At 67.5% G+C, this 54,901-nt stretch carries 65 protein-coding genes and 1 pseudogene (1 of these 66 cut by a window edge); 28 read left to right on the forward strand and 38 right to left on the reverse strand.

Annotation, left to right across the window (positions count from 1 at the left end; translation table 11 throughout):
• Positions 1–212: 212 nt before the first annotated feature.
• Entirely contained in the window at positions 213–1,580 is a 1,368-nt protein-coding gene (locus EV646_RS30155; RefSeq protein ID WP_132154613.1) for a cation:dicarboxylate symporter family transporter, read from the reverse strand.
• A gap of 107 nt (positions 1,581–1,687) precedes the next feature.
• Here EV646_RS30155 and EV646_RS30160 point away from each other — a divergent pair, with 107 nt between their 5' ends.
• Together EV646_RS30160 and EV646_RS40730 are read left to right on the forward strand one after the other, a co-directional pair.
• Positions 1,688–2,944, forward strand: a complete 1,257-nt coding sequence (locus EV646_RS30160) for a sensor histidine kinase (protein ID WP_132154615.1) — start codon at positions 1,688–1,690, stop codon at positions 2,942–2,944.
• Positions 2,937–3,614 (forward strand): response regulator, encoded by a 678-nt coding sequence (locus EV646_RS40730; RefSeq protein ID WP_132154617.1) that lies wholly within the window; start codon positions 2,937–2,939, stop codon positions 3,612–3,614. The genes EV646_RS30160 and EV646_RS40730 overlap by 8 nt, the downstream gene beginning before the upstream one ends.
• Here the strand turns inward: EV646_RS40730 and EV646_RS30170 are convergent.
• Complete coding sequence (locus EV646_RS30170; protein ID WP_132154619.1) at positions 3,611–4,105, reverse strand: heme-binding beta-barrel domain-containing protein; 495 nt, start codon at positions 4,103–4,105, stop codon at positions 3,611–3,613. The two genes, EV646_RS40730 and EV646_RS30170, sit on opposite strands and share 4 nt — an antisense overlap.
• Before the next feature lie 167 nt (positions 4,106–4,272).
• On the opposite strand from EV646_RS30170, the gene EV646_RS30175 reads away from it, so the two are divergent.
• On the forward strand, positions 4,273–4,635 hold the full coding sequence (locus EV646_RS30175; RefSeq protein ID WP_132154621.1) for a DsrE family protein: 363 nt from the start codon (positions 4,273–4,275) through the stop codon (positions 4,633–4,635).
• A 7-nt stretch (positions 4,636–4,642) separates the two neighbouring features.
• Here the strand turns inward: EV646_RS30175 and EV646_RS30180 are convergent, their stop codons facing one another.
• From EV646_RS30180 to EV646_RS30190, 3 genes are all read right to left on the reverse strand, one after another.
• The gene (locus EV646_RS30180) at positions 4,643–6,016 is read right to left on the reverse strand and encodes a hypothetical protein (RefSeq protein ID WP_132154623.1); all 1,374 of its coding nucleotides are present in this window, start codon (positions 6,014–6,016) and stop codon (positions 4,643–4,645) included.
• The gene (locus EV646_RS30185; RefSeq protein WP_241996418.1) at positions 6,016–6,573 is read right to left on the reverse strand and encodes a hypothetical protein; all 558 of its coding nucleotides are present in this window, start codon (positions 6,571–6,573) and stop codon (positions 6,016–6,018) included. Before EV646_RS30185 ends, EV646_RS30180 begins: the two co-directional genes overlap by 1 nt.
• Before the next feature lie 134 nt (positions 6,574–6,707).
• On the reverse strand, positions 6,708–7,532 hold the full coding sequence (locus tag EV646_RS30190; RefSeq protein WP_132154625.1) for a beta-keto acid cleavage family enzyme: 825 nt from the start codon (positions 7,530–7,532) through the stop codon (positions 6,708–6,710).
• 127 nt (positions 7,533–7,659) lie between these two features.
• Between EV646_RS30190 and dtd the strand changes: the two genes are divergently transcribed.
• The gene (gene dtd / locus EV646_RS30195; RefSeq protein ID WP_132154627.1) at positions 7,660–8,085 is read left to right on the forward strand and encodes a D-aminoacyl-tRNA deacylase; all 426 of its coding nucleotides are present in this window, start codon (positions 7,660–7,662) and stop codon (positions 8,083–8,085) included.
• A gap of 116 nt (positions 8,086–8,201) precedes the next feature.
• On the opposite strand, the gene EV646_RS30200 is transcribed toward dtd, so the two are convergent.
• The 9 genes and pseudogenes from EV646_RS30200 to EV646_RS30235 all read right to left on the reverse strand — a co-directional run bounded on the left by EV646_RS30200 (position 8,202) and on the right by EV646_RS30235 (position 14,388).
• Positions 8,202–9,425: a choice-of-anchor P family protein gene (locus EV646_RS30200; RefSeq protein ID WP_132154629.1), complete on the reverse strand. Its 1,224-nt coding sequence runs from the start codon at positions 9,423–9,425 to the stop codon at positions 8,202–8,204.
• 311 nt (positions 9,426–9,736) lie between these two features.
• Positions 9,737–10,033, reverse strand: a complete 297-nt coding sequence (locus EV646_RS30205; protein ID WP_132154631.1) for a DUF1416 domain-containing protein — start codon at positions 10,031–10,033, stop codon at positions 9,737–9,739.
• A gap of 3 nt (positions 10,034–10,036) precedes the next feature.
• Positions 10,037–10,885, reverse strand: coding sequence for a sulfurtransferase (locus tag EV646_RS30210; RefSeq protein ID WP_132154633.1), 849 nt, complete (start codon positions 10,883–10,885; stop codon positions 10,037–10,039).
• Between the two features lie 13 nt (positions 10,886–10,898).
• On the reverse strand, positions 10,899–11,342 hold the full coding sequence (locus EV646_RS30215; RefSeq protein ID WP_132154635.1) for a DUF4395 domain-containing protein: 444 nt from the start codon (positions 11,340–11,342) through the stop codon (positions 10,899–10,901).
• 274 nt (positions 11,343–11,616) lie between these two features.
• Positions 11,617–12,192, reverse strand: a complete 576-nt coding sequence (locus tag EV646_RS40340; RefSeq protein ID WP_241996419.1) for an RDD family protein — start codon at positions 12,190–12,192, stop codon at positions 11,617–11,619.
• Positions 12,193–12,486: 294 nt separating this feature from the next.
• Positions 12,487–12,582 (reverse strand): annotated as a pseudogene (locus tag EV646_RS41055) (DUF2510 domain-containing protein); the annotation flags it as partial.
• Positions 12,583–12,606: 24 nt separating this feature from the next.
• Positions 12,607–13,068 (reverse strand): TlpA family protein disulfide reductase, encoded by a 462-nt coding sequence (locus EV646_RS30225; RefSeq protein WP_132154639.1) that lies wholly within the window; start codon positions 13,066–13,068, stop codon positions 12,607–12,609.
• Between the two features lie 71 nt (positions 13,069–13,139).
• Positions 13,140–13,592 carry an alternative ribosome rescue aminoacyl-tRNA hydrolase ArfB gene (gene arfB, locus EV646_RS30230; RefSeq protein WP_199237281.1) on the reverse strand — a complete coding sequence of 151 codons (453 nt, stop codon included), beginning with the start codon at positions 13,590–13,592 and terminating at the stop codon, positions 13,140–13,142.
• 85 nt (positions 13,593–13,677) lie between these two features.
• Entirely contained in the window at positions 13,678–14,388 is a 711-nt protein-coding gene (locus tag EV646_RS30235) for a response regulator transcription factor (RefSeq protein WP_132154641.1), read from the reverse strand.
• A gap of 164 nt (positions 14,389–14,552) precedes the next feature.
• Here EV646_RS30235 and EV646_RS30240 point away from each other — a divergent pair, with 164 nt between their 5' ends.
• Positions 14,553–14,792, forward strand: coding sequence for a MoaD/ThiS family protein (locus EV646_RS30240; RefSeq protein WP_132154643.1), 240 nt, complete (start codon positions 14,553–14,555; stop codon positions 14,790–14,792).
• Between the two features lie 61 nt (positions 14,793–14,853).
• On the opposite strand, the gene EV646_RS30245 is transcribed toward EV646_RS30240, so the two are convergent.
• Both EV646_RS30245 and EV646_RS30250 read right to left on the reverse strand, forming a co-directional pair.
• Positions 14,854–15,162, reverse strand: coding sequence for a hypothetical protein (locus EV646_RS30245; protein ID WP_132154645.1), 309 nt, complete (start codon positions 15,160–15,162; stop codon positions 14,854–14,856).
• A 244-nt stretch (positions 15,163–15,406) separates the two neighbouring features.
• Complete coding sequence (locus EV646_RS30250) at positions 15,407–17,191, reverse strand: bifunctional metallophosphatase/5'-nucleotidase (RefSeq protein WP_132154647.1); 1,785 nt, start codon at positions 17,189–17,191, stop codon at positions 15,407–15,409.
• A 116-nt stretch (positions 17,192–17,307) separates the two neighbouring features.
• Here EV646_RS30250 and mshD point away from each other — a divergent pair, with 116 nt between their 5' ends.
• The 5 genes from mshD to EV646_RS30275 all read left to right on the forward strand — a co-directional run bounded on the left by mshD (position 17,308) and on the right by EV646_RS30275 (position 21,197).
• Positions 17,308–18,222 (forward strand): mycothiol synthase, encoded by a 915-nt coding sequence (gene mshD / locus EV646_RS30255; RefSeq protein ID WP_132154649.1) that lies wholly within the window; start codon positions 17,308–17,310, stop codon positions 18,220–18,222.
• A gap of 207 nt (positions 18,223–18,429) precedes the next feature.
• Entirely contained in the window at positions 18,430–19,032 is a 603-nt protein-coding gene (locus tag EV646_RS30260; protein ID WP_132154651.1) for a DUF6318 family protein, read from the forward strand.
• Positions 19,029–19,937, forward strand: a complete 909-nt coding sequence (locus EV646_RS30265; RefSeq protein ID WP_132154653.1) for a PKD domain-containing protein — start codon at positions 19,029–19,031, stop codon at positions 19,935–19,937. The genes EV646_RS30260 and EV646_RS30265 overlap by 4 nt, the downstream gene beginning before the upstream one ends.
• Positions 19,934–20,587, forward strand: coding sequence for a hypothetical protein (locus EV646_RS30270; protein ID WP_132154655.1), 654 nt, complete (start codon positions 19,934–19,936; stop codon positions 20,585–20,587). Before EV646_RS30265 ends, EV646_RS30270 begins: the two co-directional genes overlap by 4 nt.
• Complete coding sequence (locus tag EV646_RS30275) at positions 20,580–21,197, forward strand: hypothetical protein (RefSeq protein ID WP_132154657.1); 618 nt, start codon at positions 20,580–20,582, stop codon at positions 21,195–21,197. The genes EV646_RS30270 and EV646_RS30275 overlap by 8 nt, the downstream gene beginning before the upstream one ends.
• Here the strand turns inward: EV646_RS30275 and EV646_RS30280 are convergent.
• The gene (locus EV646_RS30280; protein WP_241996421.1) at positions 21,181–22,245 is read right to left on the reverse strand and encodes an alpha/beta hydrolase; all 1,065 of its coding nucleotides are present in this window, start codon (positions 22,243–22,245) and stop codon (positions 21,181–21,183) included. The genes EV646_RS30275 and EV646_RS30280 overlap by 17 nt on opposite strands.
• Before the next feature lie 94 nt (positions 22,246–22,339).
• Between EV646_RS30280 and EV646_RS30285 the strand changes: the two genes are divergently transcribed.
• Positions 22,340–24,499: an RNA degradosome polyphosphate kinase gene (locus tag EV646_RS30285; RefSeq protein ID WP_132155167.1), complete on the forward strand. Its 2,160-nt coding sequence runs from the start codon at positions 22,340–22,342 to the stop codon at positions 24,497–24,499.
• A 9-nt stretch (positions 24,500–24,508) separates the two neighbouring features.
• Positions 24,509–25,387: an NUDIX hydrolase gene (locus EV646_RS30290; RefSeq protein WP_132154659.1), complete on the forward strand. Its 879-nt coding sequence runs from the start codon at positions 24,509–24,511 to the stop codon at positions 25,385–25,387.
• Here EV646_RS30290 and EV646_RS30295 read toward each other — a convergent pair.
• A complete protein-coding gene (locus EV646_RS30295; RefSeq protein ID WP_132154661.1) occupies positions 25,374–25,676 on the reverse strand; it encodes a hypothetical protein in 303 nt (100 codons plus the stop codon). The two genes, EV646_RS30290 and EV646_RS30295, sit on opposite strands and share 14 nt — an antisense overlap.
• 86 nt (positions 25,677–25,762) lie before the next feature.
• On the opposite strand from EV646_RS30295, the gene EV646_RS30300 reads away from it, so the two are divergent.
• Positions 25,763–26,125 carry a hypothetical protein gene (locus EV646_RS30300; protein WP_132154663.1) on the forward strand — a complete coding sequence of 121 codons (363 nt, stop codon included), beginning with the start codon at positions 25,763–25,765 and terminating at the stop codon, positions 26,123–26,125.
• A 243-nt stretch (positions 26,126–26,368) separates the two neighbouring features.
• On the opposite strand, the gene EV646_RS30305 is transcribed toward EV646_RS30300, so the two are convergent.
• Entirely contained in the window at positions 26,369–26,767 is a 399-nt protein-coding gene (locus tag EV646_RS30305) for a hypothetical protein (protein ID WP_132154665.1), read from the reverse strand.
• 56 nt (positions 26,768–26,823) lie between these two features.
• The gene (locus EV646_RS30310; RefSeq protein ID WP_132154667.1) at positions 26,824–27,531 is read right to left on the reverse strand and encodes a response regulator transcription factor; all 708 of its coding nucleotides are present in this window, start codon (positions 27,529–27,531) and stop codon (positions 26,824–26,826) included.
• Positions 27,532–27,813: 282 nt separating this feature from the next.
• Between EV646_RS30310 and EV646_RS30315 the strand changes: the two genes are divergently transcribed.
• The 5 genes from EV646_RS30315 (at position 27,814) to pstB (ending at position 32,680) form a co-directional block, all read left to right on the forward strand.
• Positions 27,814–28,287 carry a bifunctional nuclease family protein gene (locus EV646_RS30315; RefSeq protein WP_132154669.1) on the forward strand — a complete coding sequence of 158 codons (474 nt, stop codon included), beginning with the start codon at positions 27,814–27,816 and terminating at the stop codon, positions 28,285–28,287.
• Positions 28,288–28,542: 255 nt separating this feature from the next.
• Positions 28,543–29,676 (forward strand): phosphate ABC transporter substrate-binding protein PstS, encoded by a 1,134-nt coding sequence (pstS, locus tag EV646_RS30320; RefSeq protein WP_132154671.1) that lies wholly within the window; start codon positions 28,543–28,545, stop codon positions 29,674–29,676.
• Between the two features lie 123 nt (positions 29,677–29,799).
• Entirely contained in the window at positions 29,800–30,966 is a 1,167-nt protein-coding gene (pstC, locus tag EV646_RS30325; protein ID WP_241996422.1) for a phosphate ABC transporter permease subunit PstC, read from the forward strand.
• The gene (gene pstA / locus EV646_RS30330; protein ID WP_132154673.1) at positions 30,963–31,883 is read left to right on the forward strand and encodes a phosphate ABC transporter permease PstA; all 921 of its coding nucleotides are present in this window, start codon (positions 30,963–30,965) and stop codon (positions 31,881–31,883) included. The genes pstC and pstA overlap by 4 nt, the downstream gene beginning before the upstream one ends.
• 20 nt (positions 31,884–31,903) lie before the next feature.
• Positions 31,904–32,680, forward strand: coding sequence for a phosphate ABC transporter ATP-binding protein PstB (gene pstB, locus EV646_RS30335; RefSeq protein ID WP_132154675.1), 777 nt, complete (start codon positions 31,904–31,906; stop codon positions 32,678–32,680).
• Between the two features lie 60 nt (positions 32,681–32,740).
• On the opposite strand, the gene EV646_RS30340 is transcribed toward pstB, so the two are convergent.
• Positions 32,741–33,268, reverse strand: coding sequence for a hypothetical protein (locus EV646_RS30340; RefSeq protein ID WP_132154677.1), 528 nt, complete (start codon positions 33,266–33,268; stop codon positions 32,741–32,743).
• 103 nt (positions 33,269–33,371) lie between these two features.
• On the opposite strand from EV646_RS30340, the gene EV646_RS39560 reads away from it, so the two are divergent.
• Positions 33,372–34,097 carry a DUF4190 domain-containing protein gene (locus tag EV646_RS39560; RefSeq protein ID WP_199237282.1) on the forward strand — a complete coding sequence of 242 codons (726 nt, stop codon included), beginning with the start codon at positions 33,372–33,374 and terminating at the stop codon, positions 34,095–34,097.
• A gap of 20 nt (positions 34,098–34,117) precedes the next feature.
• On the opposite strand, the gene EV646_RS30350 is transcribed toward EV646_RS39560, so the two are convergent.
• Entirely contained in the window at positions 34,118–34,558 is a 441-nt protein-coding gene (locus EV646_RS30350) for a DUF2752 domain-containing protein (protein WP_241996423.1), read from the reverse strand.
• A gap of 104 nt (positions 34,559–34,662) precedes the next feature.
• On the opposite strand from EV646_RS30350, the gene EV646_RS30355 reads away from it, so the two are divergent.
• The 3 genes from EV646_RS30355 (at position 34,663) to EV646_RS30365 (ending at position 36,753) form a co-directional block, all read left to right on the forward strand.
• Complete coding sequence (locus EV646_RS30355; RefSeq protein ID WP_132154681.1) at positions 34,663–35,379, forward strand: RDD family protein; 717 nt, start codon at positions 34,663–34,665, stop codon at positions 35,377–35,379.
• Between the two features lie 82 nt (positions 35,380–35,461).
• Positions 35,462–36,049 (forward strand): RDD family protein, encoded by a 588-nt coding sequence (locus EV646_RS30360; protein ID WP_132154683.1) that lies wholly within the window; start codon positions 35,462–35,464, stop codon positions 36,047–36,049.
• A gap of 41 nt (positions 36,050–36,090) precedes the next feature.
• Positions 36,091–36,753, forward strand: a complete 663-nt coding sequence (locus EV646_RS30365; RefSeq protein ID WP_132154684.1) for an RDD family protein — start codon at positions 36,091–36,093, stop codon at positions 36,751–36,753.
• Here the strand turns inward: EV646_RS30365 and EV646_RS30370 are convergent.
• From EV646_RS30370 to thiC, 3 genes are all read right to left on the reverse strand, one after another.
• Positions 36,750–37,304 carry a hypothetical protein gene (locus EV646_RS30370; protein ID WP_132154686.1) on the reverse strand — a complete coding sequence of 185 codons (555 nt, stop codon included), beginning with the start codon at positions 37,302–37,304 and terminating at the stop codon, positions 36,750–36,752. The two genes, EV646_RS30365 and EV646_RS30370, sit on opposite strands and share 4 nt — an antisense overlap.
• Entirely contained in the window at positions 37,301–37,900 is a 600-nt protein-coding gene (locus EV646_RS30375; RefSeq protein ID WP_132154688.1) for a helix-turn-helix domain-containing protein, read from the reverse strand. The genes EV646_RS30370 and EV646_RS30375 overlap by 4 nt, the downstream gene beginning before the upstream one ends.
• Positions 37,901–38,188: 288 nt before the next feature.
• Complete coding sequence (gene thiC, locus EV646_RS30380; protein ID WP_132154690.1) at positions 38,189–39,814, reverse strand: phosphomethylpyrimidine synthase ThiC; 1,626 nt, start codon at positions 39,812–39,814, stop codon at positions 38,189–38,191.
• Positions 39,815–40,044: 230 nt separating this feature from the next.
• Between thiC and EV646_RS30385 the strand changes: the two genes are divergently transcribed.
• Both EV646_RS30385 and EV646_RS30390 read left to right on the forward strand, forming a co-directional pair.
• Entirely contained in the window at positions 40,045–40,791 is a 747-nt protein-coding gene (locus EV646_RS30385; RefSeq protein ID WP_132154692.1) for a lysophospholipid acyltransferase family protein, read from the forward strand.
• A 164-nt stretch (positions 40,792–40,955) separates the two neighbouring features.
• Positions 40,956–41,480 (forward strand): hypothetical protein, encoded by a 525-nt coding sequence (locus tag EV646_RS30390; protein WP_132154694.1) that lies wholly within the window; start codon positions 40,956–40,958, stop codon positions 41,478–41,480.
• On the opposite strand, the gene EV646_RS30395 is transcribed toward EV646_RS30390, so the two are convergent.
• The 9 genes from EV646_RS30395 to EV646_RS30440 all read right to left on the reverse strand — a co-directional run bounded on the left by EV646_RS30395 (position 41,477) and on the right by EV646_RS30440 (position 48,169).
• On the reverse strand, positions 41,477–41,710 hold the full coding sequence (locus EV646_RS30395) for a hypothetical protein (RefSeq protein ID WP_132154696.1): 234 nt from the start codon (positions 41,708–41,710) through the stop codon (positions 41,477–41,479). The two genes, EV646_RS30390 and EV646_RS30395, sit on opposite strands and share 4 nt — an antisense overlap.
• Before the next feature lie 13 nt (positions 41,711–41,723).
• Entirely contained in the window at positions 41,724–42,854 is a 1,131-nt protein-coding gene (locus tag EV646_RS30400) for an inorganic phosphate transporter (RefSeq protein ID WP_422386733.1), read from the reverse strand.
• Positions 42,855–42,940: 86 nt separating this feature from the next.
• Positions 42,941–43,939: an inorganic phosphate transporter gene (locus tag EV646_RS30405; RefSeq protein ID WP_132154698.1), complete on the reverse strand. Its 999-nt coding sequence runs from the start codon at positions 43,937–43,939 to the stop codon at positions 42,941–42,943.
• A gap of 2 nt (positions 43,940–43,941) precedes the next feature.
• Complete coding sequence (locus tag EV646_RS30410) at positions 43,942–44,574, reverse strand: DUF47 domain-containing protein (RefSeq protein ID WP_132154700.1); 633 nt, start codon at positions 44,572–44,574, stop codon at positions 43,942–43,944.
• 305 nt (positions 44,575–44,879) lie between these two features.
• Positions 44,880–45,185 carry a DUF202 domain-containing protein gene (locus tag EV646_RS30420; protein WP_132154702.1) on the reverse strand — a complete coding sequence of 102 codons (306 nt, stop codon included), beginning with the start codon at positions 45,183–45,185 and terminating at the stop codon, positions 44,880–44,882.
• Entirely contained in the window at positions 45,182–45,517 is a 336-nt protein-coding gene (locus EV646_RS30425) for a YidH family protein (RefSeq protein ID WP_132154704.1), read from the reverse strand. The genes EV646_RS30420 and EV646_RS30425 overlap by 4 nt, the downstream gene beginning before the upstream one ends.
• On the reverse strand, positions 45,514–46,755 hold the full coding sequence (locus EV646_RS30430; protein WP_241996424.1) for a glycoside hydrolase family 3 N-terminal domain-containing protein: 1,242 nt from the start codon (positions 46,753–46,755) through the stop codon (positions 45,514–45,516). Before EV646_RS30430 ends, EV646_RS30425 begins: the two co-directional genes overlap by 4 nt.
• Positions 46,752–47,243: a MarR family winged helix-turn-helix transcriptional regulator gene (locus EV646_RS30435; RefSeq protein ID WP_132154706.1), complete on the reverse strand. Its 492-nt coding sequence runs from the start codon at positions 47,241–47,243 to the stop codon at positions 46,752–46,754. The genes EV646_RS30430 and EV646_RS30435 overlap by 4 nt, the downstream gene beginning before the upstream one ends.
• On the reverse strand, positions 47,222–48,169 hold the full coding sequence (locus tag EV646_RS30440) for a DMT family transporter (protein ID WP_132154708.1): 948 nt from the start codon (positions 48,167–48,169) through the stop codon (positions 47,222–47,224). Before EV646_RS30440 ends, EV646_RS30435 begins: the two co-directional genes overlap by 22 nt.
• A gap of 39 nt (positions 48,170–48,208) precedes the next feature.
• On the opposite strand from EV646_RS30440, the gene EV646_RS30445 reads away from it, so the two are divergent.
• A complete protein-coding gene (locus EV646_RS30445) occupies positions 48,209–48,829 on the forward strand; it encodes a TetR/AcrR family transcriptional regulator (protein ID WP_132154710.1) in 621 nt (206 codons plus the stop codon).
• Here EV646_RS30445 and EV646_RS30450 read toward each other — a convergent pair.
• Positions 48,826–49,488 (reverse strand): potassium channel family protein, encoded by a 663-nt coding sequence (locus EV646_RS30450; protein WP_132154712.1) that lies wholly within the window; start codon positions 49,486–49,488, stop codon positions 48,826–48,828. The two genes, EV646_RS30445 and EV646_RS30450, sit on opposite strands and share 4 nt — an antisense overlap.
• Positions 49,488–50,042, reverse strand: a complete 555-nt coding sequence (locus tag EV646_RS30455; protein WP_132154714.1) for an acyl-CoA thioesterase — start codon at positions 50,040–50,042, stop codon at positions 49,488–49,490. Before EV646_RS30455 ends, EV646_RS30450 begins: the two co-directional genes overlap by 1 nt.
• A 125-nt stretch (positions 50,043–50,167) precedes the next feature.
• Between EV646_RS30455 and EV646_RS30460 the strand changes: the two genes are divergently transcribed.
• Positions 50,168–51,127, forward strand: coding sequence for a hypothetical protein (locus tag EV646_RS30460; RefSeq protein WP_132154716.1), 960 nt, complete (start codon positions 50,168–50,170; stop codon positions 51,125–51,127).
• A 149-nt stretch (positions 51,128–51,276) separates the two neighbouring features.
• Here the strand turns inward: EV646_RS30460 and EV646_RS30465 are convergent, their stop codons facing one another.
• Positions 51,277–51,900 (reverse strand): flavin reductase family protein, encoded by a 624-nt coding sequence (locus tag EV646_RS30465; protein WP_132154718.1) that lies wholly within the window; start codon positions 51,898–51,900, stop codon positions 51,277–51,279.
• 59 nt (positions 51,901–51,959) lie between these two features.
• On the opposite strand from EV646_RS30465, the gene EV646_RS30470 reads away from it, so the two are divergent.
• Positions 51,960–52,844, forward strand: a complete 885-nt coding sequence (locus tag EV646_RS30470; RefSeq protein ID WP_132154720.1) for a phosphotransferase family protein — start codon at positions 51,960–51,962, stop codon at positions 52,842–52,844.
• 124 nt (positions 52,845–52,968) lie between these two features.
• On the forward strand, positions 52,969–54,003 hold the full coding sequence (mgrA, locus tag EV646_RS30475) for an L-glyceraldehyde 3-phosphate reductase (RefSeq protein ID WP_132154722.1): 1,035 nt from the start codon (positions 52,969–52,971) through the stop codon (positions 54,001–54,003).
• Here the strand turns inward: mgrA and EV646_RS30480 are convergent.
• A protein-coding gene (locus tag EV646_RS30480) for an autotransporter (protein WP_132154724.1) crosses the window boundary here: on the reverse strand, positions 53,972–54,901 show its 3' portion. Its footprint extends 1,131 nt past the window's final position; 930 of the gene's 2,061 nt are visible here — the last part of the coding sequence; its start codon lies off the right edge, out of view; the stop codon is at positions 53,972–53,974. The genes mgrA and EV646_RS30480 overlap by 32 nt on opposite strands.

Consider the following 54,901-nt stretch of genomic DNA (forward strand, 5'->3'; position numbering starts at 1 on the left):
CTCCAACTCCACCGGCAACCGAGGACGACCACCACGAGCACCCATCACAACACCCCTTCAACCGAAAGGTGTTGCAATCACTCCTTGAGCCCGCCTGGGTTCCCCGCCCGTATACAGCGGGTGGACCCACAACTTGGTGGGGTAACCCATCAAAGCGCTGCCCGCCGGTCTGTGGGCCGGCGGGCAGCGCTTGGAGGGGTGGGACAGATTGCTCAGTGGTCGGCCGGGCGCCCTTCGACCGCGGCGGGGACGTCGCCTGCGTGGGTGTCGCCGGCGGCGAAGGCTGCCTCGTCGAACGGATCCGCACCGGAGAAGACCTGCTGGGCTTGCTCCTTGTCGAACTCGCCCACCCAGTGGCCGACCAGGACGGTCGCGACCGCGTTGCCGGCGAAGTTCGTCAGCGCGCGGGCCTCGGACATGAACCGGTCGATGCCGACGATCAGACCGACGCCGTCGACCAGGTCCGGGCGGTGCGACTGCAGGCCGCCGGCCAGCGTCGCCAGACCAGCACCGGTGACCCCGGCGGCGCCCTTCGAGGCGATGATCATGAACAGCAGCAGGGAGATCTGCTGTCCGATCGAGAACGGCTGGTCCATGGCTTCGGCGATGAACAGCGACGCCATGGTCAGGTAGATCGCCGTACCGTCCAGGTTGAAGGAGTAACCGGTCGGGACGGTGATGCCGACGACCGATTTGTCCACGCCGAGGTGTTCCATCTTGCCGATCAGCCGGGGCAGGGCGGTCTCCGACGACGAACTGGACACGATCAGCAGGAACTCACGACCCAGGTAGCGCAGCAGCTGGAAGATCGAGATCCCGGTCACCGCCCGCAGCAGCGTGCCGAGGACGACCAGCACGAAGAGCAGACAGGTGATGTAGAAGGCCAGCATGATCTTGCCCAGGCTGACCAGCGCGTCCCAGCCGGTGGCGCCGACGACGGCCGCGATCGCACCGAACGCACCGACCGGCGCGACCCACATGACCATCGACAGCACCTTGAACACCAGCCGCTGGATGTGACCGATTCCGTCCAGGATCGGCTGGCCCTTGGCGCCCATCGCCTGCAGCGCGAAACCGATCAGCAGCGCGACCAGCACGGTCTGCAGCACCTGGCCCTCGGTCAGCGAGGAGACCAGCGTCTTCGGGATGATCCCGAGCAGGAAGTCCGACGTACTCGCGTGCGCGCCGGCCGCCTGCTTCTGGCCGGACTCGCGCAGCTTGTCGGTCAGGTTCAGCCCGGAGCCCGGGTGGATCAGGTTGCCGACCAGCAGGCCGATGGCGAGGGCGACCGTCGACATCACCAGGAAGTAGACGAGCGCGAGACCGCCGACCTTGCCGACACTGGCGGCCTTGCGGACCGAACCGATGCCGAGCACCAGCGTGCAGAAGATGATCGGGCTGATCAGCATCTTGATCAGGTTGACGAACCCGGTACCGATCGGTTTCAGCTCGACGGCGAAGTCCGGGAACAGGAAACCGACACCGATGCCGAGCAGTACGGCGACGATGACGGCAAGGTAGAGGAAGTGCGTCCGGTCGTTACGAACCGGCGTCGGGCGGGGATCGGTCGGGCTCGACATGGTGGGGACTCCTGTCTCGGCCAGGCGGGCAGTCTTGAGTAACTGTGGCGTGACACACACCTGAACTGCGCATTTCGTTCATATCGTTCGCAGTGCAGACTGTCGCCATGAATCACCGGCCGTGGGAGTTGCGCCGCCAAGTCTTGTGGCTGCAGACCGTCACGGTCGCCGTGCTGATCGTTATGGTCTGGATCACTTTGATCGCCCGAGCACGGGCCCAGGCTGACCGGGACGCTGCCGCCGCCGGCATCGCGCCACCCGGCTGGTGGGAGCTGGTCCGGCTCGACCTCCGCTCGATGCTGGGCATCGCCAGCCTGATGCTCGGGGTCGCGATCGCGGGCAACGCGCTCGTCTCCTGGCGAGTACGGCGTGCCACCCGCGGGGTCGGGACCCAGGCACTGACCCGGATGCTCGACTTCTACGAGGGTGTGTTGCATGCCGCCCGGGAGGGCCTGATCCTGCTCGACGCGGGCGGCCGGGTCCAGCTCGTCAACGACGAAGCCCTCCGCCTGCTCGGTGTCCGCACGATCGCCCCCGGCACCCCGATCGAGGATCTGCGCCTGGGCGCCACCCTCTCGGAGCTGCTGACCACCGGACGGACGTCGTACGACGAACTGCACCTCGGCGCAGAAGGTGTGGTCGTGGTGAACCAGCAGCCGGCCCGCTCAGGGCGAATCGTCACCCTGCGGGACCACACGCAGCTGCAGCGGCTGTTGGGTGAGCTGGACGCGATCCGCAGCCTGGCCGAATCACTGCAGGCGCAGAACCACGAGGCGTCGAACCGGCTGCATACGGTCGTGAGCCTGATCGAGATCGGCAAGCCGGAACGCGCCCGGGAGTTCGCGGTGTCGGAGCTGCAGTTCGCGCAGGCGATGACCGATCGAGTGGTCGGAACGGTCGGCGATCCCGTGCTGTCATCGTTGCTGCTGGCGAAGCTGGCGCAGGCTCAGGAGCGAGGCGTCGTACTGACGCTGGAGCTCGGTCATGAGCCTTTGAACACAAGGCTCCCCGCGCAGGACGTCGTCACGGTCGTCGGCAACCTGCTCGACAATGCGATCGAGGCCGCCCGTGGTGGACCCGCTCCACGCCGGGTCGAGTTCCGCGCCGGTACGACGCCGGACGCGATCGACCTGATCGTGACGAACACCGGCTCCGAGCTCGGTTCGGTGGAGCTGGCGCACATGTTCGACCGCGGCTGGACGACGAAGGCCGAGCCGGGTCATGGCCTCGGTCTCGTGCTGGTCCGCAGTACGGTCGAGCGCTGGCAGGGGACGTTGATGGTCGACCCGGACTCCGAGCTGGACGACGTACCGGCGCTGACCGTCCGGGTCCGGCTGCCGCGGGCGGTGAGCGCCAGTGCCTGACCTGCGCGTTCTCGTCGTGGAGGACGACCCGGTCGCCGCCGAAGCACATCGCACGTACGTCGATCGGCTGCCCGGCTTCGCGTGTGTCGGTGTCGCGGGTTCCGCCGCTCGTGCGCTGTCGGTGCTGACCCGGGGCAGCGTGGATCTGGTGCTGCTGGACATGAACCTGCCCGACGGTCACGGCCTGGACGTCGTACGGCGGATGCGGGCCCAGGGCAACCAAACTGACGTGGTCGCGGTGACGGCGGCCCGGGAGGTCGCGGCGGTGCAGGCGGCGGCGCGGATCGGGGTGGTGCAGTACGTGCTGAAACCCTTTGCCTACGAGACTTTGCGGGACCGCTTGACGGCGTACGCACGGCAGCGTCGAGCGGCGGAGGCGGGACAGGTCGTCGCCGACCAGGACGAGGTGGACCGGTTGTTGCACCCGGCAACCGTCTCGTCGGTGCCGAAAGGGCTGGCCGGATCGGTGCTCGACCGAGTCGTCCAGTTGCTCGGGAATCGGGAAGGCTGGACGGCCGAGGAGGTGGCGTCGTCGCTCGGCACGTCACGGATCACAGCACGGCGGTACCTCGAGCACCTCGCCGACCAGGGACAAGCACTACGCACGCAGCGGTATGACGGCCGGAGTGGTCGACCGAAGGTCGAGTACTCCTGGGTGGCTGAGAGTTAGGCCCGGACGAGGGTCGCCCACAGGTGGGGCTGGAGCGGCTGGCCTTCGGCGGCCATGTCGTAGGCCCACATCAGCTCGCCCTTGACCAGGCCATAAAGCCGGTGGCCGGCGCTGACTTCCTTGGCCGTTGCGGTGCGGGCGACGACGTCGGTGCGCAACTCGATCTTGGCGCCTTCGATCTCGCCGTACCAGATCTCGGCGAAGCCGGTCGGGTGCGCGAGAACCACCTCGAGCTTGTTGTCCGGCTTGGGCCGCCAGAAGCCGGTCTCGACGGCGAGCGGGCGTTCCTTCGTGCCGTCCTCGTTCACGACGTACGTCTGGCTGACGTAGTGCAGGTACGGCTTGCCGTTGTGGCTGAAATCGATCTGCTGCCCGAACTCGAACTTCTCGATCGTCGGGTAGTCACCGTGCCCGCGGCCCTCCCAGCGACCGAGCAGCCAGGCCAGCGGCATCAGGTCGGGGTGCAGATCCTGCGGGATCTCGAACGCCATGGAGTCGCTCAGTTCGCGCTGCGGCCGCGGTACAGCCGGTAGACGACGAACGCCGAGAACCAGCCCATGAAGACACAGACCAGGACCAGCAGCGTGGTGAAGATGACGTGCAGCACGATCGACAGTCTAGGGGATCGTTCGGCAAGCCCTTCGGTTACCGTGGCGTGATGTCCCGCACGCTGGTGATCAAACTGACCGCAGGCGCCGAAGAACCCGAACGCGCGAACCAGGCCTTCACCGTCGCCGCCACCGCGGTCGCGGCCGGGGCGACGGTGTCGCTGTGGCTGACCGGAGAGGCCGTCTGGTTCGCCGTACCGGGCCGGGCCGAGGCCTTCGAGCTACCGCACGCGGCACCGCTCGCCGACCTGGTCGCGGCGGTGCTGGAGGGCGGTCAGCTGACCGTCTGCACCCAATGCGCCAAACGCCGCGACCTGGAGGAGGCCGATCTCCTCCCCGGCACCCGCATCGCCGGCGCCCCCGCCTTCACCGAAGAAATCCTCACCGAAAATACCCAGGCGATCGTCTACTGACCGCCGGCTAGCCCCTGCCGCCGAGCTCGGGGCCGCTGTCTTCCTGGCTCCGACCGCCGCGGTTGCCGCGATCCCGAGCGGCCGCCGCACCGGGGTTAACGCCACCGCGACGAGATTCCGGAGTCTCGACTGGAGCCACCGCCCTGGGCACTGGCGATGGGGTGCTGCCGGCCCGGACGTGCGCCCGATCAAAGTCGCTCTGCTCAGCCTCCGGTCGCTGCTGGCCCTGGTCCTGGTCCGTCTTCCGGTGCTCGTCAAGGATGCTGTCCTCGACCTCCCGCTGCGGAGGCTGAGCCGGCTGGCCGTTCTGCCCGGCCCCCGGGCCGTCCTGAGCGTTCTCCTCGGCGGCCTGGCCGTCCTGACCGTTCTGCTGAGCGGCCTGGGCGGCGTCGTGTTCGTCCTGCCCGGTAGGCAGAAACTCCCCCGACCCTTCGTTCCCCCGCTCGTCCAGCCCTTCCTCCGGCCCACGCTCAGGCGCACCACGCCCATCCAGCCCTGGTTCATTCTGATCCAAGGTCTGAGCGGGCTCATCACGCTCGTCGTCCAGGTCCTGCCCCGACTGGTTCAGGTCGTTGGCCTCGAATGTCTGGGCTTCTGTCTCTGTCTCTGCCGACCTCGTGACCGAATCCCAGTCCGGCTCGCGCTCCGCTTCCTGCTGCTGCCCGGCTTCCTCCTGCTGCTCGGCTTCCTGCTGCTGCTCGGCTTCCTGCTGCTGCTCGGCTTCGCGCTGCTGCTCCGCCCGCTCGTCCAACTGCTGGTCGACCTCGTCGGCGGCCGCGAGCGTACCTTCGGCGACTACCGCCGTACCGAGCGCCGGATCGTCTCCACGCGCCTCTTGCTCACGCCGACGTTGCTCTGCCTCGCGCTGGCGGTCTGCTTCCTCGCGCCGGCGCTGGGCCTCGTCCTGGTCCTGCGCGGTCTGCTGGTTCTGCTGGTCGTCCAGCCTTTGTTGCTCCTGTGCCTGCTGCCCTTCGTCCGCCGCCAGCTCTTGGTCCGCCCGGTCGTGGTCCAGGTGGTCGTCGCGGCCATTCTCGTTGAAGTCGGTCCTTTTGACCCACTCCCGCATATCCGCTTCGTACTTCTGCAGCAGTTCCTGGGTCAGCTGCTGCTCCTGTTGCAGCTGCTCGATTCGATTGGTCAGCTCGGTGAACGTCCGGTCGGTGATCTGTTGCCGTGCCGGCGGCTCCACCTGCCGCCAAGCCCTCTCGGTCCCGGGGTCGTCCCGCCGGGCGTCACGCAGCTTGGTGTACAGCATGCGCCGCTGTTGTTCCTTCGTCAGGCGCTGCGCAGTCCTCGCGGCTCGATTCCGCTGGAAGGTGCCCCAGAGCGGCCTGACCACCTGATGCAGGAGGACCTGGAGCAGTTCTTCTTCGACAGCCATCAGGCCACCTCGCTCGCGTAGACGGAGTACCCGAAGCCGGCGTAGTTCTCGTCCGGCCCGGGTCGGGTCGCATACAGGTGAAACTCGGCGCCGGGCCGCAGCCAGACCGCCAGGTGGCGACGACGCCCGCGCCACTCCGGGGGAATCCGTGGATCCTCACCCGGTCCGACGAAGACCGGATCACCCCAGTGCCGCCGGCCCAGCAACAGCTGCCCGGGCCAATACGTGTCCAGGCCTTCCTCAGCGGCGGGCAACTCCGCAGGCGCGATCTCGGACGCCGACCAGTGGCTGCGCGGACTCTCCGGCAGTACGGCGTCCGGCAGCACCAGCATCACGGTCTCGCGTGGGGTGACGAGGCCCCAGGTGTAGCGGTCGGGGTCGATGTTGCCGGGTGCCCAGGGCCGCCAGCCGGTGGCGGCGGTGACGCGTGTGACCAGTGCCCGCATCGCGTCCGGACCGGTCGCCGGTGGTCCCCAGACGCGTTTCCAGTCGGAGACCTCGGACAGATCCGCCATGGCGCGCTCGTCGTCGTCCGACGACAGCTGCACGGTCTTCACCCGGCAAACTCCTCTCCTCAGCCCGCCCCTCCCCGTCGTCGGCTCGCCAAGCCAAAGCCCCCACTGGTATCACCACCCCTCTCCAGACGCACGGGCCTACCGGGGTGGTTCCGAAGGAGTTGCCGGGAGCAACCTCAGCGTTTGACGTTGAGGAGTTCGCGCGCCTCGTCGGGCGACATCGGCGGGCGCTGGGCCAGCGTCGCGAGGGACGCGGCGCGCTCGACCAGCTCGGCGTTGTGGGTGACCGGCTGCCCCTTCGCCAGCGTGAGCGTGTCCTCCATGCCGACTCGGAGATGGCCGCCCTTCGACAATGCCGCCAGCGCGACGGTGAGCGTCGTACGCCCGACTCCGGTCGCTGACCAGGACGTCACCGCATCCGGTAGGGCGTTGACGGCGGCGACCAGCGCGTCCGTCGTACCGGGCATTCCGCCGGGAACCCCCATCACCAGGTCGCAGTGGACGCGTCCGCCGTACGGAAGACCGAACTTGTCGAGCAATCGGTGCAGTGCGGCCACGTGGCCGAGGTCGAACAGCTCGAACTCCGGCACGATCTCGCGCTCCTGCGTGAGCCGGTAGAGCTCGGTCACGAACGGCCAGGGGTTCATGAACACGTCGTCGCCGAAGTTGACCGTGCCCATCGTCAGCGAGCACGAGTCCGGCGCAGCGTCGAGCACCCGGAGCCGTTGGTCGTACGGGTCCGTCACCGCGCCGCCGGTCGACAGCTGCACGATCAACGCGGTGTTCTCCCGGATCGCGGCGACCGTGTCGGTCAGCCGGCTCAGATCCAGCGTGGGCTTGTGCTCGCCGTCGCGGATGTGGATGTGGATCATCCCGGCACCCGCGGCCTCACACCGCTTCGCCGTCTCGACCAGCTCCTCGAGCGTGGTCGGCAACGCCGGGCAGTCCGCCTTCGCGGTCTCGGCACCGGTCGGGGCAACAGTGATCAGAGTCGACGCCATGGACAAATCCTGCCAGAAGGCGTGTTGAACGAGATATCCGCCTGCGGTTCGCGCCGAAAACCGGATGATCTCCGGCGCTGCCCTCGACCCGTCAGACTGGCGGCCGTCGACCCGTCAGACTGGGCGCATGAGAGCAGTCGTACAACGTGTGTCCCAGGCGTCGGTGACGGTCGACGGCGAGGTGGTCGGCGCGATCGACGAGCCGGGACTGGTGGTCCTCCTGGGCGTCACCCACGACGACACAGAGGAGAAGGCGAAGACCCTGGCCGCCAAGATCTGGACCCTCCGGATCCTGCACGACGAGCGCTCCTGCTCCGACGAACAGGCCCCCATCCTCGCCATCAGCCAATTCACCCTGTACGCCGACACCCGCAAGGGCCGCCGCCCCTCCTGGAACGCCGCCGCCCCCGGCCCGGTCTCCGAGCCCCTCTACAACACCTTCTGCGCAGCCCTCGAGGCATTGGGGGCCAAGGTGGAACGCGGCCGCTTCGGCGCCCACATGGACGTTGCCCTGGTCAACGACGGCCCCGTCACCCTCATCCTCGACGCTTAGAACAACTGCCTGGAACAACAGAACGGCCCCGGCCGGATCCTGGGGGATCTGGCCGGGGCCGGTGTGTTGTGTTCTGAATCGGTGAGGTTCGACTCAGAAAGGTGCGCGCGGCTGGATCAGCCGACGACGCCGGCGGCCGAGTGGCCGACGATGACCTTGGTGTTCAGGCTGTAGACGTCGATCACCAGGGCGTTGACCGAGATGTACCGGCCCTGCTTCTTGACCTGGTTGAAGGTCAGCTTGGCGATGCCCGGGATGTCCAGCGTGCTGTTCGGCGCGGTCGACACGGGGTAGACCTTGTTGCCGACCCGGATCGAGGCGATGCTCGAGGACGACTTCGTGCCGTACTTGCCGTCCTTGGTCTTCCACGCCAGCGCGGAGGACTCGATGGCACCGATGCGCAGGTTCCCGACGTTCACGCCCGCGACGTGCGAGGTGAAGTTCACCACGGCCTTGTCCATGTTCGCGTAGCCGTTCTTCGTGGTGTAGACCGCACCCACGTAGGCGACCTTCGGGATGTTCAGCTCGCCGATCGCGTTGCGGATCGTCTTGCCCCCAGTGCCCTGGCAGGTGGCCTGGTACGACGTCGGACCCGAAACGAGCAGCTTGTCGACATTGGCCTTGGTGCCGTAGGCGTCACCGAAGACGACCGCGGTGGCCGGCTTGGTGATCTCCGCGCGGGTCTTCAGCACCGCGACGTCGACACCCTGCGGGATGTACTTGTTCTTCACCGTGGCGTGCAGCACGACGGCCTGCGAGTACGAGTAGATGCCGCTGTCCGTCTTCACGCCACCGACGCGGTTCAGCACGATGTAGCCGAGGCCCGGTACGGCGACCTTGGTGTTCGGCGACGGGTTGAGCAGCGACGGAACCGAGACGGCCCCGATCTTCACGGACGCGAACGTGGTGCCGCCGGTGTAGGACAGCTTGCCGTTCTTGTACACCGACGTGGTGGTGGTCTTCACACCGGTCAGGTGCAGCAGGTTGCCGAGCTTGATGTCGACAGCCTTCGCGTTGCTGGTGACGCCGTTGCCGTACTTGTTGTTGAACGAGTGCGTGTCGGTGGTCACGCTCTGCGCGATGGCGTGATTGTTCACGTTCGCCGTCGCGAGGTCATTGCGGTCGGACTTGATGTCCGTGGTGCAGCTGATCTGGCTGACTACCTGCGGGCCGCTGTTCGCCAGCCCCGACTGCACGTCGGTTCCGAACGCGTAGCCGCTGTAACCGAAAACCGGCGCGGCGGACGCCGAACCCGAGGTCAGCGCAATCGTAGAAGCCACGCCGACTACCGCCGCAACTCCGACGGCGGCGAGCTTCTTGTATCCGATGCGGGGTCTCATGACCCCTCCTCCCTGAGTAATGACGTGACCCGTTGGGCGGGCCAGGACACAGACACAACTCAGCCGATTGCGGTAGGTAACGAGCCGAACCCGCTCCGAGATGAAACCGTTATATTCGAGCGTCGTTCGTGATGTCCGGAGTACGCCGCTCCGGTCCGCGCCGGAACGCCGGATGTCGCGAAACCCCTTGTGAACAAGGCAGATCCGGGCATGCCAAGGGGCCCGAGCGCGCAAGGCCCGGGCCCCTCGGGGTCTACTTCAGGGTGGGTCACCCTCGGGTGGGGGTGACACACGATGTAACGACCGAGTGGTCAGACGGTAACGGCCACCTCGGCGACCTCGCCGTACTGAGCCACTACCTGACGGTCGACCGGGTCCGCCTTCGGAGCCAGCGTCCGCAGCGTCCAGTTGCCCGGCGCCGCGAAGAACCGGAAGTGGCCGGTCGCCGATGTCGGCACCTCGGCGGTGAACTCACCAGTGGAGTCCAGCAGCCGCACGTAGGCGCCGCCGACCGGCTCCTCGCCGCGCAGTACCTGGCCCTGGATCACCGCTTCCTTGTCGACATCGACGCCCTTGAGGTCGAGGCCGCCCTTCTTCGCTCCGCACATGTGTCAGGCCTTTCCGGGCTCGTCGCCGAGGGCAACGGGTACGCCGACGAGCGAACCCCACTCGGTCCAGGAACCGTCGTAGTTCTTCACGTTCGCCTGTCCGAGGATCTCGTGCAGCACGAACCAGGTGTGTGCCGACCGCTCGCCGATGCGGCAGTAGGCGATGGTGTCCTTGCCGAAGTCGACGCCCGCGTCGGCGTACAGCTCCTTCAGCTCGTCGTCGGAGCGGAAGGTGCCGTCGTCGTTGGCGGCCTTGCTCCAGGGGATGTTCGCGGCGGTCGGGATGTGACCCGCGCGCTGCGCCTGCTCCTGCGGCAGGTGCGCCGGGGCCAGCAGCCGGCCAGCGTACTCGTCAGGGCTGCGCACGTCGACCAGGTTCTTCACGCCGATGGCCTCGCCGACCTCGTCGCGGAAGGCGCGGACGTTCAGGTCCGGGTCCTGGGCGGTGTACTCGGTGGCCTCGCGCTTCTCGACCTCGTCGGTCAGCTCGCGGCTGTCCAGCTCCCAGCGCTTGCGGCCGCCGTCGAGCAGCCGGACGTCACTGTGACCGTAGAGCTTGAAGTACCAGTACGCGTAGGCCGCGAACCAGTTGTTGTTGCCGCCGTACAGCACGACCGTGTCGTCGTTCTTCACGCCGCGGTCGGACAGCAGCGCCTGGAACTGCTCCTTGTTGACGAAGTCCCGGCGGACCGGGTCCTGCAGGTCCTGCTTCCAGTCCAGCTTGATCGCGCCGGCGATGTGGCCGGCGTCGTACGCCGAGACGTCTTCGTCGACCTCGATCAGGACGACATCGGCGTCGTTCTTGTGCTCCTCGACCCAGTCGGCCGAGACGAGCGCGGACTCCCTGCTCATGGTGTGCTGCCTCTCAGTTGTTGGTAGCGGTGGATGGCGTACGAATGCGGTGGATCAGCAGATAGGCCTCGCAGCCGAGGCAGAGCCCCACCGCCGCGTTCACGAACGCGGCGACCAGGGCGAATCCGCTGGCGACCACGCCGAGCACGGTGACGCCGGTCAGGTACCCGATCAGACCGGCGACCGCGAAGACGAGGCCGACCAGCTGGGCGAACCGCGGCGGCGCCGCGTCCTCCAGCTCCTTCGGCGGACCCAGCCGGGGGCGGACCAGCCGCTTGAAGAGTTGCCCGTACGGCGATGCCTGCACGCCGAACGCGACGGAGATCGCGAACACCACGGCCTGGATCGCGAGCGGCCAGGCACTGTTCAGGATCAGCGTCAACGCGAGCAGCACGGTGGTGACACCCGCTGCGAACCGGAGCCCGCGCGGGTCGACCTTGACTGTCTTTTCGGACATGACAACCCCCGGAGGAGGAGGTGGATCGAGCTCGGCCCCGCCCGGGTCTGCGGGAGGCGACGTACTCGGAACCGTGCTCAGCGACCGGTTCCGCAGCGCTCGGGACGCCGCCTGGTCAGCGGCGACGACACAGCGACGAGCGCACGCGGCAGTTGTCCACCGCCCGGCGCTTGGTCAGCCATGTCGTATAAGCCACGGATCGAGAGTACGGAAAGCGGGCGCGGCTACCAGCCGTAGTCCCATGCACTGAGACAACTGATCAGAGTTTGGACACTCAGGTGCGCACCACGTTGGTTGCGGCCACCTTGTCGTGCAGCGCCTGCTTCTTGTCGTCCCAGAGCGGCCACAGGTCGTTGATCAGCGCGACGAAGCTGAACACGCTGCCGACCAGCGGGATCGCGCCCAGCAGGCTGAGCCCGGTGTAGAAGCCGTACCGCTTCAGTACGGCGGAACCCGGCGGCGGTCCGGGCACGTCCCGCAGCCGGACCGCGATACCGACCGCCTTCTTACCGGGCGTCGCGCCGGAGCGGGTGAGGAAGAAGTACTCGTAGGCGAAGGCAACGACCAGGCCGATCAGGATGGCCGGGATCATCCACTTGTAGGCCTCGGTGGGCAGAGTGGTCGTGGTCGTCGTACGACCGGCTGCGGCGTCGTCGAAGATCTTTTCCATGTAATCGAGCAGCACCTGCACGTATTGCCAGTAGAAGTACCCGGTCAGCGGCAGGCCGGCGATTCCGACGATGAGGCCGTCGATGATTCGGGCGAAGACGCGGCGCCACCAGCCGGAGAGCGCCTGGCCGTCGGGGGTCGTGTGCACACGCTGGCCGGGGTAGCCGTAGCCCTGCTGCATCTGGCCCTGCTGCGGTTGGCCGTATTGCGGCTGACCGTACTGGGCTTGGCCGTACTGCGGCTGCCCGTACTGGGCTTGGCCGTACTGCGGCTGCCCGTACTGCGGTTGCCCGTACTGGGCTTGGCCGTGCTGCTGTGGTTGGCCGGCGTACTGCTGCTGGCCGGTCTGCTGGCCGCCGCCGGCGGGGCCGGGTTGGGCGCCGCCGTACACCTGGCCGTGCTGGGCGGGCTGACCGAACTGACCCTGGTACGGCGCTGGGCCCTGCTGCGGGCGGCGCTGATCCGTCCACGTGCTCCCGTCCCAGTAGCGCTGCTGAGACGGCTCCTGTGGGTCGTCGTACCAACCGGCTGGAAAGCTCACCGCCAAAGCATCACCTAAGTGCCGGTCCATCCGCCATTCGATGGCACGTAACGGTCAGTGTGGCTGGTGGTCGATCGCGGTCGCGACAGCCGCGATCACGTCGGGTTTGCGCGGTGCGCCGCTGGCGCGCTTGACGATCGCGCCGGTGCTGTCGAGGACGAGTGTCGTCGGGGTCCGCAGGATGTCCAGCCGCCGGACGAGCTCGAGATGGGACTCCGCGTCGAGCTCGACATGCCGGACGCCGTCGACCATGCCCTCGACCTCGGCGAGAGTACGCCGGGTCGCGCGGCACGGCGCGCAGAAGGCGGACGAGAACTGCAGCAAGGTCGCCCGCTCGCCGAGTTCACCACCGACGTCAGCCGCGGAGATCCGCTCGACCGTGTCATCCACCTCGTGTGCCTCGACCTTTCGCACCGCCCGGGTCCCCCGGAATCGCCCGTCGAACTGGGATTTGAGCAGGCTCAGCACGATGCCGGCGGCGACCGCACTGACGAGCACCCACATCCCCAGGCTCATGACAAACCAGAGTACGTCGCTGGTCTTACCACTCAAGCCGGGTGTTCAGCCCTCGGACTCGGCCGCCTGGCTCAGTCCTCGGGACGGCCGCGGAGGCGCTTGGTCTCGCCGCGGCGTTTCTTGTCGTCGAGCCGCCGCCGGACCGAGTTCTTGCTGGGCTTGGTCGGCCGCCGCTGCCGGGGCGGGGCCGCGATCGCATCCCGCAGCAGCGCCGCCAGCCGCGTCCGCGCCGCCTCCCGGTTGCGCCACTGCGACTTGTGCTCCGACGCCGCCACCGTGAGTACGCCGTCCACCAGCCGGTGACTGAGCCGCTCGAGCGCCCGGGATTTGAGTACGTCGCTCAGCGCCGTCGTACCGGCAACGTCGAACGTCAGCTCCACCCGGCTGTCCGTCGTATTGACCGACTGACCGCCCGGACCGCTCGACCGCGAGAACCGCCAGCCGAGCTCCGTCTCGGGGATCGTCACCCCTTTGCGCACCTCCACGTCCCCATTCTCGGTGACCTCGGAGTCGTTGCGCTTCACCTAGGTACGGCGAGGACGTCGCGTACGTCGAGAAAGTTGCCCAAGGCCACCGAGTTGCCGGGCGCGGCGGGTGTCAGCCAGTGGTTCAGGCGCTGACTTCGGCGGTTTCGCGGGAGGTGGTGGGTGGGATGACGAAGCGGTAGCCGACGTTGCGGACTGTGCCGATCAGCGCCTCGTGCTCCGGGCCGAGTTTTGCGCGCAACCGTCGTACGTGCACATCGACCGTACGGGTGCCGCCGAAGTAGTCGTAGCCCCAGACCTCCTGCAGCAGCTGCTCCCGGGTGAACACCCGCCCGGGATGCTGCGCGAGGAACTTGAACAGCTCGAACTCCTTGTAGGTGAGGTCGAGCGCCCGCCCGTTCAGCTTCGCCGTGTACGACGCCTCGTCGATCACGACGTCGCCGCTGCGGATCAGGGTGGTGTCGGGGTCCTCGTTCCGCGCGGCGGCGAGCCGGCCGATCACCAGCCGCAGCCGGGCCTCGATCTCGGCCGGGCCGGCCGTGTCGAGCAGGACGTCGTCGGCGCCCCAGTCGGCGTTCACCGCGGTCAGGCCGCCCTCGGTCACGACCAGGATCAGCGGTACGTCGATCCCGGTGGTCCGGATCAGGCGGGACACGCCACGCACCGAGACCAGGTCACGGCGGGCGTCGAGCAGGACCGCATCCGCGTCCGGGGCGTCGACCAGTGCGGCGACCTCGGCGGGCAGGATCCGGATCTGGTGGGGCAGCAGGGCGAGCGAGGGCAGGACCTCGGTGGAGGCCTGCAGCGCGTTCGTCAGCAGAAGCAACGTGCTCACGCTGTCTCCTTGTGCTGGTCGTCGGATCCCCGCGGATGAGCGATCCGGTCCTTGTGCACGTCAGGCCCCTGCGGCGTCATTGCCGGGGGCCTGAGACACACTGGATGCAACAGCAAGCTGACATAATAGCCGAAGACTTAACCGATTAGTGAGGTCTCTCCCAGATGCCGGAAGTCACCATCAGGTACTTCGCGGCCGCCCGCGCCGCGGCCGGCCGGTCCACCGCGACCGCCGAGGCCACCTCGATCCGCGACCTGGTCAGCACCGTCTCCACCGACAGTCCTGAACTCGCCCGCGTCCTCGGCATCTGCACCTTCCTTCTCGACGGCCAGCGCGCCGACCCCACCACCCCGCTCCACGCCGGCGCCCAGGTAGACGCCCTCCCACCCTTCGCCGGCGGCTGACCCACCCGGGGCTGTCGGCCTCACACCCGGCGCTGTTGGGCTCACACCGGTGCTGTTGGGCTCAGAGGAAGAACTTGAGGAGTACGACGGCGAGGGCCGCGGCGGTGCACAGGGCCGCCTTGCCCGAGCCGATCCCACGACGTACGGCGGCACCGAACACCGCCACAGTCAGCGGAACCAGCATCACCAGCAGCGTGATCCCCGCCGCCCGCACCCCCACATGCGAACGCCCGGTCAGAACCAGCCCAAGGATCATGGCGAACGTCAGCCCGATCCACGTCGTGAGCTGGATCGGCCCGTCGGCACTGCGATGCCCGCGATGCGACGCCCGGGCCGCACGGCGATGCGAAGTCGGAGCAACGTGCACCATTGCTAACCCTCCGAAAAGATCCGAACACGCAAGGTAGCAGCAACCCCAAAATTCGTAAAAGCCACCCGGTCCCACCAAACCCACCCCCGCGAGCCAGTCGCAGATACAAGTCATCCCACCGCACCTGCCCGCTACCACCACGCCGGACTGCAGAGCTCAGGCTTGGTCGGCGTTGGCTTGGTACGCCGCGCGCCCGGCTGCTGGTGTTGCGGCCGGGCGCGCGGGTCGTCGTACGTCGTGCGGGTCAGGAACCGGTGGAGATTCGGTCCGTGGGAGCTGGGGTGTAGGGGTCGTGGGCGGTCAGGTAGTTGGCGAAGGCGTCGATGTCGAGGCCGCCGAAGAACTTGTTCGTCGCCGTGGTGAACGCGGGGAACCCGTCGCCGCCGTCGGAGAGGAAGTTGTTCGTGACGATCCGGTACGTCGTACCGTCGACCAAAGGCTGGCCGGCGATCTTGATCGACCCGGGGACGACCTTCGAACCAGCCGCGGCGGCCGGGTTCCAGGTGTAGGTGATGCCCGCGACCTGAAGCACCTTGAACTTCGGCGCCTCCGGACCGTTCACCCCGGAGAACTGCTGCTCGAGCAACGCCTTGATCTGCGTGCCGGTCATGTCCATCGAGACCAGGAAGTTGTTGAACGGCTGCACGGTGAACGCCTGCCCGAAGGTGACCTCACCAGCGTTCGACTCCAGATCGGCACGGATGCCACCTGGGTTCATGAACGCCACCACCGGCGTCTTCCCGCCAGTCACGACAGATGGGTCGGCCAACTGGGCGTCGGCGATCAAGTTGCCCAGTGGCGATTCCAGCGACTCGTCCGTGGTCCGCGACACCGAGGTCGTGGTCAGGTGCCCGATCACCTTGTTCGCGATCGGCGCGACCAGCGTCTGGTACTTGCTGATCAACGCGCTCGTCTTGCCGTCCTTCGGCACGTCCTGGGTGACGATGAGGTTGTTCGCCAGGGTGTTCACCCGGTCGACGTCACCGGTGGCGTTGTCGATGCTCAGCCGTACGTCGGTGACCAGCTTGCCGAACGAGGACGCGCTGGTGACGAGCCGTGGAACACCGTTGCTGTCCTTCAGGGAGCAGTTGTAGCCCTGGTGGGTGTGACCGGAGATGATCGCGTCGATCTCCGGGTCGAGTCCCGCGTTGATGTCGACGACCGGACCGGAGATCCCCGGGCAACTGTTGTACGCCTTCGGGTCGGCCGGGAAGCCGCCCTCGTGCAGCAGCACGACGATCGACTCGACGCCCTTCTTCTTCAGGATCGGCACCAGCTTGTTCGCTGTCTCGACCTCGTCGGTGAAGGTCAGCCCCTCGACACCGGACTTGGTGACGATGTTCGGCGTGTTCTCCAGCGTCATGCCGATGAACCCGACCTTGCGGCCGTCCTTGAACGTCTTGATCTTGTACGGCGCGAACAGCGTCTCCTGGGTGTTTTCGAAGTACACGTTCGCGGACAGGTACTTGAACTTCGCGCCGGTGAACGGCGTCGCCGGATCCGGGCAGGAGTTCTGGTTGTTCTGCCCGTCGCCGTCGGGCAGGCAGCCGCCGGTCTGCATCCGGAGCAGCTCGTGCCAGCCCTCGTCGAACTCGTGGTTGCCGACCGAGGCGACCTCGAGCCCCATCCCGTTCAGCGCCTCGATCGTCGGCTCGTCGTGGAACGCCGCGGACAACAGCGGCGAGGCTCCGATCAGGTCGCCCGCGGCGACCGTGACGGTCTCCTCGCCCTTCGCGGCGGCGGCTGCGCGCAGCTGCTTCAGGTGGGTCGCCAGGTACTCGGCGCCACCGGCCGGCACGCCGTTCACGTTTCCGCTCGAACTGGTCGGGCTGTTCGGCGCCAGGTTGCCGTGGAAGTCGTTGATGGCGAGCAGCTCGATCTGGGTGTGCGTCGGCTTGGGTTTCGCCTCCGCTGCCTGGGTCACGGTTCCCCCCGTGGCCAAGCCGAGTACCGCGGCTGTCCCCGCGGCGAGCAGGCCAACAGCCCGCCGCCCCCGCAGCCACGTCTTGTCTCGTCCTGTCAAGGCCATGTCTACTCCGTCGTAGTCGGTCCGCTTTTGTCTGCGGTGCCGCGAAATTACCCGACTCGACGCGCCCCCTCCAAGGACCTGCACATGAACTGACCCGGACCTTTTACGGTATTCAGGTGACTCTCGAAGCAGTGCCTTCCCCGTTGCCATCGGCTACCGCTGACGCTGTTGCTGAACTCGCTCGCTCCGCAGCACAGAACGACGGCGTCAACCCGTTGTCGGAGCGCACGCTGCTCCACCTCGACGGCGAACATCCGGGCGACGTCCACCTGCTCGCGTACGAAGGTGATCCGGGCACCCTCGAGGTCTCAGGCCTCCAGAGCGCGCGGAACCTGATCGGGTACGGTGCCCTCGCACCCGACGGCTCAGCTGAACTCGTCGTCTCTCCAGCCTCCAGACGGCAGGGCGTCGGTACGGCGTTACTACGCATGCTGCTGGACCACGGCGGCTCACAGCTGCGGGTCTGGGCACACGGTCGCCTGCCGGGGTCCGACGCGCTTGCTGATCGGTTGGGTCTGCAGGTCGCGCGGGAGCTGTACTTCCTTCGCCGTAGCAGAGCAGCGCTCCCCGAACCCGTCTGGCCGGAGGGGATCGCCGTACGGGCGTTTGTCGTGGGGCAGGACGAGGAAGCGTGGCTCGAGGTGAACAGCCAGGCCTTCGCGGACCACCCGGAACAGGGCAGCTGGACCGCTGCTGACCTGGGCGAACGCTTGCAGCAGCCGTGGTTCGACCCCGCTGGGTTCTTCCTCGCCGTGGATTCCGCGAGCGGCGCGTTGGCCGGCTTCCACTGGACGAAGGTCGAGGAGGGCGAGGGCGAGGTGTACGTCGTCGGGGTGTCTCCCGCCTACCAGGGCTCCGGCCTCGGCAAGGCACTCACCCTCCAGGGCCTCCACCACCTCCAGGAGAACCGCGGCCTCGACTCCGTCGTCCTGTACGTCGACGGCACCAACACAGCCGCCCGCGCCCTCTACAACTCCCTCGGCTTCACCACCGCCGCCCTCCACGTCCAATACGCCCCCACCGCCCTGTGAACGACATCACACCGAATCCACCCGATCACATGGCGTCATAAACCCGCCCCTTACGCGTCCCTTCATCAGCCAGGAGCCGTCCGAGCCTCTAACCCCCCAGCCGGGCGGCTCCTGGCCCCACCACTTATCCACAGCTGCACCTTTTGACACCACCATCGCTCCCCCTCCCCCACTACGATTCGTGGTGACTACGGAGAGGTGACACACGTGACTAACCGCAACAGGCCGACATCCACTCTTTTGGCCTGCCTGGCCGCCACCTCACTCCTCACCGCCTGCACCAACAGCCCCGAAGCCGGCCGCCCCAACGGCACGCCGACTACATCGACGACGGCATCGGCCTCGTCCACCGGCGCCCCGACGCCTACAGCCACACCGTCTGCTCCGCCGGCCCGCCCGCCTGCAGCCCAGGGCTTGACTCTCGCCGCTGCCGAACAGTTCGTCCACTACTACAGCGACTTGATGAACTACGCCTCCGACACCGGAGACACGGCCCCACTGATGAGCGCCAGCGACGCGGGCTGCGAGAACTGCAAGGCCTACGCAGACTTCGTGAAGAAGTCCAATGCCGCCAACGGTCTTCTCACCGGCGACTACCACGAAGACCTGACCGAAGTCTCTGAGCTGGTTCGTGGTCAGGCCGGACGTCTCGGCGGTTCCGCAAACGTGAGCATTGGCGCTTATGTCAGCCGGGAGACGGCGAGTGCTGCACCGGTCAGCAGCAAAGCCACGAAATATACCCGGGAATTCGCATTGTCACAGCAGGGCGGAGACTGGGTCATGTACGAGATGAAACTCGTCAAGCAATGAAACGATCGATACTGACCGTTGGGATTCTCGCCGCCCTGTCGCTCACGGCGAGCATTACTCCTGCCAGCGGACTGACGTCGACTGACGTCGTATCGCCGCAAAGTGCCGCCACGCCGAAGCCCAAATCGACGCCGCGACCGACCGTCGACGGAAAGCGGACCAAGGATGGGGTCACGCTGGACGGGAAGGCCAAGGTTGACGATCGTTTGAGCGAGGGCTGGCCGCCGAAGAAGTCCAAACCAACCGTCCCCGCCTCCGCCGACGCGGGTGGCCCAACAAAAGACACCGCAACTCCTCCTGCCCCTCCGGAACGCATTGATGCGAAGCTCAATCTCGGAATCTGTGGGCGGCCGGGAGCCGATGGAACCATTCCTGGGCCTACTCGGTGTCAGCCGGTTGGGCCGGAGGAGCCGGTGGTGCCTACGCCTGGGGTGCCGGTGAATTTGCCGCAACCGGAGGATGTGAGCTGGGAGCAGGTTTTGGCTGAGGCCAGGAATGTGGCTTTTCCTGGGTTGGGGGTGAAGGTGCAGCCGGTGGGGCGGACGTTGGTTAATTTGGAGACTATTGTTTATACGGATCAGAGTCGGGTGACTACGGCGCAGGTGACGTTGCTGGGGTTTCCGGTTGAGGTGGAAGCTACGCCGATGAGTTATCTGTGGCGGTTTGGGGACGGGGCGTCGTTGAGCACGACGACGCCGGGGAAGCCGTATCCGGCCAAGGAGATCACTCACAAGTACCTGAAGAAGGGCAGCGTCGGCCTGACGCTGACGACGAACTATGCGGCGCGTTTCCGAGTCGCCGGCGGTGCCTGGCAGTACGTGGAGGGAACTGTGCCTATCACCGGTCCGGCGACGCCTCTCCAGGTTCGGGAGGCGGTTCCTGTGTTGGTGGATCCGGAGCGTTGAGGGTGGAGGAGGGGTGGGAGGGCTACGGTTTTGGGGTGGATATTGATGAGGCGGGCGCTTACCCGGTTGAGGGGTTCGATGCGCTCGAGGCGGCGGTGGAGGAGTTTCGGGGTGGGGATGGGGGGCCGTTCGCCTTTGGGGATGAGGGTGAGGCGCGGGCTTGGTTGATTCGTGGGGGGTTCTTCGAGGAACTGGCGCGGGCTCGGGACTGGGGCGCGGCTGATGAGGCGCTTGCGGAGTCGCCGGATGATCCGGTGGCCAGGCGGCGGTACGACGAGGCGGCCGAACTGGCTGCGGACGTTGACGTTCCAGGTCCGCTCCATGCGCCGTTGGTGACAGTTGAGCAGTTTGTGGCTGACTTGCCTGGCTATGTCGAAAGTGCGCGTTCGGGGGTGTTGCGGCCGGTTGGGGTCGGGCGCGGAGACGTGGCCGAGGCTGTGTTGATCGGGCATGAGGAATACCGGGAGTTGATTCAGGCGCAGCTTCGGTGGCGGCAGTCGCCGCCCTTCCTGGCGAAGCTCGACCCGGCTGTCCACAAGCCGATGGACAAGTCGAGGCCTTTCAACCTCGAAGAACACATGTCCCAGAACCCGGTGACGAGGGAGATCTGGGAACGGATTCAGGAGCGCAAGAGGTCTGGCGGTGGCTGACGAGCCACGCCATGAGCTGTACCTGACGCCGGAGTTCGCCGCACGATTCAACGCGATCGAGCAGGCAGCCCTGAACGGCGACGAAACGGCGATCCGGGTCTACGAGCACCTGGTGGAGTTGATCGACAATCTGGAAGACGGGACGGAGAACGGGCATCACCCGTTGACGGACAAGTCTTGGCGGGCTGAGGGAGATTTGCGGGACGGTACGGCGAGTGAGTTCGCGACCGACCCCACGTTGAAGCGTGGTGACTACCGGATCGTGTGGCGCCAGTTGCCTCCGCAACGCGAGGGCGGCCTCCCGGTGCGAGAGTTGGTCCATGTCGGCCATCGCCGTGAGACGCCTGACTTCTACCTGCAGACGCTCAGCGCCCTGGAGCGCGACCCCATCGTGCCGTTGGAGGAGAACGAGGTCTTCGGTTCCCCGTCGTACGTCGCCCAGAAAGGGCTGCCGAGTCGCAGTGCCGCCCTGCAGACGCAGCTATCAGTAGCGCTGGCCCGCGCCGGCATGACGCCGCTCACCAGGTCACGCCCGCTGGCCGAGCATCAGTTCGGGGCTCGCGAGTCTGACGCGCCTGAGAGTGGTCGCCCCCTCACGCGGGACCTGTGAGCGTCTGGCGGAGGCGGTTTGCGAGGGCGGTGTGGGCGTCTTGGGTGGCCCCGGGCAGTGGGCGGAGGTTCACGTGACCGTGGGTCAGGGAGGTGTGGCAGACATGGGTTACGTCGACTCCGGCGGCTTTCAGCGCGGCGGCGTACTCGTTGCCTTCGTCGCGGAGGGGGTCGAAGCCGGCGGTGGTGATGTAGGCGGGTGGTAGGCCGGTGAGGTCATCGGCCAGCAGTGGAGACACCAGGGGGTCGGAGCGTACAGCCGGGTCAGGAGTGTAGTGGTCGCGGTACCAGAGGATGTCCGCCTCGGTGAGGATGAACCCCTCGGCGAACAGGTCCCGGCTTGGGCGGCGGCCGACGAGGTCGAGGGCCGGGTAGAGAAGGACCTGCAGGGCGGGCAGCGGGAGGTCGCGGCGGACGCACTGCTGAGCGACGACCGCGGCCAGGTTACCCCCGGCGCTGTCGCCGCCGACAGCCACCAGACCGGGCTCGGCGCCGAAGTCGACAGCGTGGTCGACCGCCCAGGTGAAGGCCGCGATCGCGTCCTCGGCGGCGGTGGGGGCCGGAGCCTCCGGGGCGAGCCGGTAGTCGACGGAGAGGACCCGGATGCCGGCGTCGTCGGCCAACGCACGGCAGAAGCTGTCATGAGTGTCCAGGTCACCGACGACCCACCCGCCGCCGTGGAAGAAGACGAGCAGCCCGCCAGAAGCCGTGCGAGGAACATAGAGTCGCGCGCCCAGCTGACCATCGGCTCCACGGACCGTGAGTTCGGTCACTCGCTGCAGCTCGCGCGGCTGCCCGGACACCAGCTTGCACAGGGTCCGCAGATGAGCCCGCGCCTTGGCCACATCGGACTTGGGTGCGTTCGGCAACAATCCCTCCACCCGCAGGAGCAGCTGCAGGTCGGGGTCGAGGGTGTTCCCGTCGATTTGGATCGGCGCACCGGCCAGCCGGCGCCGTACGGCCACCGGCAGCGCGTACAGCGGCGTCAGGGCATTCGTCTGTACGGCGGCCAGCGCGCCACGCAGCAGCGAGTCCAGTCGAGGGTTCACAAGGAGTGACGCTAGCAACAACTGGCGGCCAGAGGTGACGTCGGCAACAGAAACCGACATGGACCCAGCCACCTGCCGTTCACGAAAAGATGCGATCCTGGTCAGCGTGGCTGGAGACTTGCTGGCATCACACAACCGGGAGTACGACGTTGAGCCGCCGTACGACATCACGGCGGCCGGCGACCTGCCCTCGGATCGGTTCTCGGACCGCGAGCTGAGCTGGCTCGCGTTCAATCAGCGTGTCCTCGAGTTGGCCGAGAACGACAAGGTCCCGCTGCTCGAGCGGGCTAAGTTCCTGGCCATCTTCGCCAGCAACCTGGACGAGTTCTACATGGTCCGGATCGCCGGTCTGAAGCGCCGGATCGCGGCCGGGGTCGCGGTCAAGGCAGCCAGTGGGCTGATGCCGCGCGAGGTGCTCGACCGCAGCCTGAATCGCAGCCGCGAGCTGATGGACCGGCAGGCCGAGACCTGGCGCAAGGCGGTCCAGCCGGCCCTCACCGAGCAGGGCATCGACATCCTCCGCTGGGACGAGCTCGAGCACACCGAGCGGGAGGAGATGACCAAGTTCTTCCGCGACCGGGTGTTCCCCGTGCTGACGCCGCTGGCGGTCGACCCGTCGCACCCGTTCCCGTACATCTCCGGTCTATCCCTGAACCTCGCGGTGGTGGTCCGCAACCCCGACACCGGCGGCGAGCACTTCGCCCGGGTCAAGGTGCCGCCGCTGTTGCCGCGCTTCGTGAAGGTCGCCGAGGGCCGGTTCGTACCGCTGGAGGACGTCATCGCCACGCACCTGGGGCAGCTGTTCCCAGGCATGGAGGTCACCCAGCACCACACCTTCCGGGTCACCCGCAACGAGGACCTGGAGGTCGAGGAGGACGACGCCGAGAACCTGCTGGCCGCGCTCGAGAAGGAGCTGCTGCGCCGCCGGTTCGGCCCACCGGTTCGCCTCGAGGTGGAGGAATCGATCGATCCGCAGGTGAAACAGCTGCTGCTGTCCGAGCTGGGTGTCACCGAGGCGGAAGTGTTCGAGCTGCCCGGCCCGCTGGACCTGCGCGGCCTCTTCGCCATCGCGAGTCTGGACCGGGCCGAGCTGAAGTACCCGGCGTTCGTACCGTCGACGCACCCGCATCTGGCCGAGGTGGAGACCTCGAACCCGGCGGACATGTTCTACGCGCTGAAGCAGCGCGACGTACTGGTGCATCACCCGTACGACTCCTTCTCCACCTCCGTGCAGCGGTTCATCGAGCAGGCGGCGGCCGACCCGCACGTGCTGGCGATCAAGCAGACCCTCTACCGGACGTCCGGTGACTCGCCGATCGTGGACGCCCTGATCGACGCCGCCGAGGCCGGCAAGCAGGTGCTGGTGCTGGTGGAGATCCAGGCGCGATTCGACGAGCAGGCCAACATCAAGTGGGCCCGTCAGTTGGAGCATGCCGGCTGCCATGTCGTGTACGGCGTCATCGGCCTCAAGACGCACTGCAAGCTGTCCATGGTCGTCCGGGACGAGCCGGACGGGCTGCGGCGCTATGTCCACATCGGCACCGGCAACTACCACCCCAAGACCGCCCGGCTGTACGAGGACCTGGGGCTGCTGACCAGCGACAAGGTGGTCACCGAGGACATCGCCCACCTGTTCAACCACCTGTCCGGCTTCTCGCTCAGCAGCGGGTACCGGCGGCTCCTGGTCGCACCACAGTCAGTACGGCGTGGACTGGTCGAGCGCATCGACCGGGAGGTCCAGCACCACCTGGCCGGGCGTCCGGCGCGCGTACGGATCAAGGTGAACAGCCTGGTCGACGAGGCCCTGTGTGACGCGCTCTACCGGGCGTCACAGGCCGGCGTACCGGTGGAGCTGTTCATTCGCGGTATCTGCACGCTGCGACCCGGTATCCCCGGCCTGTCCGAGAACATCCGGGTCCGCAGTGTTCTGGGCCGGTTCCTCGAGCACAGCAGGGTGTTCTGGTTCGAGAACGGCGGTGAGCCCGAGGTGTGGATCGGCTCGGCCGACCTGATGCACCGCAACCTGGACCGCCGCGTCGAGGTGCTGGTGCAGCTGAAGGAGGCCGACCACATCACCGAGCTGGGTGACCTCTTCGACCTCGGCTTCGACGAGGGCACCGGGTCCTGGTGGCTGCAGCCTGACGACACCTGGCAGGCCAAGCTCACGCGTCCGGACGGCGAACCACTGCGCGATATGCAGGAAAGACTCATCGCCACGCGTGGCCGCCGCAGAACTGCTGATCCGATTACCTAGGGTGAGTCTATGAACAACCCGGCGACCGTCATCGCCGCGGGTGGTGTCGTCTGGCGTGAGCGCCGCGGCGCCCGGCAGGTGCTGCTGGTGCACCGGCCCCGGTACGACGACTGGTCCCTCCCGAAGGGCAAGCTGAATCCGCACGAGCATGTGCTGGTCGGTGCACGCCGGGAGATCGAGGAGGAGACCGGACACCAGGTCGTGCTCGGTCCCCCGCTCGGCGTGCAGCGGTACTCGGTCCGCAAGAACGGTGGGACCGCGCAGAAGCTCGTGCACTACTGGTCCGCCACTTCGGTCGACGGCAGCGACTTCCAGCCGAACGACGAGGTGGACGAGATCGCCTGGCTTCCGCTGGAGAAGGCCCGGACCAAGCTGAGCTACCCCCGGGACGTCGACATCCTGGACCAACTGGATCGTGTCCTACCAGTCGCCTCCACGCTGGTCCTGCTGCGTCACGCGGAGGCGGTGAAGCGGAAGGACTGGGACGGCAAGGACACCGCTCGTCCGCTCAGCACCACCGGTACGGCGGTTGCCGAACGACTGACGGGCGTATTCGCGGCTCTCGGCGCCAACAGGTTGATCAGTAGCGACGCAGAGCGCTGCGCGTCGACGATCACGCCGTACGCCGCTGCCATTGATCGGCGCGTCCACCTGTGGCCGCAGATCTCGGAGCGGGGCTATAACGCGGATCCCGAAGCTCTGGCCGGGCTGGGCGAGCGGGCGTGGCGGAAGGACAGGGTGACGGTAGTCTGCTCGCACCGGCCAGTGATGCCGGCCCTGTCCCGGGAACTCGGGCTGAAAGTCGGCAAGTTCTCCCCAGGCGCCTTCCTGGTCGCACATCGGCTGGGCAACGGCCGCCTGATCTTCGAGCGCTTCAGCGCTCCTTAAGGACCTCAGCTGCTTTCGCGGCCAGTGCCTCGATCTGCGGATTGAGACCGCTGAACTCCGCCACATGACGCTCGGCGATCTCCTTCTGCATGGCCGGTTCGGCCTTGTCGAGCGCAGCGAACAGCCCTGTCGTCCGCCCACACCGGACGAAGGCGACAGCGAAGGCCGCCTCGGCCTTGCTCGGCAGGTACGCACGAGCCGGTACGGCGGGTTGCACCTCGACCTCGGCGGGGAGGCCCTCAGGGCGCCGTACCTGAGCGGGCCGAGCAGCGACATGTGAGCCGGGCACGATCCCGAACTGGGAGAGATCGCCCGGGTGCTGAACTCCTCGCCATCGCGAAGCCGATATCCGTGCCCAGCCAGACACTCCGTCAAGTGCTTGCTGAAGGCAACCATGGCCATCTGGGTCTTCTTGGTGCGGTCCTGGACCAGCGCGTTGCCGAGGGCGGCGTACCGGTCCCGGAGCGAGCCGACATCACGCGGCGATCCGAGCGCCTCCCGGGCGGACTTCTCGCACTTCGCCGCCACCTCGAAGAAGGCCGGGTCCTTGCGGACGATCGCGGCCGGCTGGGACGGCAACGGCGTACCGAATCCGTGCCGGCGGGCTTCGGCCTCGGTGCGCGGGTTGATCGCCGGCTGCAGCAGCCCGGGCAGGACCGGGCCGGGATCGTTGCTGATGGCCCGTTCTTGCGGATAGCCGCCGTCGGCATCTCCGGCCCAGACGACGATCCCGTTTAACAGGCAGTCGTTGAACAGCTTCAGGTCGGCCTTCTCGATCACCGCGAGATCGGCGCGGCGGAACAGGTCGAACGGCTGCGCACCCGGCGGCAAAGCAGGCAGTTCGGCGGCCCGCGGCGCCGGCTGGGACGCACAGCCGGCCACCAGGACCACGCCGGCAAGAGCCATGGCTAAACGCATCTCTCCCCCTTTCAAGCAAGGGCGGGGACGGGCCGCCAGACCCGTCCCCGCTCAGGCAAAACGTCAGCAGCTACGCCGGGCGTGGCTGGCGTTCTCGTCGTTCAGGTCGTACGCGAAGTCCGACCACGTGGTCGACCGCGCCGGGAACTGCCAGCTGTCGTTCACCCAGTCGCCGGACTCGGTCACGCACACCGCGCTCACGGTGTCGCGGTTCTTGATCGAGCTGGCGTTGTGGTAGAACGGCGTACCGCTGGAGAAGTTGCCTTCGTTCGCGTGGTTCCCCGACCCGTAGTAGAAGTGCCGCTGACCGCCGCCGCCACCCGAGTGCTCGGCGAAGCAGATCTCTCCCGAGTTGCAGGACAGCAGACCGTCGCCGTTGTCGGCGCTGGCCATCGTGGCACCCGCGAACGCCCACGCGGCCGTCGCGGCCAGACCCCCGGCGATCTTCGTGATTGCGCGCATGATTTCCCACTCCCTGGTTTTCGGTTCACGGACCGCCTTCGCGACCTCAGAAAGAGTCAATCGCTTGTGTCACAAGGGATCCCGTGTCGTTCCGACAACCCGTACCTGTCCATCCGGACAGGGATCGACAGCAAACCTGACCGAATGGCCAGCTTGACGACATGCGCCCGGTTCCGCGCCTGCAGCTTCGACAGCAGGTTGGACACGTGGTACTTCACCACCCGTTCACTGCGCTGCAGCCGGGAGGCGATCTCCCGATCGGTGTGGCCGTCGGCAACGAGTTTCAGTACGGCGTGCTCGCTCGGCGTCACGCTCTCACCCCGCACCTCCCGCGGCGGCTCATAGACCGTCACAACCCGCAGGATGCTTGCGCCCAGCGTCGGACTGATCCAGCCGCCAGGCGCCCGGCCGGCAGCGATCGCCACCAGCGCGGCACCAAGGTCCTCCGCGGTCGACACGATCCCGTCGCCTCCGATCGTCACGTACTCGCGCAGCTGCGCCACAGGCGGCACCTCACCTGTGACAACCGCCACTACCCGGACATCCGGCCCCCTCCTGGCCCGGAGCACGTTGGCGATCCCACCTGCGATCCCCGTGTCCACCAGTACGACGTCCAGCGGATCACGCCGGATCGCCAGCGCCGCCTCGGCGACGGTGCCCACCGTGCCGGCGACTTCGACCTGCTCCTCCAGCAGCGTCCGGACCCCCGCCCGGACCACCTGGTTCGGTGCCACGATCAGCACCTTCACCGTTTCCGTCCCCACCACCACGGTCCCCGACCTATCGGCATTACGGGCCCCCAGGCTCTCGCCGTTTCACCCGGCGACCTGTCACCGCCGGAACCTGATCGATGACACAACGTCACCAACCACAACAGCTTGCGACGACGCCCGGCCGGGCGCAAACCTTTCGACCCTGCCCGACGCTCGGGTCGATGACGATCCAGGCACAGCCGCCGGGGCGTCCGGGTGAGCCTGGCCGGGCCGGGTATGTTCCTACCGAGGAACCTGGCGCCCTACCGGGTGCCGGCCAGCAGGAGGCGCACCATGACGATGATGCGAGAACTGACCCTGATCGGGATCCGGATGGAATCGCCCAACCGGGCCCCGGTGATGATGCTGCGCGAGACCGAGGGCTACCGCTATCTACCGATCTCGATCGGCTCGGTCGAGGCGACCGCGATCGCGTACGAGGAGCAGGGGCTACGGCCGTCGCGGCCGCTCACCCACGATCTGATGCGCGACCTGATCCAGGCGTTCGGCGTACAGATAGAAGCAGTGGAGATCGTCGAGCTGCGTGACGCCGTGTTCTACGCCGAGCTCGTGCTGGCCAACGGTGCCCGCGTCTCCGCCCGGCCGAGCGACTCGGTCGCGCTGGCGGTCAGACTCGGTACGCCGATCCGCTGCACCGAACAGGTTCTGCGCGAAGCCGGCGTGGCGACGCCGGAGGAAGAACAGGCCGAGCTGGAGCGCTTCCGCCGGTTTCTCGACGGCGTGGCGCCGGAGGATTTCTCCAGCTGACCCCGCGAGGCGGCAAGCTGACTGTTCGGTGAACGAGTTCGATATCGGACCGTGACCCAGCAGCCGTTTGGGTCGACGCAGAGTCACGGCTCCTAACTCAGTTCACCTAATGGCCGCCTGTCGGCACGCCAAGCGTCGTCCAGGCTATCGAAATCGTTCACCGCTCGTTCACCGGCGACGGACCGGTCGGTCACCTGCTCTCCCTACCGTCTGTGGAAGTTCAGAAGTCTGATTCCCGCAGAAGGGCAACACCTCGTGTCCGTCAATCGCCTGCTCCGCGTCGGCACCGTCGCCGTGGCATCCCTCGGCGTCCTCGCTCTGAGCGCCTGTGGCAGTGACCCGGAGCCGTCCGGTTCCTCGAGCGCCTCCAGCTCGTCCTCCGAAGGCAGCACCGACTGCCCCCAGGGCACCCTGAACGCCGAAGGCTCCACGGCGCAGAAGAACGCCATCGAGGAAGTCATCAGCAAGTACAACGAGAAGTGCGCCGACGTCACGGTGAACTACAACCCGACCGGTTCCGGTGCGGGTATCAAGCAGTTCATCGCGAGCCAGGTCGACTTCGCCGGTTCGGACTCCGCCCTGAAGTCCGTGGGGAAGGACGGCGGCGAGCCCGAGACCGTGCAGGCGCAGAAGCGCTGTGCCGGCAACGCGGCGCTGAACCTGCCGATGGTGATCGGCCCGATCACCATCGCCTACAACGTCGACGGCCTGGACAAGCTGGTCCTCGACGGCCCGACCGCCGCCAAGATCTTCCAGGGCACCATCAAGACCTGGAACGACCCGGCGATCGCCAAGCTGAACTCGGGCGCCAAGCTCCCGTCGGCCCCGATCTCGGTGTTCTTCCGGTCCGACGAGTCCGGCACCACCGAGAACTTCACCAAGTACCTGGCCGCCGCCGGCGGCGGCGCCTGGACCGGTGAGCCGGCCAAGAAGTGGACCGGCACCGGCGCCGGCAAGGAGAAGTCCGCGGGTGTCGCCGAGGGCGTCAAGAGCACCAAGAACTCGATCACCTACGTCGAGTGGTCGTACGCCGTCGACAACAAGCTGGGCATCGCGCAGATCGACAACGGCTCGGGCACCCCGGTCGAGCTGTCCGCCGAGTCCGCCGGTAAGGCGCTGGCCGCGGCGAAGCCGGCCGGCACCGGTAGCGACCTGGCGCTGAAGCTGGACTACGCGACCAATGATGCGGGCGCGTACCCGATCATCCTGGTCACCTACGAGGTCGTCTGCAGCAAGGGCCTGGCGGCCGAGAAGACCGCGCTGGTGAAAAGCTTCCTGAGCTACTTCGCCAGCAAGGACGGCCAGTCCGTGCTGACCGACCTGAACTACGCGCCGCTGCCGGAGGACACCCGGACCAAGGTCGACGCGGCGATCCAGTCGATCAGCTGATCGACGAGAAACAGCAGTGATGAGCGAGCCCCGGCCGGTCCGAGTCATCGGACGGCCGGGGCTCGGCCTCGTCAGACCTGAAGCAGATCGAAGCCCACCACTGAGGCGCTTGGAGCACCATCGATGAGTAGTCCAGACGGCACGGCACCGCCCGACCGGCCGGCCGGCGAAGAGAACGCCGCCGAGGAACTGGTGGTCGGCGAACCGGCCGGGCCCACCCCGCACTTCGAGGGGCTGGCCGAGAAGCACGCGGAGACGACCGCCCACCCGGCGGCGAAGGAGACCGGACCGAAGCTCGAGCTCGGCCCGGTCGGTCACCTCGGCGACCGGTTGTTCGCCGGTCTGGCCCGCGGCTCCGGCGGCCTGGTGGTCGCGATCGTCGCGTTCGTCGGCATCTTCCTGCTGGCGCTGGCGATTCCGGCGCTGGCCAAGGACGAGAGCAGCTTCCTGTTCTCCCGGATCTGGGAGCCCGGCGGCGACACGCCCAGGTTCGGTATCGCCGCGCTCTTCTACACCACCGTGATCAGCTCGATCATCGCGATGCTGATCGCGGTCCCGATCGCCGTCGGCGTAGCCCTGTTCATCACGTACTACGCCCCCAAGCGGCTGGCCGCGCCGGTCGCGCACGCGGTCGACCTGCTCGCCGCGGTGCCGTCGATCATCTACGGCCTGTGGGGCATCCTCTTCTTCGCGCCGATCCTGCGCCCGGTGATCGACGGGATCGCCGCCGCGCTCGGCTGGATCCCGGTGTTCGAGAAGCCGGCCGGGGCCGACGTCGGCGTGGTCTTCACCGCGTCCGTCGTACTGGCGATCATGATCCTGCCGGTGGTCACCGCGATCAGCCGGGAGATCTTCCAGCAGACCCCGATCACCCACCGCGAAGGCGCTCTCGCCCTCGGCGCTACGCGCTGGGAGATGATCCGGATGGCCGTGCTGCCGTACGGGCGGTCCGGTGTGGTGAGCGCCTCGATGCTCGGCCTGGGCCGTGCGCTCGGCGAGACCGTCGCGGTGCTGATCATCCTGTCCGTGCCGAACGGCAACGACCCGTGGAACCCGTCGATCTTCGCCGGTGGTGAGACGTTCGCGTCGAAGATCGCCAACAACGCCGCCGAGTTCGACTCACCGGAGAAGACCGGCGCCTACATTGCCGCGGGCCTGGTGCTGTTCGTCGTGACCTTCCTGGTCAACTCCGCGGCCCGGATCATCGTCGCCCGCAGCGCACCGGGTGCGAAGCGGCCGCGCCGCAACCGCCGCGCCGGCGCAACTCAGACCGAAGGAGCCAGCGCATGAGCACGCTTGCTGCTAACAAGCCGGCGTACGACGGGCAGACGCTGGACCTGACGGGGAAGTCGGGGCTGCGTGCCTTCAAGGACACCCTGGCCACTGTGCTGATCGTGCTGGCCTTCGTGGTCGCGCTGATCCCGCTGCTGTGGATCCTGTGGACCGTCGTCAGCAAGGGCTACCACCTGCTGCTGAGCGCTGACTGGTGGAACCAGTCGCAGCGCGGCGTCACCGTACGGCGCGAGGGCGGCGGCGCGTACCACGCGATCATGGGCACCCTGATCATGTCGCTGATCACGGCCGTCATCGCGGTCCCGATCGCCGTACTGGGCGCGGTCTACCTGGTCGAGTACGGCAAGGGCACCAAGGCCGCCCGGGTGGTCAGTTTCATGATCGACATCCTCACCGGTGTGCCGTCGATCGTCGCCGCACTGTTCATCTACGCGGTCTGGATCACGATGTTCGGCTTCAACCGGGTCGGGTTCGCCGTCTCCCTGTCGCTGGTGCTGCTGATGCTGCCCGTCGTACTGCGATCGACCGAAGAGATGCTGAAGCTGGTGCCGGACGAGTTGCGGGAGGCGTCGTACGCGCTCGGGGTGCCGAAGTGGAAGACGATCCTGAAGGTGGTCGTGCCGACCGCGTTCGGCGGAATCATCACCGGAGTGATGCTCGGCCTGGCGCGGGTGATGGGCGAGACCGCGCCGCTGCTGATCCTGGTCGGCTACTCCAAGAACATCAACCTGAACCCGTTCGACGGGTTCATGGGCGCGCTGCCGACGATGATCAACCAGGACCGGACCGAGCTGGCGCTGCAGCCGGCCGCGGACCGGGTCTGGGCGGCCGCGCTGACGCTGATCCTGCTTGTCCTGTCACTCAACCTGCTGGCCCGGCTGATCGCCCGGTTCAGCACCATCAAGTCGAAATAGTCGAGAGGTACTGAACCGATATGGCGAAGCGCATCGAGGTCAGCGGCCTCAACGTCTACTACGGCGACTTCAAGGCCGTCGAGGACGTGTCGATGACGATCGAGCCCCGCTCGGTCACCGCGTTCATCGGCCCGTCCGGCTGCGGCAAGTCCACCTACCTGCGGACCCTGAACCGGATGCACGAGGTGATCCCCGGCGCCCGGGTCGAGGGCAAGGTCGTGCTCGACGACCAGGACCTGTACGCGCCGGGCATCGACCCGGTGGCGGTCCGCCGGGTGGTCGGCATGGTGTTCCAGCGGCCGAACCCGTTCCCGACCATGTCGATCTTCGACAACGTCGCGTCCGGGCTGAAGCTGAACGGCGTCAAGGACAAGAAGAAGCTCACCGAGGTGGTCGAGCAGTCGCTCAAGGGCGCGAACCTGTGGAACGAGGTCAAGGACCGGCTGGACAAGCCGGGCGCGGGCCTGTCCGGCGGTCAGCAGCAGCGGCTGTGCATCGCGCGGGCGATCGCGGTCGAGCCCGAGGTGATCCTGATGGACGAACCCTGCTCGGCGCTGGACCCGATCTCCACGCTGGCGATCGAGGACCTGATCGAGAAGCTGAAGGACAAGTTCACCGTCGTCATCGTGACGCACAACATGCAGCAGGCGGCGCGCGTCTCGGACCAGACCGCGTTCTTCAACCTGGCCGCGACCGGCAAGCCGGGCCGGCTGATCGAGATGGGCCCGACCAAGCAGATCTTCTCCAACCCGGGCGAGAAGGCGACCGAGGACTACATCACCGGCCGCTTCGGCTGATCCGCTGTTCTCAACAAGCCGGCCGCCGCTAGCTCATGCTTGCGGCGGCCGGTTTGCTGTTCATACGCAGAGAGTACGGGCGAAGTTGACCCGGGCCAGCGTGTCGGCGACGTCGCGGGGCGAGGTCACCCCGACGTGGGTGTTGTGGGTGCGGTTGCCGTTCTGCACCGTGACCTGAACGAAGCCGGTCGTCTTGCGCTCCTTGCAGAGCAGGAACAGCAGGCCGAGCAGGCAGGCCAGAGCGAAGATGATGGCCATCACGATCGCCCAGCCAGGGATCTTCTCCTCGGTCCGGGACATGTCCATCGCGGACCAGTTCGTGCCCTGGGTCGGCATCACGCCGGCCGGCGTGACGATCCGGTGCTGCTCGACGGAGATGTCGCCGACGGTCACCAGCACAGGCCCAGCCGGCAACGCCTGCAGAGGTAGCGATTGCGGCGGCTGGTGCGGCCCGCCGACCGGCGGCTGGTACGGGCCGGGCGGTGGCGAGTACTGCGGCTGCGGCTGCGGCTGCTCGTAGTGAGCGGGGAGGTTCGGGGTCTGCTCCGGCAGGCCATCCGGCTGCGGGGTCACGGGCGGTTGAGTCACGGGCCCAACCATAAGTGGTCCAGGGATCCGGCGCGGACGCGTGACCAGTACCTGTGGAAAAGATAGCCTGCGAGGATCCTCGATGTGCTCAGAAGGGACTGCGGTGAGTACTCCGACGCCCCCAGGCGACGACCAGAACGACCAGGACCGGCCGCAGGACACCCCTCGCGACGAGGAGCCGACCCGCCCGTACGGCGAGGAGCCCACTCGCCCGTACGGCGAGCAACCGGAACAGCCCAGCCCGTACGGCGGACAGCCGGAACAGCCGAGCCCGTACGGCGAGCAGCCGGATCAGCCTGAGCAGCAAGGCCAGCCGGGGCAATACGGACAGCAGCAGCCGGGGCAGTACGGCCAGCAGCCTGGTGGCTATGGCCAACCGGGTCAGTACGGGCAGCCGGGTCAGTACGGGCAGCAGCCGGGTTATGGGCAGCAGCCTGGGCAGTACCCGGGTCAGCCCGGCTCGTATCCGGGTCAGCCCGGTGAGTACGGCCAGCCTGGCTACGGCCAGCAGCAGCCCTATGGTCAGCAGCCGGGCCAGTACGGTCAGCAGCCAGGCCAGTACGGTGCGTACGGCCAGTACCCGGGCCAGCCAGGCGGTTACGGCTACGGCGCGGCCCCGCAGAGCAACACCCCGATGGTGCTCTCGATCATCGGCATCGTCTTCTGGTTCTGCTGCGGCATCGTCTCGATCGCTCTCGGACTGTTTGCCCAGAGCAAGTTCCGCGAGCAGGGTCAGTCCGACACCCTGGCCAAGGTGGCCTGGATCGGAGGCATCGTCGCTCTGGGCCTGCAGATCGTCGGCGCCATCGTCAATTACTCGACGTCCTGACCCCTTGGGCCGACGCGTGCTCAGTGCAGGTTGCGGGCGACGCCGTACACCAGCAGGAGGGCGATGATGCCCTTCACCGCCCAGTCGACCGCGCGGGGGCTCATGGTCAGCCGGGGCAGCCGGATCAGGTGCAGCGATTCCAGCGACCAGGCAACCAATTGGTAGCCGACGGCAACACCGATGAGCGGGCCGAGCACCAGCACCACCGGGTTGAAGTGCCAGGCGGCGTCCAGATCCCCACGCAGCAAGGCGGCGGCCATCCTGGTCGAACCGCAGAGTGGGCAGTTCAGCCCGGTGGTTGCGTGCAGTAGGCAAGGAATGCCGATCCGCCCGCCGGACAGCTGATAGACGCCGGCGAGAACGAAGCCGCCGGCACCGGCACCAGCCAGCCCCAGCACCCGGCGATCCAGCGGCCGGACTGGACCGGAAGGACGGAGTACGACGCTCTGCGAAACGCTCACCGGACAAAGGTAACTCTCAATTCGTGGGATCCGCTGGCCGAGCTGAGCCGTCGGACCACTAGCCTGCAACCTACTCCTCATCGCATTTCACAGAAGGGATCGTCGTGAGCACTCCGACGCCACCGCCGGGTTACGGCCCGCAGGACCCGCAGCAGCCGGGTCAGTACGGCCAGCAGCCTGGCCAGTACGGACAGCCCCAGCAGCAGCCGGGTCAGCCGAGCCAGTACGGGCAGCAGCCCGGCTACGGCGGCCAGCAGCAGCCGGGGTACGGCCAGCAGCAGCCTGGGCAGTACGGGCAGCAGCAGCCTGGCTATCCGCAGCAGCCCGGTCAGTACGGGCAGCAGCCGGGCCAGTATGGGCAGCAGCAGCCGGGGTACGGCTACGGGCAGCAGTACGGCCAGCCGGGCTTCGGCGGAGTGCCGGGCAACCTGGCCACCTGGCCGGTCCGAGTCGGCGCCATGCTGATCGACATCGTCATCTACGGCGTGCCGGCTGGTATCGGCAACGCTCTGACCAGCAACGACGGTGGCGCCGCCGCCATCGGCTGGATCTTCCTGCTGATCGGCCTCGGCCTCTGGATCTACAACCGCTGGGTGCAGCAGGGCCAGACCGGCCAGAGCTGGGGCAAGAAGGTCGTCGGCCTGAAGCTGGTCGGCGCCGACACCGGCCAGAACGTCGGCGTCGGCAAGGCCGCGCTGCGCGACATCACCCACTTCCTGGACGGCCTGCCGTGCTACGTCGGCTACCTGTGGCCGCTGTGGGACGAGAAGAAGCAGACCTTCGCGGACAAGATCAACAACACCTACGTCATCAAGCTCTGACGTCGGTATCGCGACACCCCGGACGCCGTGGCCTGATCAGGCCGCGGCGTTCGGCGTTGCCGAGCCCCAGAAAGGACCGCAGGTGACCACCCCTCCGTCAGGCCCGTACGACGGCCACAACCAGTACCCGCCAGGGCAGCCGGGCCAGTTCCAACCGGGGCAGCCGGGTGGACAGTACAACCCGCAGGGCTACAACCCCTACGGGCAAAGCCCATACGGCCAGGGTTATGGCTACGGCTATGCCCCTCCCGGCCAGCTCGCCGGCTGGCCGATCCGGGTTGGCGCTTCGTTACTGGACTCCCTGCTCCTGATCGTCCCGACGGTCCTCGGCTACGTCGTCGCCCTGATCATCGAGCAGGGCGGCGAACTCGGTCCGGCCGGCGGGGTCGCGATCGGCATCGGCTACCTCGCAGCCTTCGGGCTCTGGGTCTGGAACCGGGTGATCCGGCAGGGCCGCACCGGTCAGTCCCTCGGCAAGCAGGTCACCGGCCTGACCATCGTGCACGCGGAGACCGGTCAGCTCATCGGTGTCGGCTCCACTCTCGGCCGCGAACTGCTGTCGGCCGTCTTCAACAACTTCTGCATTCTCAACGTTCTCTGGCCGCTCTGGGACGACAAGCAGCAGACCTGGCACGACAAGGTCGTCAACGACGTCGTCATCCGCAGTTGACGCAATAGCATGCCAGGACCCCCTCAAGAGATGGATTCGACATGAGTACACCGACACCGCCTCCGGGCGGATATGGCCAGCCGCAGGGACAGCCGCCGTACGGGCAGCCCCAGCCCCAGTACGGTCAACCGCAGTACGGTCAGCAGGGCTACCCGGGTCAGCCGCAGCCGGGCTACGGCCCGCCACAAGGCCAAGCGCCGTACGGGCAGCCTCCCTACGGCCAGCCGCAGTACGGCGGTTACGGCTACGCACCCAGCGCCCCACTCGCCGACTGGGGGCCGCGGGTCGGCGCCTACCTGATCGACGGTCTGGTCAGCTCGATCCCGCTTCTCATCGGCTACGGCGTCTTCATCGCGAACGTCGCCGAGCGGGCCAAGCACACGTACCCAGACGATCAGCCGGAGGCGTACGCGATCATCGTCCTCGTCATCGGCCTGCTGATCAGCTTCGGCATCGGCCTGTGGAACCGGGTGTTCCGGCAGGGCAAGACCGGGCAGAGCGTCGGCAAGAGCGCGCTGCACCTGAAGCTGGTCGACACCAACACCTACCAGCCCGTGGGCGCCGGCAAGGCGTTCCTGCGCGAGCTCCTCGCCGGCATCTTCAACAACGCCTGCTTCCTGAACCTGCTCTGGCCGCTGTGGGACGACAAGAAGCAGACCTGGCACGACAAGGTCGTGACGACCTACGTCATCAAGTCTGACTAGCGCGACAGCAGGAACCCCGCGCAGGTCACCGACCACAGGACGCTGGTGAAGGTGCCGATGATGAAGCGCTCCGCCACGGCCTGTGGGGTGACCGAAGCGGGCTGGTCCGGGCTGCGCAACTCGGGATAGCGGGCCAGGCCTTTGATGGCCAGCACGATCGCCAGCCCCTCCGGCCAGCCCGCTACCAGCGCCGCGTAGATGGCGCCGCGCTCGAGCGCACCGATCAGCGCGCCGCCACGCAGCACCTCACCGGCCTTCTGCGTCGACTGCGCTCTCGTGTTGCCCCGGTCCACCAAAGCCAGCACAGACGTCGTCAGCGGGCCGCCGCCGGTGACAGCGAGCCCTCCGGCCACCAGGAGCAGCACGTTCCACCAGCGCTCGCTCCAGCCCTCAACGCCGTCGCCTGCCAGCAGCAGGAGGCCGATCGCGATCAGACCGGCCAGCATGACCGCGCTGAGCACTATCTGGATTGTTGAGCCGGCCTTGGGCACCCACGCCAGTACGGCAAAGACCAGGCCGGCAGCGGTCAACGACAGGACCAGTGCCGTCACGCAGCAGCCCCAGCGTCCAGCAACTCGGCCGCCAGCACCCGTCCACGCTGTTCCTCGGCGAACCCGGCCGCCTGCGCCCGCTGGGTCACTGCGGACTGGCTGATCCCCAGCTTCACGCCAATCTCCCGTCTGGTGAGTCCCTCGGCCAGCAGGTCCGCCACGGCCCAGCCGCGGTCGCTACGCCGCCGCAGCACCGATGCCATCAGCCACAGTACGGTCTCCACCTGCTCGGCGACGTGTGGATCGGAGCCGACCACGTTGACGTGGTGCGGGCTCGACTTGGCCCGGTTCACCGCCTCCCGCGCGTACACGAACGCCTCCCCGCTGCCTGCTCTCGTACTGCGTGGCAGGGGCTGGGCGACCTCGCCGATGCCGAGCCCGACGTACCACGTGTCCGAGCGGAGCAGCTGGACGATGACGTCGATGGTGGCGCGTGCCTCCGAGAGCACGCCCTGCACCTCGTCGCCGGCCGTCCGCTCGAACTTGCGGAGCAACCCGGTCCGCCGCGGCCGGCGGTTCAGGCTGTTCAGTAGCTCGGGTACGAGATCGGTCATGCTGCGGCTGCCGCGCTGATCTACCGTGAGAACGAAGACCATCGCCCTGCACCTCCTTCCCGACGCGGTTAAGGCTACAGTCTTATTCACGTAGAGTGAAGGAAAAAACCTGAATCGGTTCACCCGATCACTCGCAGTGACCGCCCCACAGGCCGCCGATCTTCCCATTCTCCGGCGATTCCGGACCTCCTAGCATCTCGACTCGCGATCCACTTCACACGGAGTCAGCAGGGACCGGACCGCCAGGCCATCACAACTGAACCGCGCCACCGCCTTCCAGCGTGGACGGGACCTGCACGCGGCGAATGTGATGGCCTGGCGGTTCGGAACCTAGTCGGCCAGCGGCAAGTACAGCTTGCCGTCGTGTGCGCGGAACGTGTCGGACATCTCGGCGAAGCCGGCCTCGATCGCCTCGGCCGAGGTCAGGCCCTTCTCCTCGGCGTACGCGCGAATGTCGGCGGTGATCCGCATCGAGCAGAACTTGGGCCCGCACATCGAGCAGAAGTGCGCGGTCTTCGCCGGTTCGGCCGGCAGCGTCTGGTCGTGGTACGACCGCGCGGTGTCCGGATCCAGTGACAGGTTGAACTGGTCCTCCCAGCGGAACTCGAACCTTGCCTTGGACAACGTGTCGTCCCAGTCCTGTGCACCTGGGTGTCCCTTGGCCAGATCGGCAGCGTGGGCAGCGATCTTGTAGGTGATGACACCTGTCTTCACGTCGTCGCGGTCCGGCAGGCCGAGGTGTTCCTTCGGCGTGACGTAGCAGAGCATCGCCGTACCCAGCCAGCCGATCTGGGCCGCGCCGATCGCGCTGGTGATGTGGTCGTAGGCCGGCGCCACATCAGTTGCCAACGGCCCCAATGTGTAAAACGGCGCCTCGCCGCAGAGCTCCTCCTCGAGCCGCACGTTCTCGGCGATCTTGTGCATCGGCACGTGGCCCGGTCCTTCGATCATGACCTGCACATCATGTTCCCAGGCGATCTTTGTCAGCTCGCCCAGCGTCCGCAGCTCGGCGAACTGCGCCGCGTCGTTGGCGTCCGCGATCGATCCCGGCCGCAATCCGTCGCCGAGCGAGAACGTCACGTCGTACGCACGCAGGATCTCGCAGAGCTCGGCGAAATGCGTGTACAGGAAGGACTCCTGGTGATGCGCGAGACACCACGCCGCCATGATCGAACCGCCACGCGACACGATGCCGGTGACCCGCCGCGCGGTCAGCGGGACATACCGCAGCAGGACGCCGGCATGCACCGTCATGTAGTCCACGCCCTGCTCGCACTGCTCGATCACCGTGTCGCGGTAGACCTCCCAGGACAGCGCGGCCGGGTCGCCCTTCACCTTCTCCAGCGCCTGGTAGAGCGGAACCGTCCCGATCGGCACCGGTGAGTTGCGCAAGATCCACTCGCGCGTCTCGTGGATGTTCTTGCCGGTGGACAGATCCATCACCGTGTCCGCGCCCCAGCGGGTCGCCCAGACGAGCTTCTCGACCTCTTCCTCGATCGAGCTGGTGACGGCGGAGTTGCCGATGTTCGCGTTCACCTTCACCAGGAACTTCTTGCCGATGATCATCGGCTCGGACTCCGGGTGCCGCCGGTTCGCCGGGATCACCGCCCGGCCGCGCGCCACCTCGTCCCGCACGAACTCGGGGTCGACTCCCTCGCGGATGGCGACGTACCTCATCTCCTCGGTGATGGTCCCGGCCCGCGCGTGACCCAGCTGGGTGAGCGGCTCGCGCGCCGCGATCCACTCCCGCCGCAGCGCGGGCAGACCCTCCTGTACGTCGATCTGCGCGCCGGCGTCGGTGTACGGGCCGGAGGTGTCGTACAGGTCGAAGTGTTCGCCAGTGGTGAGGTGGACTCGGCGGGCGGGGACGCCCAGCTCGCCGCGGTAGATCTTCTCCGAGCCCGAGATCGGGCCGGTGGTGACAGACGGCCGGACAGAATTTCCGATGGTTGTCACGATGCTGCTCCCTACGCCGGAATTACCCGGACAGGTTCGGCGGTCGGCGGCGCCGGTTCGCCCAACCTGGTCAGATCTCCAGGGGTGCGCAGTCCAGCCGCCCTCTCAGCCCACTACGGTGCGAGCTCCCGCGTTCTCGAGTTGTCGCCAGCCACCTTAACGGTGGCCGGCGGCCGGGTCCGTGGGGCGCGTCACGTCCGCGGGTTGCCCGCACCCGGTAGCGTTCGGGAATGCGAGACCTCGTGTATCCGCCGGTTGTCGGCTTCGCCCGGACGGCGTTCAAGGTGCTGGACCTGAAGTTCCAGCTCACCGGGACGGAGAACGTGCCGCGGACCGGTGGCGCGGTGATCGCTCTCAACCACATCAGCTACGTCGACTTCGTGCTCGGTGGGTTCGGCGCGCTGCCGAGCAAGCGGCTGGTCCGGTTCATGGCCAAGGAGGTCCTGTTCCGCAACCGGATCTCCGGGCCGCTGATGCGCGGGATGCACCACATCCCGGTGGACCGCGCGGCCGGTACGGCGTCGTACCGGCAGGCGATCCGCTATCTGCAGGCGGGTGAGGTGGTCGGCGTGTTCCCGGAGGCGACGATCAGCCGGTCGTTCGAGCTGAAGGAGTTCAAGTCGGGCGCGGTCCGGATGGCCGCGGAGGCCGCCGTACCGGTGATCCCGCTGATCCTGTGGGGAACGCAGCGGATGCTGACCAAGGACCATCCGCGCGACTTCTCCCGGCATCGCACCATTGCGATCAACGTCGGTACGCCGATCACCGTCACGCCCGCCGACGACCCGGCCGAGGCGACCGCACACCTGCGCTCGACGATGGCCGGGATGCTCGACTCGACCATCCGCGCGTACCCCGAGCAGCCCGCGGGTGCCTGGTGGCTGCCCGCGTCGTACGGCGGTGGGGCGCCGACCCCGGCGGAGGCCGAGCGGCTCGACAAGGAGGAACTCGCCCGCCGCGCCGAGCGGAAGAAATAGCCCGGCCACGCCGGAAAAGTGGTCCACCCGGAGGTGGACAAGACCTTGACCCCGCGTCGGCGTGAGGGTACGAAGGTCACTTGTTGTTGACGATGCAGGAACCTGGGGGGTCCCTGTGATGGCGGCCGGGCGGGTCGTCGTACTCAGGTGGGTGGGGAAAGGTCGTGTCGGAAAGACCCGAAGAGCTGCGTCTCTTCGAACCGGGAACGCTGACGGTGGCGCCGTACGTCGCCGAGGACATCCCGGACGCGGGAACATTCTTCGTGGACTGGGCGGTCCGGGATCTCAACCCGGACCAGGCGCTGGAGGTGGAGTCGGCGGTGAACGGCCGGCGCTGCCAGAACGGCTGGTTCCCGCTGGAGAGCCTGGACAGCATCGGCCAGCGCGGGTTCTGGCGCGGGCCGCTGACCTACCTGGCGCGGATGACGTCGGACGACGCGGAGATCATGCAGGACTGGGCCGCGAGCGGCCTCACTGGCGAGTCCCGCAGCCGGATCGAGGCCACGGTGAACCACCTGCTCTACCAGCAGGGTCATGCGGCCGCGGCGACCTGGGCGGTCGCCGTCCGGCCGCAGACCTACCTCGACGCCGCTGCCCTCGGTGACCGGCTGGCCGAGGCGTGGGAGTACAACCTCGGCGCCATCCGCCCCAAGGACGTCGTCAAGTCCGTACGCCGCTGGAACCGCTAGTGGAACTGCGGAATGATCAGGTACAGCCCGTAGAGCACCGCGGCTAGGCAGGCGGCGAAACACAGCGCGGCCACTGCGGCGTCGAGTGCCGCCGGCTGCCGCTTCTCGTCGATCGCCACCGCCCGGCGCGACATGGCGGTCACTCCGAACGCGAACAGTACGGCGAGTCCGACCCCGAACAGCAGGCTGACCAGGGCGACCTCACCGAGCGCGGTCCAGTCGATGTGCATCGTCGTACTCCTCTCAGGCCGCAACCGGCGCGGTCTGCGTCGCCGGGTACTCGTTGACGTTCTCCGGCGTCACCGGGCGGCGACGTGAGGCGGCGTACAGGCCTCCACCGGCTGCGACGGCGAGGAGCGCGATCACAGCGACACCGAGGTTGCCGGAGTTCGCCACGCGTCCAGACAGGGCTCCGACGATCGCCGCTGCCGGCAGTGTGAACAGCCAAGCGAGCGCCATCCGCCCCGCTACAGTCCAGCGCACCTCGGCGAGGCGCTTGCCGAGACCGGCGCCGAGGATGCTGCCCGAGCACACCTGCGTGGTGGACAGCGGGAAGCCCAGGTGCGAGGAGGCGAGCAGTACTGCGGTCGAGCTGGTCTCCGCGGCGAAACCCTGCGGCGACTCGATCTCGGTCAGGCCCTTGCCCATCGTCCGGATGATCCGCCAGCCGCCCAGGTAGGTCCCGAGCGCGATGGCCAGGCCGGCCGCGAGGATGACCCACAGCGGCGGCCGCGAGCCCGACGTCAGGCTGCCTGAGGTGATCAGCACCAGCGTGATGACGCCCATCGTCTTCTGCGCGTCACCGGTGCCGTGCGCGAGCGAGACCAGCGACGCGGAGGCGATCTGACCGAACCGGAACCCGTCGTCGACCGTCTTCTTCTTGGCCCGCTGAGTGATCTTGTAGGCCAAGAAGGTGCCGAGCAGGGCCACCGCACCGGCCACGATCGGCGCGGCCACGGCCGGTACGACGATCTTCTGCACCACCGTGCCGAAGTTGACCGCACTGCTGCCGGCCGCGATCCAGGTGGCGCCGATCAGCCCGCCGAACAGCGCGTGCGACGAGGAGCTCGGCAGGCCGAGATACCAGGTCAGCAGGTTCCACAGGATGGCGCCGACCAGGCCGCCGAAGATGATCGGGACGGTGATCTTCGCGTCGTCGACGAGACCGCTGGAGATGGTCTTGGCCACCTCGGTGGAGACGAACGCGCCGACCAGGTTGAGCACCGCGGACAGGGCGACCGCGACCTTCGGTCTCAGCGCGCCGGTGGCGATCGACGTCGCCATCGCGTTCGCGGTGTCGTGGAAGCCGTTGGTGAAATCGAACACCAGGGCGGTGACGATCACCACGACGACGAGGAAAGACAGGTCCATCACGATCACATCCCTCAGGCGGAACGTCCAGACAGCGGTTTCGAACGTAGGCCGGGATGGTGAATTCGAAGTGAACCGGTTCGGTGAATTTACTCCAAGATCAGATGGGCAAGCCAATAACAGAGCGCGGCGACCGTGCCCGCCGCCGGGATGGTCAGCACCCAGGCGGTGATGATGCCCTTCGCAACACCCCAGCGGACCGCGGACAGCCGCTTGGTCGCGCCCGCGCCCATCACCGCGGAGGTGATCGTATGGGTGGTCGAGACCGGCGCGTGCAGCCCGATCGCCATCACGTACAGCACGGTCGCGGCGACCGCCTCGGAGGCGAACCCGCGGGCCGGGTCGAGGTGGATGATCCGGCGGCCGAGCGTACGCATGATCCGCCAGCCACCCGAGTAGGTGCCGAGCGAGATCGCGGTCGCGGCGGACAGCTTCACCCACAACGGGATGCCGTCGCCCTTCTGCACGTGCCCGCTGGTGAGCAGGGCGAGGAAGATCACGCCCATCGTCTTCTGCGCGTCCTGCAGACCGTGGCCGAGCGCCATCGCGGCGGCCGACAGCGACTGCGCCATCCGGAACCCACGCGTGGTCCGGCCAGGGTTGCTGCGCCGGAACACCCAGAGGATCGTGATCATCAGCAGGAACGCGCCGAGGAAGCCGACCGCGGGTGACAACACCATGGGGATGACAACTTTGTCGACGATTCCGGCCCACAGTACGACGCTGCTCGACGCGAGTCCGGCACCGACCAGACCGCCGATCAGCGCGTGCGACGAGGAACTGGGCAGGCCGAAGTACCAGGTGATCAGGTTCCAGGTGATGGCGCCGATCAGCGCGGCGATCACGATCACCAGGCCGTGCTCCCCGGACGGCGCGCTGATGATGCCCTTGCCGACGGTGTCGGCCACCTCGGTGCCGAGAAACGCGCCGAGGAAGTTCATCACCGCGGCCATCAGCAGCGCGACCCGGGGGGTCAGCGCCCGGGTCGAGACCGAGGTGGCGATCGCGTTGGCCGCGTCGTGGAAGCCGTTGGTGTAGTCGAACGCCAGCGCGATGACGACGACTGCGATGACGAGCGCGAACTCCACGCTCAGCTCTCCTTGACGGCGATCTGTTCGACCGTGTTGGCGACGTGCTCGAAGGCGTCGATCGCCGCCTCCAGCAGGTCGACCACGGTCTTCACCTTCATCACCGTCAGAGCGTCGTACTCGCCGCTGAACAGCTTCGCGATGATCCGGCGGTGGACCGCGTCACCGGTGTTCTCCAGCCGGTTGATCTCGATCCAGTACTCGGCCAGGTCCTTCATGGTGCGCAGTCGCGGCATCGTCTCCGCGGTCAGTTGGGCCGCGCGCTGGAGCACCTCGATCTGCTCGGCGATCTCCTCCGGCAACTTCTCCAGAGAGAACAGGTGAACCGAGTCGACGGCCTCCTCCATGTAATCCATCACGTCGTCCAGATCGGAGGCCAGCCGGTAGATGTCCTCGCGGTCGAACGGGGTGACGAAGGTCGAGTTGACCCGGCGGATGATCGAGTGGGTGGTCTCGTCCGCCGCGTGCTCGGCATCCTTCATCTCGGCGGCGATCTGGTGGCTCGAGGAGAGCCCGGTTCCCGCCGTACTGCCGAGCAACTCGGCCAGGATCCGGGATCCGTCGACGAGGTGGTTGGCGGACTCGGTGAAAAGGTCGTAGAACGTCGGGTCAGTCGGACGCAGACGTAACGGCACTTCAAGCTCCGGATGAACGAGGGACAAACCGTGAACATGCTAGGGCATGCCGTCCAGACCCCTGCCGTCGCGAGCAGGTGCTCGGTGGTGTAGCTCGGTGTGCTGGGGCGAAGGTCTCGATGCGGAGCATCGTGGCCTTTGCACCAGTGCAGCGAGATGCGCCGCCGAGTGCCGCGCAGTAGGCAGGGGTCTGGACGGCATGCCCTTTGGGGCTACGGACGGTTGACGGGGCATCCGCCTGGCCAACCTATCTCCTAGCAGGGAGCCGCCAGGCGTGAATACGACCCGTGAGTAACTATTCGGTCTCAGCGCGTGAGTACGGCGTACAGGTCGAAAACGCCGACGACGAGGACGAGCCCGGCCGCGGCCCGCAGGACCCGTTCGTGGCCGAGGGCATGGATCGGAGCACCCTTCGTACGGCGGTACACGGCGCTCACCGCGGCCCAGCAGGCCAGGGAGAGGGTGAGTACGACGATGCCGAGGCCGGTGCGGACATTCGACGTACCGTGGCCGGAGGCAAGTAGCAGGAGCGCGTTGGCGATCAGGCCGAGCGCGGTCCGGCGCCAGGCGAGCAGGGTGCGCTCGGGTTGCAGACCCGGGTCCTGGCTCATCGCCACAATGCGAAGACCAGGCCGATGACGCCCACCACGCTGATGGTTGCCGCCAGCATCAACGGCAGCCGGGTGACCGGGAGCCGCCCGCCGCTGCGCATCGCGGTGAGGTTCTCCTGCCAGCGGCGGAAGGCGCCCGCGGTGGTGACTATGCCGGCAGTGACCAGGGCCACACCGATGATGCGGGCCGGCCAACGGTCGAGCCCCAGGTCGAGGAACTGCACGGCGGAGAGGCCGCCCGCGTAGCAGGCCAGTGAGGTGCGCAGGTACGCCAGATAGGTCCGCTCGTTGGCCAGGGTGAAGCGGTAGTCGGGTTCCTGCTGGTCTGTCATCCGCAGCTCACCAGACCGTGGTTCTGCTTGAGTGTCAGCACACGCCTGACGCTACTGGTCAGCTGCGCGGCGAACGCGTCGTCCTGCTTGGCCTTCGCGACCAGTGCGTTGACCATGGTGTCGGTCAGCGCAGCCCTGGCGTTGATGACGATGTCGCCACCTGCCGCGACGAACCTGGTCGCCCGCTGGCCGGCCGGCACCGCCGCCACCTCGGCTGCCGCTCCGACGTCGTCGGTGATGACGACTCCGCCGTACTGCAGATCGCTCCGGACCATCCCCTGGATGACGGTCTTGGAGAAGACCGCGCGGTTGTCCGGGTCGATCTTCGTGTAGGTGGCGGTGGAGATCATCACCAGCTCGGCGCCGGCCTGGATACCGTTCTTGAAGGGCTGCAGGTCGTCGTCCCCGCGGACGGTGACGTTGTCGACCACACCGGAGGAGAAATCGGTATTGCCGCGCACTCTGCCCAGCCCTGGGAAGTGCTTGACCGACGTGATGACGCCAGCTTCCTTCATACCCTTCACGAACGCCTGGACCGGCGGACCGACCTCCCCCGGGGTGTTGCCGTACTCACGGTCCAAACTGCCGATGGGCGCATTCTGCTCCTTGAGAGAGCTCGGTACGACGTCTGCCACGGGCGCGAGGTCGACGTTGACGCCGGCCTCCTCGAGCTGGTCGCCCCACTGCTCCGCACGGGCGGTTAGCTTGCCGCTCGACCAGGTGCCCTGGACGGTCGCCTCCGGGATGCGGTCGAAGCCGGAGCCCTTCAGGCGCTGGATCTGACCGCCTTCCTGGTCCGCGGCGATCAGCGGGCGGACGCCCTTCACTGTTGCCGAGGTGTTGACCGCGGCCATCGCCGTACGGGTGTGGGAGAGGCTGCCGCCTTTGCCGAGGAGCAGGATGCCGCCGGGCTTCTCCTGACGCACGATCGGGCGCTGGGACGAGGTCATGCCGTCGGCGCTGATGCCGGTCATGATCAGCTGGGCTGCCTGCTCTCTCAAGGTGAGGTCCTTGAGCTTCTGATCGATGCAGCTTGCTTGTGTGGGCGTCGGAGTCGGTGTTGGCGTTGGTGTCGTGCTTTCTGTTGTCGGCGGACTCTGGGTGGTCGGCAGCGGGACAGACGACGAGGGCGCAGTGCTCGGGCCGGCGGTGGGTGAGTTGGTGTCGGTGCAGCCGGCCAGCAGGAGTGCTGTCAGCACGAGCGCGGCGCTGAGCCGTTGCCGGGTGCGGAGCGTCATCTCGGCGGCCGCTCCCAGGCGGCCCGGTCGATGGTGTCCCCGGAGTGCCGGGCCAGCGATGCGCAGATGTCGTGCAACTGCTCCACCTGCTCCTCGGTCAGCGCGTCGAAGATCGCCGACCGGACCTCCTCCACGTGTCCGGGCGCAGACTCGACCAGCTTCTGCCGCCCGAGGTCAGTCATGATCGCCACCTGACCACGGCGGTCGGACTCGATCCCCTCACGCCGGACCCACCCGGCCTGTTCGAGCCGGTTCACCGCATGCGAGAGCCGGCTGCGCGACCCCAGGGTGGCGTCGGCGAGCTCACTCATCCGCAGCCGGTTGTCAGCCGCCTCTGACAGCCGGACCAGGATCTCGTAGTACGTGTGCGGTATTCCCGCGTCGCGTTGCAGTTGCTGCTCGATCCGGCTGTTCACCACACGCTGTGCCGCGATGAACGCGCGCCACGCCTGCTGTTCCTTCTCGTTCAGCCACCGGGGTTCCGCCATCCCCGCAGCGTAGCCAGAACAGGTTCCGTACGCTCGTTCAACCTGATCAGAATCACCGCGGCGGCGCAGACCAGCATGCCGACGACAGCGAGCAAACCGACGGTCTCGTGGAACAGCAGGAACGCGAACACCATCGTCGTGGGCGGCACGAGGTACAGCAGGCTGCTGATGCGGGTGGCACCGGAGAGCTTCAGATTGACCAGGTACAGCCCCCAGCCGCCACCTGTTGCCAGCAGCACCAACCAGAGGACTGCGCCATAGAAGCCAGGCTCGTCGGGCACCGTCAGTTGGCCGATGGACGTAGCCAGCACGACGAAGAACACAGCGGAGACGAGGCTCTGCACGCAGAGTGCGTCGAGTGAGTTGGTGCTGGGCTTGCGGCGTCGTTCCAGGCAGGTGCCGACGACCAGACCGAGCAGACCGCCGAGCGGAAGCAGGAAGAGCAATGGCGAGCCGTGCCCGGCGTGCAGGTCGTCCGCGACGACCAGACCGACTCCGGCTACGCCTAGGACGAGTCCGACCCACTGTCGTCGGCTGACGCGTTCACCGAGCAGCGGGCCGGCCACGGTGGCGATCAGGAGCGGCTGAAGCGAGCCGATGAGCGCTGTGACACCGGCTGTGATGCCATGGTCGATGCCGGTGAAGATGAGGCCGAGGTAGACGACTTGGGTGAGGAACGCCATCCACACCTGGGTGACAAGGTCTCTCCGCCTCATCATCGGCCGCCTAATGAGCAGGATCACGGCTGCCAGCACGCCGGCGACCAGGAACCGCCACGCCAGCAGATCGAACGCCGTCGTGTACTGCGTACCCCAGCGGGCACCGATGAACCCGCAGCTCCAGAAGACGACGAACCCCGCTCCGGCGATCAGCGGGACCGCCTGCAGTCGCGGCGTACGTCGTACCGGAAGCGTCTCTGTCATCATGGCCACGAGAGTAACCACACCGGTCCGTATACTGTCAGTATGCTTGATCAGCAGATGAGACTGGTGGTGGATCGCGGGCTGCCGGAGGCCACCACGCTGACGCCTGCCGGGGAGCGGATCCTCGCGGCGGCGTCGACGCTGTTCTACGAGCAGGGGATCCGGACGGTCGGCGTCGACACGATCGCCGAGGCCGCCGAGGTGACGAAGAAGACGCTGTACGACCGGTTCGGCTCGAAGGACAAGCTGATCGCGGCGTACCTGGACCGGCGGAACCGGGTCTGGCACGCGTTCCTGGACGAGCAGTTGGCGGCCCGTGCGCCCGGCACTCCGGAAGAGGTGATCCTGGCGTTGTTCAGTGCGCTGACGGACTGGATCGCAGGGTCGCGCAAGGGCTGCGGGTTCATCAACGCGAGCGTGGAACTGGCGGCGCCGGACCACCCCGCGATGCCGGTGATCGTGGGACAGAAGCAGTGGATGCGGTCCGAGTTCAAGGCCCAGGCATCGCTGGCCGGACTTGCTGATCCAGACGAGCTTGCTGACCGGTTGTTATTGCTGCACGAGGGCGCGCTGGTGAGCTTCCGCGTGGCTGCGATGGAGCGCGCGCCGGAGGTGGCTTGGCGTGCCGCCGCCGACCTGCTGGCGGGCTGGCCGCGGGTCTAGGTGTTGCTGCGTCGGGTGATGGTGAGGCCGACCAGCCGGGAGACGACCATGGCGACGTACCCGAGACCGGCCAGCTGCTCCAGCATGACCACCGACCTGCCCCACGAGGTGATGGGGACTATATCGCTCAGGCCGGTGCTGGACAGAGTGGTGAAGCTCAGGAACAGCAGCTCCATCCAGGTGCGGTCGTTGCCTGGGTCAACGGCCGCGGTGAAGCTGCCGGGGACCAGTGCCTGGACGAAGACGTACAGGTAGGCGAAACCCCAAGCAACCAAGGTGAAAGTGGCACCGGTGGCATAGAGCTCGTCCGTACTCACGTCGTGGTCGGACAGCATGTATCGCAGCAGGCTGTAGGCGGCGTAGAAGTAGAAGGCCGCGTGCAGGACACCGGACACTGCTACGACGGTCTCTGTCGGATTGAACGCGTCGATCAGCGAGAGAACGACGGCTGGGATGCCGAGGCCGATGCTGACCCAGGTCAGGCCCGGGGTGGCACGCACGGAGAAGACGGCGAGAACGAGAACGGCGATGCCGAGGATCTCGAACGCGACCCGGCCGCCCCTCGAGCCTTCCATCGCGGGATAGACGAGTACGCCGAGCAGCTGCACCACCAGCAGCACCGCCGACGGATGCTGCCGCGCGGATCCGAACCAGCCCATCAGTCGCCTGCCCCTTCGTAAGCGGCTGGTGCGGTGTTCACCTCGGCGGCGGCTTCGTTGCGGGAGGCGATGATGGCGGCTCGCTTGGCGAGGCGGTGGCTGCGACGGATCTCGGCTTCGCGCAGGCGTCGGCGTTCCTCGTGCGTCTCCGGAACCACCTGCGGCACTTCCCGCGGCTTGCCCTCGGCATCGACCGCGACGAACACCAGGTACGCCGACGCGACATGCACCTGCGGCCCGACCGAATCCCAGCGATCGGCCGTGATCCGTACGCCGACCTCCATCGAACTGCGGCCGGTCCAGTTCACCTGACCGCTGAAATGCACCACGTCACCGACGCGGACCGGGACCAGGAAGGTCATCTCGTCCATCGACGCGGTGACCGCCGGCCCACCGGAGTGCCGGGCCGCGACCACACCGGCGACCGAGTCGACCAGCGTCATGATCACGCCGCCGTGCACGGTGCCCAGCAGATTGGTCTCGTTCTGCGCGGTGATGTGCGACAGCGACAGCCGGGTCGCCGAGGTCGGCCGCGACGACGGTGTGCCGGACATGCTGCTCCTTCGGGGTCTGAGTCTGGGTCAGCGCACAGTATCCCGGGCGGTTGTCCACAGGCTCGAAAAGACCGGCTGAAACCGGGGCCGTTCCTCGTACTTTCTCTGGCGAGGAGGTAGCCACGATGACTATCGACAGCTCCACTGACCATTCCCCTGCCTTCGACCGGCCCGATCCGGTCCTGACTCCTTTGACCTGCAACCAGGCGGCGCGACTCGTGCGCCTCGCCCTGCGCGCCGCGGCACGACTCGGCCTCGACGTCACCTACCAGGGCGGCGGCGCGCTCGTCCCGGTCGACCAGTCCGCGACCATGCCGGTGCTCGGCCTGTGCAACCTGGCGCGCGCGATTTCGGCGTACGACGAGCAGCACTGGCCGAGGCTGGTCGAGAGACACTTCGACCAGGTCCTGCAACGCCTGCGCACGGGTCCGCCGGGTCCGCCGACCGACCCCGAGCGAGAGCTGATCCAGCGTCTCGTCCCGCGCGATGCCCTGCCAGCCGAATGGACCGCGGACAAGCCCGAGTTCCTGCCCGGGCTACTGTCCGTCCCCGCCATCGCGAAGGACGGCGTGGTCACGATGTTCCTCGACCCGTCCGACTTCGGCCTGACCTGGCCCGAGGCCGAACGCCTCGGCCTCGCCAACCTCCGCCGCCGGACCGATCAGGTCGAGTACCTCGTGCACGACGACACCACCATCGCCCTGATCACCGGCAGCTCCTTCGCCGCCTCCCGGGCCCTGGTCCTCGACACCGTCCTGCGCGAATCCCTCCACCTCGAGAACCCGAAGTACGGCGTACTGGTCGCCCTCCCCACCCGCGACCACCTCTTCATCCACGTCATCCAGGACCTCTCCGTCATCCCCACCCTCGGCCTGATGCTCAACCTCGCCGCCCGCTGCCACAGCCACGACCCGGGCCCCCTAACACCGGACGTCCACCTGGTCACCTGCCACAACGCGACCCTCGCCTGGCACCCAGCCACCACCCCCTCCCCCGACAACGCACCCCTCCGCCTCTCCCCCCAACTCACCTCCCTCACCAAAACCCTCGCCACCCTCGAACCACCCGCCACACCATCCACGTGAAGAGTCAGACCGGTCAGTCCCGCTGCGCCGGCACACCGCACCGTCCGTCACCCTGGAACACCTACGCCGGCCTGACACAGGAAATCGCGGCCCGCCACAGGAAATACCGTGTGTCGGGCCTCCACTTCCTGGTCCGAGCGTCGGAGGGACTAGGCGGTGGGTGGTTCGAAGTGGCCGGGCCAGTCTTTGTAGCGGATTCGGGTGATGGAGCGGACTTCGCCGATGGTGGACCACTCGTCCTTGCCGAGGCGGGCCAGCGGGCGGAGGAGCTGGATCTCGGGGTGGTCGCCGACCAGGACGGACTCGTCGATGGCCATGTGCCGGACGCGGCCGATGACCACCGTGGAGTCGCCGAGCTCGAGCGTGGTGTGCAGCGTGCACTCGATGGCGACCGGCGACTCGGCCACCCGTGGTACGGCGACCGTGTGGGACGGCTCGGTGGTCAGCCCGACGGCTTCGAACTCGGAGATGCCGGGCGGGAAGTTGGTTCCGGTGGCGTTGACCCGTTCGAACAGCGGCTCGGCGGCGAAGTTCACCACGAACTCGCCGGTCGCCTCGACGTTGTTCAGGCTGTCCTTCCGGCCGACCGAGGTGAACTGCACCATCGGCGGCTCCACACAGGCGACTGTGAAGAACGAGTGCGGCGCGAGGTTGAGGACGCCGTCCGCGGACCGGCTCGACACCCAGGCGATCGGCCGCGGCACCACTACCGAGTTCAGCGCCGCATAGAACACGCGCCGCCCGACGACCTCCGGATCCAGATCCACCCGCACAGCCCGAAGTACATCAAATCCGGTGGACGCCTCCGCGCACCGGCACCAGGATCGAGGTGATGGAAGGCGAACAGGGTGTTATCGAGATCGGCCGGCGGCACGGCGTACCCCCGGATCAGGTGGCCGAAGTCGTGGGTGGTGTCGCCAACCGCGGGTTCGCACTGGGCGAGAAGCTGTTCCTGCGGGTGGCGCGGCCCGGGTTCGAGGCGGACCTGCGCAAGGAGGTCGGCGTCGTACCCGTCGCCCGAGCGGCCGGCGTACGAACCCCCGAGATCATCGAGTACGACGAGAGCCGCGGCCTGATCGACGCGCCGTACGTCGTGATGGAGCGGGTCCACGGGATCGAACCGGCCGAAGCACCGACCGGCTTGGGCGAGCAGTTGGCGCGGCTGCATGTAGCGGAACGCACGGAGCTTCCGGGCGTCTCGTTCGACAAAGGTGGCGACGATCCGTGGCGGACGGTCGAAGGGTTGCTGAAGCGCGGCTATCTGGACAGCAGTACGGCGGGCTGGCTGAACGGCTGGTTCAACCGGCTGGCGGAACGGTTCGACCGGAACGTGCCGATGGTGCTGATCCACGGAGATGTTGCCGCGCACAACCTTCTCGCCGGGCCGGACGGTGAGCTCCGAGCCTTGATCGACTGGGGTGACGCCGCCTGGGCCCCGCCCGCGATGGACTTCGCCAAACTGCCCTTGGAGCACGTCGCCGCGATCCTGCCCGAGTACGTCCACCACCACAACGCGCTCGCCACCAACGCCACTACGCGCGACGAGGAGCTGGCCGCCGCCACCCTCTGGTTCCACCTCGAATGGGGCCTCGGCAAGCTCACCTCCAACCCTTGGCCGGGCCAACGCCACTGGACCGCCCCACCAGGCAGCCGCCTGCTCGAACTGCTCAGGTTCTTCGCCGGCTCGCCGTCGGCGCCCTGGGCCAGCCTGACCTGAGCGCCACCGGGCGGTCGCCCCCGGTCGCCGTCAAGAAGGCGGGGTTCTGGGTGTCAGTGCTCCGGTTTCTGCTTAAAAACAAGGGGGTTTGCAGTTGTCACGACATGGGGCAGACTGGGGTTCCGTGACTGATTACGTAGCCGCTCAGGACCGGTACGACGACCAGATGGCCTACCGGCGGACAGGCCGCAGTGGGCTGCAGCTGCCCGCCATCTCGCTGGGCCTGTGGCACAACTTCGGCGACGACAAGCCGTTCGCCACGCAGCGCGACATCCTGCGCCGGGCGTTCGACCTGGGTGTCACCCACTTCGACCTGGCGAACAACTACGGTCCGCCCTACGGGTCGGCCGAGACGAACTTCGGGACGCACTTCGCCCGGGACTTCAAGAAGTACCGGGACGAGCTGATCCTGTCGACCAAGGCCGGCTACGACATGTGGCCGGGGCCGTACGGTCAGGGCGGCGGCTCGCGGAAGTACCTGCTCGCCTCGCTGGACCAGTCGCTGAGCCGGATGGGCCTGGACTACGTCGACATCTTCTACTCGCACCGGTTCGACCCGGACACCCCGCTCGAGGAGACCATGGGCGCGCTCGACGCCGCGGTCCGGTCGGGCAAGGCGCTGTACGCCGGCATCTCGTCGTACTCGGCGGATCGGACCCGGGAGGCGGCCAGGATCCTGCAGGAGCTGGGCACGCCGCTGCTGATCCACCAGCCGTCGTACTCGATGCTGAACCGGTGGATCGAGGAGGACCTGCTTGACGCCGTCGGTGAGCTGGGCGTCGGCGTGATCGCGTTCTCGCCGCTGGCGCAGGGCGTGCTCACCGACCGCTACCTGGACGGCGTGCCGGCCGACTCCCGCGCCGCGCAGGGCAAGTCGCTGAACCCCGACAGCCTGACCGAGGACACGCTGCGGCACGTCCGCGCGCTGAACGAGATCGCCAAGCAGCGCGGCCAGTCCGTCGCTCAGCTCGCCCTTGCCTGGACGCTGCGCGACGACCGCGTCACCAGCGCGCTGATCGGCGCCTCCAGCGTTGCCCAGCTCGAGGACAACCTCGCCACGGTCCGCAACCTCACCTTCAGCCAGGAAGAGCTCGACGCGATCGACAAGGACGCCGTCGAGGCCGGCATCAACCTCTGGAAGGGAAGCTCCGACGCCTGACGCGCCGGACCAGGACCAGCCCCAGTACGGCGGCGACCGCTGCGCCGACACCGGCCAGACGCCAGTACGACGACCTCCCGCCCGTGGCAGCCGCGGTTGCCACGGGCGGTTCGCTGCCCTTGGCCGAAGGCGTGGCAGCCGCGGCCTGAACCACCTTCAAGGCCACGTCGTTGCCGTCGCCGCCCTTGTAGGTGATCGTGTACCTGCTTCCGCCGACTGACACCGCGGCGCCTTCGGCGAGTCCGGCGAAGGCACCGGCGACGGGATCAGAGCCGGCGTTCTCGATCAGGGTGTGCTCACGCCGCGACACCGCGCCGGCGATCTGCAACGGCCCGGCGAGTGTCACCGCGCCGGAGACTTTCAGCGGCTTCCCGTCCGCACGCACTATCAACCGGCCACGCGAGCTGAAGTCCCCGCTCACCGTGAACGAGCCGCCGAGCACGCCGGTGTTCACCAGTCTGCCGCCCTGGAATACGCCTGCGAGCGTGGACTTCCCGGCCAGCGTCACGACCGCCCGCCTGCCCGACGTCACCGTCGTACCGCCGACCGTCGTGAGATTGCGAAGCGTCTGCTCTCCGGCGGGGGTCAGGTCCAGCCGAGCGCCAGTACGAGTAAGAGAGACAGCACTACTCGTCCGCAACGAGCCACCAGTCAGAGCCAGCGTGCCCCGCGAGATCACGGTCCTTCCCGTGTACGTCAGCCCACCGGTCAGTCGCGTCGTGGCGGCACCTGCCTGGGTGAAGGAACCGCGGCCGCTCAGCTGCGACAGCGAAATCGTCTGCCGCTTGTTCTGCACGACCAGCGAACCGTCGTTGACTACCTTGAAGAGCGAAGAGTTCAGCAAGCTCCCATCACCTAGCCGACCACCGAGCCGTAGCACGGCGCCTCGCTCGATCGT

The organism is Kribbella antiqua (genome assembly GCF_004345665.1).
GTDB lineage: Bacteria > Actinomycetota > Actinomycetes > Propionibacteriales > Kribbellaceae > Kribbella > Kribbella antiqua.

Bases quoted from the DNA above. Each gene is read 5' to 3' on its own strand.
- EV646_RS30155 (WP_132154613.1), bottom strand. From the start codon at position 1,580: ATGTCGAGCCCGACCGATCCCCGCCCGACGCCGGTTCGTAACGACCGG.
- EV646_RS30160 (WP_132154615.1), top strand. From the start codon at position 1,688: ATGAATCACCGGCCGTGGGAGTTGCGCCGCCAAGTCTTGTGGCTGCAG.
- EV646_RS30170 (WP_132154619.1), bottom strand. From the start codon at position 4,105: ATGGCGTTCGAGATCCCGCAGGATCTGCACCCCGACCTGATGCCGCTG.
- EV646_RS30175 (WP_132154621.1), top strand. From the start codon at position 4,273: ATGTCCCGCACGCTGGTGATCAAACTGACCGCAGGCGCCGAAGAACCC.
- EV646_RS30180 (WP_132154623.1), bottom strand. From the start codon at position 6,016: ATGGCTGTCGAAGAAGAACTGCTCCAGGTCCTCCTGCATCAGGTGGTC.
- EV646_RS30190 (WP_132154625.1), bottom strand. From the start codon at position 7,532: ATGGCGTCGACTCTGATCACTGTTGCCCCGACCGGTGCCGAGACCGCG.
- dtd (WP_132154627.1), top strand. From the start codon at position 7,660: ATGAGAGCAGTCGTACAACGTGTGTCCCAGGCGTCGGTGACGGTCGAC.
- EV646_RS30200 (WP_132154629.1), bottom strand. From the start codon at position 9,425: ATGAGACCCCGCATCGGATACAAGAAGCTCGCCGCCGTCGGAGTTGCG.
- EV646_RS30205 (WP_132154631.1), bottom strand. From the start codon at position 10,033: ATGTGCGGAGCGAAGAAGGGCGGCCTCGACCTCAAGGGCGTCGATGTC.
- EV646_RS30210 (WP_132154633.1), bottom strand. From the start codon at position 10,885: ATGAGCAGGGAGTCCGCGCTCGTCTCGGCCGACTGGGTCGAGGAGCAC.
- EV646_RS30215 (WP_132154635.1), bottom strand. From the start codon at position 11,342: ATGTCCGAAAAGACAGTCAAGGTCGACCCGCGCGGGCTCCGGTTCGCA.
- EV646_RS40340 (WP_241996419.1), bottom strand. From the start codon at position 12,192: ATGCAGCAGGGCTACGGCTACCCCGGCCAGCGTGTGCACACGACCCCC.
- EV646_RS30225 (WP_132154639.1), bottom strand. From the start codon at position 13,068: ATGAGCCTGGGGATGTGGGTGCTCGTCAGTGCGGTCGCCGCCGGCATC.
- EV646_RS30240 (WP_132154643.1), top strand. From the start codon at position 14,553: ATGCCGGAAGTCACCATCAGGTACTTCGCGGCCGCCCGCGCCGCGGCC.
- EV646_RS30245 (WP_132154645.1), bottom strand. From the start codon at position 15,162: ATGGTGCACGTTGCTCCGACTTCGCATCGCCGTGCGGCCCGGGCGTCG.
- EV646_RS30250 (WP_132154647.1), bottom strand. From the start codon at position 17,191: ATGGCCTTGACAGGACGAGACAAGACGTGGCTGCGGGGGCGGCGGGCT.
- EV646_RS30265 (WP_132154653.1), top strand. From the start codon at position 19,029: ATGAAACGATCGATACTGACCGTTGGGATTCTCGCCGCCCTGTCGCTC.
- EV646_RS30290 (WP_132154659.1), top strand. From the start codon at position 24,509: ATGAACAACCCGGCGACCGTCATCGCCGCGGGTGGTGTCGTCTGGCGT.
- EV646_RS30305 (WP_132154665.1), bottom strand. From the start codon at position 26,767: ATGCGCGCAATCACGAAGATCGCCGGGGGTCTGGCCGCGACGGCCGCG.
- EV646_RS30315 (WP_132154669.1), top strand. From the start codon at position 27,814: ATGACGATGATGCGAGAACTGACCCTGATCGGGATCCGGATGGAATCG.
- pstC (WP_241996422.1), top strand. From the start codon at position 29,800: ATGAGTAGTCCAGACGGCACGGCACCGCCCGACCGGCCGGCCGGCGAA.
- pstA (WP_132154673.1), top strand. From the start codon at position 30,963: ATGAGCACGCTTGCTGCTAACAAGCCGGCGTACGACGGGCAGACGCTG.
- pstB (WP_132154675.1), top strand. From the start codon at position 31,904: ATGGCGAAGCGCATCGAGGTCAGCGGCCTCAACGTCTACTACGGCGAC.
- EV646_RS30365 (WP_132154684.1), top strand. From the start codon at position 36,091: ATGAGTACACCGACACCGCCTCCGGGCGGATATGGCCAGCCGCAGGGA.
- EV646_RS30375 (WP_132154688.1), bottom strand. From the start codon at position 37,900: ATGGTCTTCGTTCTCACGGTAGATCAGCGCGGCAGCCGCAGCATGACC.
- EV646_RS30385 (WP_132154692.1), top strand. From the start codon at position 40,045: ATGCGAGACCTCGTGTATCCGCCGGTTGTCGGCTTCGCCCGGACGGCG.
- EV646_RS30395 (WP_132154696.1), bottom strand. From the start codon at position 41,710: ATGCACATCGACTGGACCGCGCTCGGTGAGGTCGCCCTGGTCAGCCTG.
- EV646_RS30420 (WP_132154702.1), bottom strand. From the start codon at position 45,185: ATGAGCCAGGACCCGGGTCTGCAACCCGAGCGCACCCTGCTCGCCTGG.
- EV646_RS30425 (WP_132154704.1), bottom strand. From the start codon at position 45,517: ATGACAGACCAGCAGGAACCCGACTACCGCTTCACCCTGGCCAACGAG.
- EV646_RS30430 (WP_241996424.1), bottom strand. From the start codon at position 46,755: ATGACGCTCCGCACCCGGCAACGGCTCAGCGCCGCGCTCGTGCTGACA.
- EV646_RS30435 (WP_132154706.1), bottom strand. From the start codon at position 47,243: ATGGCGGAACCCCGGTGGCTGAACGAGAAGGAACAGCAGGCGTGGCGC.
- EV646_RS30440 (WP_132154708.1), bottom strand. From the start codon at position 48,169: ATGATGACAGAGACGCTTCCGGTACGACGTACGCCGCGACTGCAGGCG.
- EV646_RS30445 (WP_132154710.1), top strand. From the start codon at position 48,209: ATGCTTGATCAGCAGATGAGACTGGTGGTGGATCGCGGGCTGCCGGAG.
- EV646_RS30450 (WP_132154712.1), bottom strand. From the start codon at position 49,488: ATGGGCTGGTTCGGATCCGCGCGGCAGCATCCGTCGGCGGTGCTGCTG.
- EV646_RS30455 (WP_132154714.1), bottom strand. From the start codon at position 50,042: ATGTCCGGCACACCGTCGTCGCGGCCGACCTCGGCGACCCGGCTGTCG.
- EV646_RS30460 (WP_132154716.1), top strand. From the start codon at position 50,168: ATGACTATCGACAGCTCCACTGACCATTCCCCTGCCTTCGACCGGCCC.
- EV646_RS30470 (WP_132154720.1), top strand. From the start codon at position 51,960: ATGGAAGGCGAACAGGGTGTTATCGAGATCGGCCGGCGGCACGGCGTA.